Origin of the sequence: Ureibacillus terrenus (assembly GCF_006569205.1) — a bacterium.
Taxonomy (GTDB): domain Bacteria; phylum Bacillota; class Bacilli; order Bacillales_A; family Planococcaceae; genus Ureibacillus; species Ureibacillus terrenus.
Window position 1 is genome coordinate 57,672 of sequence record NZ_VIGD01000012.1, and the last position, 50,531, is coordinate 108,202.

General features: G+C 39.7%; 49 protein-coding genes, 8 tRNA genes, 1 rRNA gene and 1 pseudogene. 47 read left to right on the plus strand and 12 right to left on the minus strand.

Annotated features, from left to right (window positions below):
* The first annotated feature begins 167 nt into the window (after positions 1-167).
* The 3 genes from FKZ59_RS10075 to zupT all read left to right on the plus strand — a co-directional run bounded on the left by FKZ59_RS10075 (position 168) and on the right by zupT (position 2,941).
* A complete protein-coding gene (locus FKZ59_RS10075) occupies positions 168-1,184 on the plus strand; it encodes a siderophore ABC transporter substrate-binding protein (RefSeq protein ID WP_141602634.1) in 1,017 nt (338 codons plus the stop codon).
* Positions 1,185-1,379: 195 nt separating this feature from the next.
* Entirely contained in the window at positions 1,380-1,991 is a 612-nt protein-coding gene (locus tag FKZ59_RS10080; RefSeq protein WP_246045864.1) for a phosphatase PAP2 family protein, read from the plus strand.
* 134 nt (positions 1,992-2,125) lie between these two features.
* Positions 2,126-2,941 (plus strand): zinc transporter ZupT, encoded by an 816-nt coding sequence (zupT, locus tag FKZ59_RS10085; protein WP_141602635.1) that lies wholly within the window; start codon positions 2,126-2,128, stop codon positions 2,939-2,941.
* 52 nt (positions 2,942-2,993) lie between these two features.
* Here zupT and thrB read toward each other — a convergent pair whose 3' ends face one another.
* Both thrB and thrC read right to left on the minus strand, forming a co-directional pair.
* Positions 2,994-3,911 carry a homoserine kinase gene (gene thrB, locus FKZ59_RS10090; RefSeq protein WP_141602636.1) on the minus strand — a complete coding sequence of 306 codons (918 nt, stop codon included), beginning with the start codon at positions 3,909-3,911 and terminating at the stop codon, positions 2,994-2,996.
* Positions 3,908-4,960, minus strand: a complete 1,053-nt coding sequence (gene thrC / locus FKZ59_RS10095; RefSeq protein WP_141602637.1) for a threonine synthase — start codon at positions 4,958-4,960, stop codon at positions 3,908-3,910. Before thrC ends, thrB begins: the two co-directional genes overlap by 4 nt.
* A gap of 221 nt (positions 4,961-5,181) precedes the next feature.
* Here thrC and FKZ59_RS10100 point away from each other — a divergent pair, with 221 nt between their 5' ends.
* The 3 genes from FKZ59_RS10100 (at position 5,182) to FKZ59_RS10110 (ending at position 8,549) form a co-directional block, all read left to right on the plus strand.
* On the plus strand, positions 5,182-6,423 hold the full coding sequence (locus tag FKZ59_RS10100; RefSeq protein ID WP_141602638.1) for an MFS transporter: 1,242 nt from the start codon (positions 5,182-5,184) through the stop codon (positions 6,421-6,423).
* A gap of 190 nt (positions 6,424-6,613) precedes the next feature.
* Positions 6,614-7,477, plus strand: a complete 864-nt coding sequence (locus tag FKZ59_RS10105) for a MurR/RpiR family transcriptional regulator (RefSeq protein WP_181733267.1) — start codon at positions 6,614-6,616, stop codon at positions 7,475-7,477.
* 145 nt (positions 7,478-7,622) lie between these two features.
* A complete protein-coding gene (locus tag FKZ59_RS10110) occupies positions 7,623-8,549 on the plus strand; it encodes a manganese-dependent inorganic pyrophosphatase (protein WP_141602640.1) in 927 nt (308 codons plus the stop codon).
* Positions 8,550-8,596: 47 nt separating this feature from the next.
* Here the strand turns inward: FKZ59_RS10110 and FKZ59_RS10115 are convergent, their stop codons facing one another.
* On the minus strand, positions 8,597-9,973 hold the full coding sequence (locus tag FKZ59_RS10115; protein ID WP_141602641.1) for an FAD-dependent oxidoreductase: 1,377 nt from the start codon (positions 9,971-9,973) through the stop codon (positions 8,597-8,599).
* A gap of 126 nt (positions 9,974-10,099) precedes the next feature.
* Here FKZ59_RS10115 and FKZ59_RS10120 point away from each other — a divergent pair, with 126 nt between their 5' ends.
* From FKZ59_RS10120 to FKZ59_RS10165, 10 genes are all read left to right on the plus strand, one after another.
* Positions 10,100-10,807 carry a DsbA family oxidoreductase gene (locus tag FKZ59_RS10120; protein ID WP_141602642.1) on the plus strand — a complete coding sequence of 236 codons (708 nt, stop codon included), beginning with the start codon at positions 10,100-10,102 and terminating at the stop codon, positions 10,805-10,807.
* A 204-nt stretch (positions 10,808-11,011) separates the two neighbouring features.
* Positions 11,012-11,101: transfer RNA gene (locus FKZ59_RS10125), tRNA-Ser, on the plus strand.
* A 359-nt stretch (positions 11,102-11,460) separates the two neighbouring features.
* Complete coding sequence (gene murB, locus FKZ59_RS10130; RefSeq protein WP_141602643.1) at positions 11,461-12,372, plus strand: UDP-N-acetylmuramate dehydrogenase; 912 nt, start codon at positions 11,461-11,463, stop codon at positions 12,370-12,372.
* A 115-nt stretch (positions 12,373-12,487) separates the two neighbouring features.
* Positions 12,488-13,300, plus strand: a complete 813-nt coding sequence (locus FKZ59_RS10135; RefSeq protein ID WP_141602644.1) for an exodeoxyribonuclease III — start codon at positions 12,488-12,490, stop codon at positions 13,298-13,300.
* Positions 13,301-13,455: 155 nt separating this feature from the next.
* Positions 13,456-13,740 (plus strand): late competence development ComFB family protein, encoded by a 285-nt coding sequence (locus tag FKZ59_RS10140; protein WP_141602645.1) that lies wholly within the window; start codon positions 13,456-13,458, stop codon positions 13,738-13,740.
* Between the two features lie 123 nt (positions 13,741-13,863).
* Positions 13,864-14,277: a transcriptional regulator MntR gene (gene mntR / locus FKZ59_RS10145; protein WP_141602646.1), complete on the plus strand. Its 414-nt coding sequence runs from the start codon at positions 13,864-13,866 to the stop codon at positions 14,275-14,277.
* Between the two features lie 26 nt (positions 14,278-14,303).
* Positions 14,304-15,158 (plus strand): CvfB family protein, encoded by an 855-nt coding sequence (locus tag FKZ59_RS10150; RefSeq protein ID WP_181733268.1) that lies wholly within the window; start codon positions 14,304-14,306, stop codon positions 15,156-15,158.
* Between the two features lie 109 nt (positions 15,159-15,267).
* The gene (locus tag FKZ59_RS10155; protein WP_141602648.1) at positions 15,268-16,185 is read left to right on the plus strand and encodes a DUF1002 domain-containing protein; all 918 of its coding nucleotides are present in this window, start codon (positions 15,268-15,270) and stop codon (positions 16,183-16,185) included.
* 36 nt (positions 16,186-16,221) lie between these two features.
* Positions 16,222-16,500: a GNAT family N-acetyltransferase gene (locus FKZ59_RS10160; RefSeq protein WP_141602649.1), complete on the plus strand. Its 279-nt coding sequence runs from the start codon at positions 16,222-16,224 to the stop codon at positions 16,498-16,500.
* Positions 16,501-16,608: 108 nt separating this feature from the next.
* Positions 16,609-16,911 (plus strand): hypothetical protein, encoded by a 303-nt coding sequence (locus tag FKZ59_RS10165; protein WP_141602650.1) that lies wholly within the window; start codon positions 16,609-16,611, stop codon positions 16,909-16,911.
* A gap of 67 nt (positions 16,912-16,978) precedes the next feature.
* On the opposite strand, the gene FKZ59_RS10170 is transcribed toward FKZ59_RS10165, so the two are convergent.
* The 3 genes from FKZ59_RS10170 to FKZ59_RS10180 form a co-directional block, all read right to left on the minus strand.
* Positions 16,979-18,133: an MFS transporter gene (locus FKZ59_RS10170; protein WP_141602651.1), complete on the minus strand. Its 1,155-nt coding sequence runs from the start codon at positions 18,131-18,133 to the stop codon at positions 16,979-16,981.
* A 222-nt stretch (positions 18,134-18,355) separates the two neighbouring features.
* Positions 18,356-19,879 (minus strand): acetyl-CoA hydrolase/transferase family protein, encoded by a 1,524-nt coding sequence (locus tag FKZ59_RS10175; protein ID WP_141602652.1) that lies wholly within the window; start codon positions 19,877-19,879, stop codon positions 18,356-18,358.
* A 310-nt stretch (positions 19,880-20,189) separates the two neighbouring features.
* A complete protein-coding gene (locus tag FKZ59_RS10180; RefSeq protein WP_141602653.1) occupies positions 20,190-20,840 on the minus strand; it encodes a LytTR family DNA-binding domain-containing protein in 651 nt (216 codons plus the stop codon).
* A gap of 466 nt (positions 20,841-21,306) precedes the next feature.
* On the opposite strand from FKZ59_RS10180, the pseudogene FKZ59_RS10185 reads away from it, so the two are divergent.
* From FKZ59_RS10185 to FKZ59_RS10195, 3 genes and pseudogenes are all read left to right on the plus strand, one after another.
* Positions 21,307-21,918: pseudogene (locus tag FKZ59_RS10185) on the plus strand (AraC family transcriptional regulator); the annotation flags it as partial.
* 115 nt (positions 21,919-22,033) lie between these two features.
* A complete protein-coding gene (yidC, locus tag FKZ59_RS10190; RefSeq protein ID WP_141602654.1) occupies positions 22,034-22,792 on the plus strand; it encodes a membrane protein insertase YidC in 759 nt (252 codons plus the stop codon).
* Positions 22,793-22,901: 109 nt separating this feature from the next.
* Entirely contained in the window at positions 22,902-23,810 is a 909-nt protein-coding gene (locus FKZ59_RS10195; RefSeq protein WP_141602655.1) for a M15 family metallopeptidase, read from the plus strand.
* Between the two features lie 54 nt (positions 23,811-23,864).
* Here the strand turns inward: FKZ59_RS10195 and cls are convergent, their stop codons facing one another.
* The 3 genes from cls to FKZ59_RS10210 form a co-directional block, all read right to left on the minus strand.
* Positions 23,865-25,319: a cardiolipin synthase gene (gene cls / locus FKZ59_RS10200; RefSeq protein WP_141602656.1), complete on the minus strand. Its 1,455-nt coding sequence runs from the start codon at positions 25,317-25,319 to the stop codon at positions 23,865-23,867.
* A gap of 116 nt (positions 25,320-25,435) precedes the next feature.
* Positions 25,436-26,227, minus strand: coding sequence for a YwqG family protein (locus FKZ59_RS10205; RefSeq protein ID WP_181733269.1), 792 nt, complete (start codon positions 26,225-26,227; stop codon positions 25,436-25,438).
* A 183-nt stretch (positions 26,228-26,410) separates the two neighbouring features.
* A complete protein-coding gene (locus FKZ59_RS10210) occupies positions 26,411-27,583 on the minus strand; it encodes an MFS transporter (RefSeq protein ID WP_181733270.1) in 1,173 nt (390 codons plus the stop codon).
* A gap of 252 nt (positions 27,584-27,835) precedes the next feature.
* Between FKZ59_RS10210 and FKZ59_RS15125 the strand changes: the two genes are divergently transcribed.
* Entirely contained in the window at positions 27,836-27,967 is a 132-nt protein-coding gene (locus tag FKZ59_RS15125) for an Lmo0850 family protein (protein WP_281279223.1), read from the plus strand.
* 48 nt (positions 27,968-28,015) lie between these two features.
* Here the strand turns inward: FKZ59_RS15125 and FKZ59_RS10215 are convergent, their stop codons facing one another.
* On the minus strand, positions 28,016-29,206 hold the full coding sequence (locus FKZ59_RS10215) for an FtsW/RodA/SpoVE family cell cycle protein (protein ID WP_141602659.1): 1,191 nt from the start codon (positions 29,204-29,206) through the stop codon (positions 28,016-28,018).
* A gap of 200 nt (positions 29,207-29,406) precedes the next feature.
* Between FKZ59_RS10215 and FKZ59_RS10220 the strand changes: the two genes are divergently transcribed.
* The 5 genes from FKZ59_RS10220 (at position 29,407) to FKZ59_RS10240 (ending at position 35,203) form a co-directional block, all read left to right on the plus strand.
* Positions 29,407-30,156: a hypothetical protein gene (locus FKZ59_RS10220; protein WP_141602660.1), complete on the plus strand. Its 750-nt coding sequence runs from the start codon at positions 29,407-29,409 to the stop codon at positions 30,154-30,156.
* A 106-nt stretch (positions 30,157-30,262) separates the two neighbouring features.
* Positions 30,263-31,336, plus strand: coding sequence for a D-alanine--D-alanine ligase (locus FKZ59_RS10225; protein WP_141602661.1), 1,074 nt, complete (start codon positions 30,263-30,265; stop codon positions 31,334-31,336).
* Between the two features lie 13 nt (positions 31,337-31,349).
* Positions 31,350-32,720: a UDP-N-acetylmuramoyl-tripeptide--D-alanyl-D-alanine ligase gene (locus FKZ59_RS10230; protein ID WP_141602662.1), complete on the plus strand. Its 1,371-nt coding sequence runs from the start codon at positions 31,350-31,352 to the stop codon at positions 32,718-32,720.
* 85 nt (positions 32,721-32,805) lie between these two features.
* A complete protein-coding gene (locus tag FKZ59_RS10235; RefSeq protein ID WP_141602663.1) occupies positions 32,806-33,495 on the plus strand; it encodes an alpha/beta hydrolase in 690 nt (229 codons plus the stop codon).
* A 301-nt stretch (positions 33,496-33,796) separates the two neighbouring features.
* The gene (locus FKZ59_RS10240) at positions 33,797-35,203 is read left to right on the plus strand and encodes a DEAD/DEAH box helicase (RefSeq protein WP_141602664.1); all 1,407 of its coding nucleotides are present in this window, start codon (positions 33,797-33,799) and stop codon (positions 35,201-35,203) included.
* Positions 35,204-35,247: 44 nt separating this feature from the next.
* Here the strand turns inward: FKZ59_RS10240 and FKZ59_RS10245 are convergent, their stop codons facing one another.
* Positions 35,248-36,831 (minus strand): long-chain-fatty-acid--CoA ligase, encoded by a 1,584-nt coding sequence (locus FKZ59_RS10245; protein ID WP_141602665.1) that lies wholly within the window; start codon positions 36,829-36,831, stop codon positions 35,248-35,250.
* Between the two features lie 189 nt (positions 36,832-37,020).
* Between FKZ59_RS10245 and FKZ59_RS10250 the strand changes: the two genes are divergently transcribed.
* The gene (locus FKZ59_RS10250) at positions 37,021-37,500 is read left to right on the plus strand and encodes a PH domain-containing protein (protein WP_141602666.1); all 480 of its coding nucleotides are present in this window, start codon (positions 37,021-37,023) and stop codon (positions 37,498-37,500) included.
* Positions 37,490-38,998: a PH domain-containing protein gene (locus tag FKZ59_RS10255; protein ID WP_141602667.1), complete on the plus strand. Its 1,509-nt coding sequence runs from the start codon at positions 37,490-37,492 to the stop codon at positions 38,996-38,998. Before FKZ59_RS10250 ends, FKZ59_RS10255 begins: the two co-directional genes overlap by 11 nt.
* Before the next feature lie 41 nt (positions 38,999-39,039).
* Here the strand turns inward: FKZ59_RS10255 and FKZ59_RS10260 are convergent, their stop codons facing one another.
* Positions 39,040-39,645 carry a rhomboid family intramembrane serine protease gene (locus FKZ59_RS10260; protein WP_141602668.1) on the minus strand — a complete coding sequence of 202 codons (606 nt, stop codon included), beginning with the start codon at positions 39,643-39,645 and terminating at the stop codon, positions 39,040-39,042.
* A 70-nt stretch (positions 39,646-39,715) separates the two neighbouring features.
* On the opposite strand from FKZ59_RS10260, the gene acpS reads away from it, so the two are divergent.
* From acpS to FKZ59_RS10360, 20 genes are all read left to right on the plus strand, one after another.
* Positions 39,716-40,075, plus strand: a complete 360-nt coding sequence (gene acpS / locus FKZ59_RS10265) for a holo-ACP synthase (RefSeq protein ID WP_141602669.1) — start codon at positions 39,716-39,718, stop codon at positions 40,073-40,075.
* 98 nt (positions 40,076-40,173) lie between these two features.
* Positions 40,174-41,187 carry a LolA family protein gene (locus tag FKZ59_RS10270; protein WP_141602670.1) on the plus strand — a complete coding sequence of 338 codons (1,014 nt, stop codon included), beginning with the start codon at positions 40,174-40,176 and terminating at the stop codon, positions 41,185-41,187.
* A gap of 92 nt (positions 41,188-41,279) precedes the next feature.
* Positions 41,280-42,401, plus strand: a complete 1,122-nt coding sequence (gene alr, locus FKZ59_RS10275) for an alanine racemase (RefSeq protein ID WP_141602671.1) — start codon at positions 41,280-41,282, stop codon at positions 42,399-42,401.
* Between the two features lie 176 nt (positions 42,402-42,577).
* Positions 42,578-42,814 (plus strand): hypothetical protein, encoded by a 237-nt coding sequence (locus tag FKZ59_RS10280; RefSeq protein ID WP_408057490.1) that lies wholly within the window; start codon positions 42,578-42,580, stop codon positions 42,812-42,814.
* Between the two features lie 5 nt (positions 42,815-42,819).
* The gene (locus tag FKZ59_RS10285) at positions 42,820-43,170 is read left to right on the plus strand and encodes a type II toxin-antitoxin system PemK/MazF family toxin (protein WP_096549791.1); all 351 of its coding nucleotides are present in this window, start codon (positions 42,820-42,822) and stop codon (positions 43,168-43,170) included.
* Between the two features lie 288 nt (positions 43,171-43,458).
* Positions 43,459-43,860: an anti-sigma regulatory factor gene (locus FKZ59_RS10290; protein WP_141602673.1), complete on the plus strand. Its 402-nt coding sequence runs from the start codon at positions 43,459-43,461 to the stop codon at positions 43,858-43,860.
* Positions 43,861-43,876: 16 nt separating this feature from the next.
* Positions 43,877-44,875, plus strand: coding sequence for a PP2C family protein-serine/threonine phosphatase (locus tag FKZ59_RS10295; protein ID WP_141602674.1), 999 nt, complete (start codon positions 43,877-43,879; stop codon positions 44,873-44,875).
* A 74-nt stretch (positions 44,876-44,949) separates the two neighbouring features.
* Positions 44,950-45,294, plus strand: a complete 345-nt coding sequence (locus tag FKZ59_RS10300) for an STAS domain-containing protein (RefSeq protein ID WP_141602675.1) — start codon at positions 44,950-44,952, stop codon at positions 45,292-45,294.
* A complete protein-coding gene (rsbW, locus tag FKZ59_RS10305) occupies positions 45,281-45,754 on the plus strand; it encodes an anti-sigma B factor RsbW (protein ID WP_141602676.1) in 474 nt (157 codons plus the stop codon). Before FKZ59_RS10300 ends, rsbW begins: the two co-directional genes overlap by 14 nt.
* Positions 45,729-46,511: an RNA polymerase sigma factor SigB gene (sigB, locus tag FKZ59_RS10310; RefSeq protein WP_141602677.1), complete on the plus strand. Its 783-nt coding sequence runs from the start codon at positions 45,729-45,731 to the stop codon at positions 46,509-46,511. The genes rsbW and sigB overlap by 26 nt, the downstream gene beginning before the upstream one ends.
* Before the next feature lie 175 nt (positions 46,512-46,686).
* On the plus strand, positions 46,687-48,864 hold the full coding sequence (locus FKZ59_RS10315; protein ID WP_141602678.1) for a Tex family protein: 2,178 nt from the start codon (positions 46,687-46,689) through the stop codon (positions 48,862-48,864).
* Between the two features lie 128 nt (positions 48,865-48,992).
* Positions 48,993-49,460, plus strand: coding sequence for a SprT family protein (locus FKZ59_RS10320; protein WP_141602679.1), 468 nt, complete (start codon positions 48,993-48,995; stop codon positions 49,458-49,460).
* Positions 49,461-49,638: 178 nt separating this feature from the next.
* Positions 49,639-49,713: transfer RNA gene (locus tag FKZ59_RS10325), tRNA-Asn, on the plus strand.
* A 1-nt stretch (position 49,714) separates the two neighbouring features.
* Positions 49,715-49,786 (plus strand) — tRNA-Glu (locus FKZ59_RS10330).
* Between the two features lie 18 nt (positions 49,787-49,804).
* Positions 49,805-49,880, plus strand: a tRNA-Asp gene (locus FKZ59_RS10335).
* A 10-nt stretch (positions 49,881-49,890) separates the two neighbouring features.
* Positions 49,891-49,965, plus strand: a tRNA-Gln gene (locus FKZ59_RS10340).
* 12 nt (positions 49,966-49,977) lie between these two features.
* A tRNA-Lys gene (locus FKZ59_RS10345) sits at positions 49,978-50,049 on the plus strand.
* Positions 50,050-50,119: 70 nt separating this feature from the next.
* Positions 50,120-50,205, plus strand: a tRNA-Leu gene (locus tag FKZ59_RS10350).
* A gap of 40 nt (positions 50,206-50,245) precedes the next feature.
* Positions 50,246-50,319, plus strand: a tRNA-Gly gene (locus FKZ59_RS10355).
* A gap of 118 nt (positions 50,320-50,437) precedes the next feature.
* Positions 50,438-50,531, plus strand: a 16S ribosomal RNA gene (locus FKZ59_RS10360); the annotation flags it as partial.

Genomic DNA, 50,531 nt, shown 5'->3' on the forward strand with positions numbered 1-50,531 from the left:
TTGGCATGAAAATGATTTAGAAAAGTGTCGGCGCTTTTCTAAATCATTTTTTGTAAAATATTCAAAAAACATATTGACGAACCAAAACTTGATCATTATAATTAAATTCGGTTATTGATAATGATTATCAATATCAAAAATTTCTTAGGACGGGAGAGAGGAATGAGATGAAAAACTGGAAATTATTCGCAGTTATTCTTGCAACGCTGGTCTTTATCTTGGCTGCTTGTGGCGACGATAAAGCGGAGAAAGATACAGGCACAAATACAAATGAAAATAAACAAGAAGCTTCGGGAGCATTCCCTATGACAATTTCCCCTACAATTGCTGAAACGAAGGATGAAGAATCAGGCCAGACTACGGTTTACGAAGATGTGACGTTTGAAAAAATGCCTGAAAGAATCGTTGTATTCGACTTCGGTTTCTTAGATACACTGAATGCTTTGGGTGTTGAAGGCATTGTTGGCGTTCCAAAAGACGGCACGTTGCCAAAACATCTTTCTAAATTTGCTGGAGACGAATATGCAAGCGTTGGTAACTTGAAAACTCCGGACCTTGAAGAAATTGCTGCATTAGAACCGGATGCCATCTTCATTTCAGGTCGCCAAGCGACATTCTATGATCAATTAAAAGAAATCACGCCAAACGTAGTCTTCGTTGGCACTTCCCAAGACGATTACTGGGGCACATTCGAGAAATCTGTTGATATTGCAGCAAAACTGTTCGGTAAAGAAAAAGAAGCTGAAGACTATTTGGCAAAATTTGATTCGAAGCTTGATGAAATCAAAAATTTAGCCGGCCAATACAAAACTTCATTAGTAACTATGTACAACGAAGGTAAATTATCCGGTTTTGGCAAAAATTCACGTTTCGGATATGTATATGATATTTATGGTTTCACTCCGGTAACTGACGACATTGAAGCTTCATCCCACGGTTCAGATTTCGGGTTCGAATCGATCTTAAAATTCGATCCGGAAGTATTGTTCGTCATTGACCGTACAGCAGCTATCGGCGGACAATCCAACATCGAAGCGGACATGGAAAATGACATCATTAAGCAAACTCAAGCATACAAAAACGGAAAAATCGTTTACTTGGACGGTGCGCTTTGGTACTTATCCGGTGGCGGTTTGCAATCTGAAATGTTGAAAATTGAGGAAATCTTGGAGGAATTAAAATAATATAAAAGAAGTAATATAAAAGAAGCTGTCCGTAATTGGACAGCTTCTTTTATTTCTGCAGAAGTTATTTTCCAGAAATAAGAAAAAACGTTAATAAAACAGGGAGAGATAAAGGAAAAATTTTTATTTATTTAGGTATTATTTATACATAAAGCTGGCAATTTAATTGATAAATACTCTTTTATGGAGGGAAAAGTGGGAAATTACCGATTGTTCATTGCGGGATTCATGTCCTTTGCCCTTTTTATTGCTTTGCGTTATACTTATGATTCCTCTTTTTTTGTTTCCTTTGATGAAAATATGCGGTTATTGTTTGCCGGAAACAAGTTGATCGGTTTGTTTCATTATTTGGGGGAAACGAAATTCATTATTTTCATTACGTTGTTTTTATTGTTATGGTTATGGTTTAAATTCCAGAATTATTGGGGGATGTTTTTTGTCACTTTGACCATTCCGGTTGGCATTTTGTTGAATCAGCTGGTGAAAAAGTGGGTGAAACGGCCGCGGCCTGAAATAGAAGATCAGCTGGCCTCCTTCAGTTTTCCTTCCGGCCATGCAATGGTGGGGATGCTTTATTTGTTTACAATCGCATTTTTGCTGTCTGAGCGGACATCCGTCACAATAATGAAATGGTTGTACTGGATCGGAGCCGGTGTCATCGCTTTTTTCATCGGCTTATCCAGAGTGGCCGAAAGCCGGCATTTTGCGACTGATGTGATTGCCGGATGGCTTCTGGGGTTGACATGGTTCTGCATTTGCGTTTATTTGTATAAAAATTTGAAGAGGAATCAGATTACAGAAAAATGAAACGCATCTTCAGCGTTTCATTTTTTTATAAGTTTTTTTAGAGCAAAAAAAATAGTTTTGGAAAAGAAAGTTGCACTTAGGAAAAATTCGTGTATATAATATAATACTAGTAAAGAGAATGAAAGGATGTTACAATGAACGACATCGTTTTGGCGTTTAGCCTGACACTGCTGGCAGGGCTGGCAACGGGCCTTGGCGCGCTGATCGCATTTTTTACTGAAAGAACAAATAAAAAGTTTTTATCGGCAGCGCTGGGCTTTTCGGCCGGTGTCATGATTTATGTTTCGTTAATTGAAATATTCTTTAAAGCCAAAGATGCATTAACCCTTGCATTGGGAGACACAAAAGGCTACTGGATGACAGTAATAGGCTTTTTCGGGGGAATGTTGTTCATTGCATTGATTGATAATTTCATACCCAACAAGACGAATCCGCATGAAGTAAAAACCGTTGAGGATGTACAACAAGCAGAACGGACGCATAAGGAAATAGAGAATGTAAAGTTGATGAAAGTGGGAGTTTTTACGGCATTGGCAATAGGGATTCATAACTTTCCGGAAGGCATTGCGACATTTATGTCCGCGATGCATGATCCAAGCGTCGGAATTGCCATAGCCATTGCCATTGCCATTCACAACATCCCGGAAGGAATAGCTGTTGCCATTCCGATTTTTTATGCCACAGGCCAGCGTATGAAAGCATTTAAACTCTCCTTTTTATCAGGTCTGGCGGAACCAATCGGCGCTCTCGTAGCATTTTTAATATTGATGCCGTTTTTAAATGATGTTATGTTTGGAATTATTTTTGCTGCAGTTGCGGGGATTATGGTGTTTATTTCCCTTGATGAACTGCTTCCGGCTGCGAAGAAATATGATGAAACCCATTCATCGATTTACGGTTTGGTAATCGGGATGGCTGTGATGGCGGTAAGCTTGATTTTATTATCCTAATAAAAAAGGAGTTGTTTGGAAGTCCAGGACTTCTGAACAACTCCTTTTTTATTTATAATTTTGAAACGCTTGAGATTTCTTCCACATGGACACCGTGTTGATCCGGTTTTGTCAAAATGATTTTGTGTGTTGGGAACAATTCTTCCATTTTTGCAACGAATTGTTGGCCAATGGATTCAGGAATAATGGAAATCATTGTCGGTCCTGCGCCGCTTAACGCGGTTCCATATGCCCCGGCTTTTTTCGCTTCTTTGCGAATTTCGTGGTAATAAGGAACCAGGTTTGCACGGAACGGTTCGTGGAATAAATCCGATTCCATATATTTTCCGATGCGTTCATAATCTTTCAGCACCAGTGCTGCCGCGAGCATATTTGCGCCTGCGCTGGCTTGGACGGCATATGGCCGTTTGAATGTATCCGGCAGGACATTTCTTGCTTCCGCCGTTTTTAATTTCACATCCGGAATGAATAGGACAAAGGATGCGTCAAGGTCATGGATGTGAATCGTATCGACATTGCCTTCATCATCCATTGAGGAAATCGTAAGGCCGCCTAAAACAGAAGCAGTTGCATTGTCCGGATGACCTTCGAATTGAGAAGACAAATTTAATTTATCTTGGACAGTCAATTGAAGGTCGCAGAGAAGGTTGGCAATTTCAATGCCGGCAACGATTGCCGCCGCACTGCTGCCAATGCCTCTTGCAAACGGCAATTCGCTCGTCATCTCAATCCGGCAGGCAGGCATCACTTTGTTATAACGTTTTGCAGTTTCGTTGGCAATTTTATAAATTAAATGGTCTTCAATTTCAAATTTTTTTGGCAAGTCTTCGGACAAATGGATAATTTCCCACTCATCCTGAAGGGTAACGGTCAATTGCAAATATAGAGACAAGCTGAGACCGATCGAATCAAACCCAGGGCCTAAATTTGCGGTACTACCTGGAACAGTGATCTTCCACTTTTTACTCATACTAAACCCTCGATATAATTTCTTATTTCTTCCATGTCGTTTTTCAAAGAAACGACTTCAACAGTTGAAGCATTCATTGCAGTATCAGGGTCTTTTAGACCGTTTCCTGTAAATACTGTAACGACTGTGCTGCCTTTTTCGATTTTTCCGTTATTTACGGATTTAATGACGCCGGCAAGGGAAGCGGCAGAACCCGGTTCAACAAAGACACCTTCACTTCTTGCTATTTCTTTGTAAGCGGCAAGAATTTCTTCGTCTGTTACAGAATCGATGATTCCGTTTGACTCATCGCGGGCGGCTTCTGCATATTTCCAACTTGCAGGATTTCCAATGCGAATTGCTGTTGCCACTGTTTCCGGGTTTTCGATTGGATGGCCTTTTACGATTGCGGCCGCTCCTTCCGCTTCAAAACCGTACATTTTAGGAAGCCCGGAGTTTTTCACGGCATGATATTCTTTAAAGCCTTTCCAGTAAGCTGTAATATTTCCTGCGTTGCCGACAGGAATGCATAAATAGTCAGGAGCTTTCCCTAAAGCATCCACAATTTCAAAGGCAGCCGTTTTTTGTCCTTCAATTCGGTATGGATTGACAGAGTTGACAAGGGTAACTTTGCCTTCTTCGCTGATTTTGCGGACGATGGCAAGCGCATCGTCAAAGTTTCCGTCAATTTCAATAATTTTTGCTCCATACATGCAGGCTTGTGCAAGTTTTCCAAGAGCGACTTTCCCTTTTGGGATCACAACGATGGATTGGATGCCTGCACGTGCTGCGTAAGCGCTGGCAGCGGCAGAAGTGTTCCCTGTTGACGCACAGATGACGCATTTTGCACCTTCTTCGACAGCTTTTGCCACTGCGACAACCATGCCGCGGTCTTTGAAAGAGCCTGTCGGGTTTAGCCCTTCATATTTTCCGTATAATTCAATCCCCAGTTTTTTGGACAGATTTCCTAAATAAATTAAAGGAGTATTTCCTTCATTTAAAGTCAATTTCGGAGTTTTCTCCGTTACAGGTAAAAATTCTTTATATTCTTCAAGCAAACCTTTCCACATACTATTATCTCCTTTTGTTTCCGCTGGATGAACAAATGTTTTTGTATAAAAGACATTTTAACGCACAGTATTAGTATATTTCAATAGAAAACGAAAAATTTAGACGAATATTTACATAATTATCATTTTATCATAAAACCGAAAGGCTGTTGCTTGCGATTCATGGAGAATCCGTTTATTGTAAAAGTAACAATTCAAATGTAAAGACAGGTGAAATGGCAATGAAAAATCATACGGGACAAAACACTGGCAGCTCAGGCATTTCCCGCAATAAATTGCTGGGAGTTTCCGGGATTGGGTGGTTGTTTGATGCGATGGACGTCGGCATTTTGTCATTTATTATTGCCGCATTGGCCCTTGATTGGGGCCTTACGCCCAATGAAAAGGGGCTGATCGGAAGCATCAACTCCATCGGAATGGCGGTAGGGGCTTTCCTTTTCGGTATGTTGGCCGATAAAGTAGGAAGAAAAACCATTTTTATTGTCACATTATTGTGTTTTTCGATAGCCAGCGGGCTGTCCGCTTTCACAACCACTTTAACTGCATTCCTTATTTTGCGTTTCATTATTGGAATGGGGCTTGGAGGAGAGCTGCCCGTAGCTTCCACGCTTGTTTCCGAAAGTGTACCGGCAAAAGAACGCGGCCGGATTGTAGTATTGCTGGAAAGCTTTTGGGCGGTTGGATGGCTGTTGGCAGCGATTATCGCATATTTTGTCATTCCAAGTGATGTTTGGCCGATCGCGGGCTGGCGGGTGGCGTTAATTTTGACGGCGATTCCGGCATTATATGCAGTATATTTGCGCCTGCATCTGCCTGACTCTCCGCTGTTTGCCGCAAAACCGGAGGCGAAAAGACGTTCTTTCATCCAAAACGTTGCAGGTGTATGGACGAAAAAATATGCAAAATCCACGCTAATGTTGTGGGTTTTATGGTTTGCAGTTGTGTTTTCTTATTATGGAATGTTTTTATGGCTTCCAAGTGTAATGGTTGAAAAAGGATTCAGTTTGATTTCCAGTTTTAAATATGTGCTGATCATGACGCTTGCGCAACTGCCGGGTTATTTTACGGCGGCATGGTTTGTAGAGAAAATAGGAAGAAAATTTGTGCTTGTCACTTATTTGCTTGGAACGGCTGCCAGCGCTTATGTGTTTGGACAAGCAGATACGGTGGCGGTGCTGTTGATCTCAGGAATCCTTTTGTCGTTCTTTAACTTGGGTGCTTGGGGAGCTCTATATGCCTATACTCCTGAACAATATCCTTTGGTAATCCGCGGTACAGGGGCAGGCATGGCGGCCGCTGTCGGACGGGTAGGAGGCATTTTCGGTCCGCTGCTCGTGGGTTGGATGCGTACGGCAGGATTTGATTTTGGAGTAATTTTTGCTGTATTTTGCGCTTCCATTGTGATTGGAGTCGCAGCGGTAATATTTTTAGGAAAAGAAACGAAACAAATGGAATTGGAGTAAATAACTTCGAAGGAAGCTTATTCTATGGATAAAGCTTCCTTATAAATTTGACAATTTAATGAATATTTATAGATTACTGTGCATTATTTTTCTGAAAACTCATTGTATTCAATTAATATACATGCTAACCTACTTTATTATAAAGTTGGATATAATATTGAATTTCATGAAGGAGGAATTCTTTAAGAAAATGAGTTTTTGTGATGAAGTGAAGAAGCGCTTTATCCGTCTATCAAGAGGACAACGCAAAGTAGCGCAATTTGTAATCGATAACCCCCACATCGTTGCTACCCATATTGCTTCCGAAGTAGGTAAAATCATTGGTGTAAGTGAATCCACAGTGATTCGCTTTTGTTATGCAATGGATTTATCCGGATATAGTGAATTGCAAGAAAGACTCCGAAAAGATTTATCTGAATCCAATAAGGTCATGACAAAAGAAGAGACAATCTCTGTCGGCAAAAAACATGAATATTTATTCAGTGAAGTGATGAACAGGGACGTAACAAGCATCTTAAATACAATTCAATACGTAGATGCTGATCATTTCCAAAAAGCGATTAACTATTTGCATGAGGCGGAAGAGATTTACACTTTAGGTTTCAGACAATGTTCCCCTTCCACAAGCTATTTGACTTCAATGTTAGAGAGTTTAGGGAAAAAGACAACCCAAATCCAATTTAATGTGGAAGATATCGTAAAACAAATGAAAAAAATGGATAAAAATTCATTACTGTTTGTGATCGCTTTGGATTCCGTGTTGGAAGATATATTAACAATTGCGAAAATCGCCAAAAATAAAAAAGTTAAAATTATCGCCATTACAAACTCAACGGTTTCTCCTGTCCGCGATTATGCGGATGTCAGCTTTGTGGTTGGTACACAAAAACAGTTTGTTTTTGAAGTAAATACTGCCGCCAATTCTATTGTACATGCCCTTGTCGAAGGGATGATTTTGCTCAACAGAAATTACTTTAAAAATTTCAGCAATTTAAATACTCCATTAGAACGGGATCTGCATTTTTTGGAAGAGGAAACGGCACCGGTGAAGTGATAGGTTCGGCATATTCGTAAAACTTTTAATTTTACGAATATGCTATTATTTTGAAAATTTTGTCGAAAGCAACATTTTTCTATTTAAAGGTAGTTGTGATAAAATAAACGGGAATGATATACAAAATTGGGAGGAACTAATTAAGATGGGCAAAGTGCTAGTATTCGGACATAAAAATCCTGATACAGATTCGATTACATCAGCAATCGTTTACGCTTATTTAAAACAGCAGCTTGGTGCGGAAGCTGAAGCGGTAAGACTTGGCGAAGTCAACAATGAAACAAAATATGTATTGGAGAAATTCGGATTCGAGGCACCAAGACTTATTTCCGATGTAAGTGAAGAAGCGAGCGAAGTGATTTTAGTCGACCACAATGAACGCCAACAATCTGCAGACGGAATTGAAAATGTGAAAATCTTGGAAGTGATCGACCACCACCGCATTGCGAACTTTGAAACAGCTGACCCGTTATATTATCGAGCAGAACCTGTTGGATGTACAGCAACAATATTAAACAAAATTTTCAAAGAAAAAAATGTCGAAATACCTTCAAACATTGCAGGTTTAATGTTGTCTGCCATCATTTCCGACACCCTTTTATTCAAATCCCCAACTTGCACGGAAGAAGATGTGCAAGCGGGCAAAGAGTTGGCGGAAATTGCAGGTGTCAATTTAGAAGAATACGGTCTTGCCATGCTTAAAGCGGGTGCGGATCTATCGGATAAATCATTGGAAGATTTGCTAACTTTAGATGCGAAAGAATTTACTTTCGGCACAGTGAAATCCATTGTTGCCCAAGTGAACGCGGTGGACGTGAATGATGTATTAAACCGAAAAGGAGAATTGGTAAGCCTGCTTAACAAAAACGTTGAGGAAAAAGGGCTGAACTTATTCTTCTTCTTCGTGACAGATATTTTGAACAACGATTCCGTGGCGATTGTTGCAGGAAATGCTGCCGAAGATGCCGCAAAAGCATTCGGCAAAGAATTGGTGGATCATCAATTTGATTTGCCGGGCGTTGTTTCCCGCAAAAAACAAGTCGTTCCGGTATTGACAGATGCATTAAGCTAGTAATAAAAAAACGGTGTCCAAGGAAATTCCTTGACACCGTTTTTTATTTATTCCAGTATCAGAGGGTAAACAGCCGGCCCTTCCTTCACATTGCCGTATTTGTCGAAGCGGGATCCGTGGCACGGGCAATCCCATGTTTCTTCCGCTTCGTTCCATTGGGTTTTGCATCCCAAATGGGTGCATTTGGGGGCCTCCATCCGCATTAAATATCCTTCGGTCAGGCTTGATACTGTAAAGCCGATTGCCTTCAACATCCGCATAAACGTTTTCCCGAACATGTTCCTTGAAGGGCTATAAATATATTGGGCAGGGTGTTGGCCCATTGTAAGTTCCGTTGAAAGAATTTCCCCTGCTACGAGGGAGTTGGATAGCCCCCATTTCCGGTAACCGGTGGCAATATAGATTCTCGGTTCACTTTCTGAAATACGCCCCACATATGGAAGGTAGTCGGCTGTATCCGGATCTTGGGCGCTCCATAAAAATTCCGGTTTAGGCAAGTCAAAAGCCGATGCCAGTTCTTTTTCCAGCATTTCGTAATAGATATGCGTGTTTTGAACGGCACCTGCTGTATGGGAGCTTCCGCCAAAAATAAAGTATGGCTGATTGTCAATCAATGCCGTGCGGATTGTTCTGGGCGACAAATCAACAGATAAATATTGTCCTTTTAACAATTCCGAAGTTTTTGTTGCCATCAGATAAGAACGCTCAATGGACAGTTTGGCAATATGCAGCCCCTTGATGGCTTCAATGGGATAATGGGTCGCAAGCACAACAGACTTGAATCTGATTTCAAAATCCTTTTCGGTCAACAAACGATGTTCATCAATCATCAATTTCGTAACCCTTGTATTTACAAATAATTTGGCACCGGCTTTTAATGCCAATTTGGCAAAATGATTTGTAAATTTAACAGGATGAATTTGAAAGGTATTTTCCATTTTTAACGCTGTTATGACTTCAAAGGGAAGTTCTGTCTCGCCAGTTTCAATTCCTTGTATGCCGATCTTTTCATAAGCCTCCAATTCTTTTTTGATTGTTTCCGCACCTTTTTCGGTCGTGGCATATAAGTAAGAATCGACCCTCTGGAACGTATCCGCTGTTGATTCATCCAAGGCTTTTTCAATCGCATTTACGTTCGCTTCATAATAAGTGCGCACTTCCTCTTCATTAAAAATATTCAGCAATTGATCAAAAACCGCTCCATGTTGCGGGGTCAATTTTCCGGTAGAGTGGCCGGTTGTACCATAAGCGACAGAAGAATTGGCCTCCAGCAAAACCACATCCATGCCATTTTTGGCGAGAAGATACGCGGTATACACCCCCGTTAAACCGCCTCCGACAATGCACACATCACAGTGAAGGGAAGAGGATAAAGATGTTAATGATAAAGGAGAAATATTGTGTAACCAAAGCGACTTTTGCATGAAAATCCTCCTAAAATGGCGTTTTGTTAGGAGTATGATAAAAAATTCAGTACATTATACAGTTGAAGCATATATGTTGTTGTTAGTTGTCAGGAAAAGTAAAATAGCGGAAAAGGGGGGAAAAGAATGAAAGTGGAAATCTGGTCGGATTTTGTTTGTCCATTTTGTTATATCGGAAAAAGGCAGCTTGAAAAAGCGATCGATGATTTAGGATATACAGGTCAAATTGAAGTGGAATTCAAGAGTTTTATATTAGATCCAACAACAGAAGATGGGCAAGATGAATCGATTTATGAGCACTTATCGAAAAAATACGGGATGCTGATGGATGAAGTTAAGAAAATGACATTCGGCGTTGTACAACGGGCAAAAGAAGTCGGGCTTGCTTATGATTTTGATCAACTTAAAACGGCAAATACGCTAAAGGCTCACCGATTGGCGAAATGGGCTTATTCAAAAGGAAAAGGCGCGGAATTTAGTGAACGGGTATTTCATGCTTATTTCATGGAAGAGAAACCGATTGGAAAACAGGATGTGTTAATCCGGCTGGCGGAAGAAGCCGGGCTTGACGGGAAGGAAGCCGAAGAAGTATTAAATAACGGTCAATTTTCAAAAGAGGTGGAAAAGGACATTCGTCAAGCTCAAATATATGGAATTCGTGGGGTCCCTTTTTTCGTATTTGAGAACAAATATGGCATTTCCGGAGCGCAGCCGCAAGAAGTTTTTGAACAGACGATTAAAAAAGTGGCAGAAGAAAAAGGATTGAAGCCGTCAATAGAGATTCTCGGAAAAGAAGGAAATGTCTGTTCCGATGGAGATTGTGATTTGCAATGATAAAGCGAATAAAAAAGCGGCAGTCCTATATTAAGGAAGGTTCTCAAATTCTCTGCCTTTTCGATGTCTTTTTGTACCATTCTTATTTAAATGATGTATAATAATAATATTAGAAAAGCAATTAACGGCAGGAAGTAGATAATCGATCTATTTCCTGTTTTGTGTTGAACCTGCTTATAGGCACCAAATTAATTTTATATGCTTGGAGGAATACCCAAGTCTGGCTGAAGGGGTCGGTTTCGAAAACCGATAGGGGTGTAAAAGCCCGCGGGGGTTCGAATCCCCCTTCCTCCATAAATCAGTTTCCTCATAAAAACATGCTGACAAAAGTGATACAACTCATCGCATTGGATTGTATTACGGTTGTCGGTATGTTTTTTGTTTAATTAATTAAATTGAGATAACCGATTTTGTTCCATTTTTTTGTGGTATTGACATTTTTGGAATCGTTTTCGATACTTCGAAGTATTATTTATCAGTCACTTATCTGAACTTTTGAAAATAAAATAAAGAATGGTACACTTATAGAAAGCCGGTTTAATGGTTTCCCAAGCCGGCCGTATTCAACAATTTTATGAATTATAGGATATATTGGCTTGTCAATGTATACAATTACAGATACAAGGTTTATCAGAAGAAAGGAATATGCTTTTATGACAATTGAACAGTGGGCTAAGGAGTTAGCTGAGATTACGAATCCGGAAAATATAAAAATCAATGAGCCGTTAAAAAAGTACACCATGACAAAAATCGGAGGAAACGCAGATATACTGGTAATGCCCGAAACGGAAGAGGAAGTCGAGGCAATCGTAAAGTATGCACATCACAATCAGATCCCTTTATTGGTTTTAGGAAACGGTTCGAACATGATTGTCCGTGACGGCGGTGTACGGGGAATCGTGATGAATTTATCGAAACTAAATGAAATCAGAATTGACGGAACAGATGTATATGCCCAAAGCGGAGCCCTCATCATGGATGTTTCCAAAAAAGCTGCGGAAGCAAGTTTAACCGGCCTTGAATTTGCTTGCGGCATTCCCGGTTCCGTAGGCGGGGCTATGGCGATGAACGCCGGAGCTTATGGAGGAGAAATAAAAGACATCATTGTTCATTCCACTGTTTTGACGCGTGAAGGGGAACGGCTCGTATTATCAAAAGAAGAATTGGAATTGGGTTATCGTAAAAGCATTATTGCGGATAGAAACTATATTGTACTTTCATCCCTTTTCCATCTAGAAAAAGGAGACAAGAAAGAAATAGATGAGAAAATAGCGGATTTGACTTTTAAAAGGCAATCAAAGCAGCCGTTGGAGTACCCTTCGGCAGGAAGTGTCTTTAAACGTCCTCCGGGATACTTTGCAGGAAAATTGATTCAAGACAGCGGACTTCAAGGGAAAGGGGTTGGCGACGCGGAAGTTTCCACAAAACATGCCGGCTTTATCATTAATAAAGGAAACGCAACAGCAAGAGATTATATTGAAACGATTAAAATGGTACAACGGACGGTTAAAGAAAAGTTTGGCGTTGATTTGGAACTTGAGGTCAAAATTGTCGGAGAAGATTGATGGGGTTAAAAATATTATGATGTTCGGGAGATAGCAGCCTGTTGCATACTTTAACGGTTGCTTCTCCTTTATTTTTGTGCGGTGAAAATGATTTGCATAGGGAATAGGTGAGATCATGAAATTTGTATCTTGGAATGTCAACGGAATACGGGCTTGTTTGAAAAAAGGTTTTTTAGATTATTTTTATATGATGGATGCGGATTTTTTCTGCATCCAGGAAACAAAATGCCAGGCGGGACAAGTGGCGTTGCCATTGGATGGATATTATCAATATTGGAATTATGCAGAGAAAAAAGGATATTCCGGAACAGCTGTTATTACAAAACATAAACCGCTTTCCGTTAGATATGGAGTAGGAGAAAAGGAAACCGAACCGGAAGGGCGAATTATCACTTTGGAGTATGACTTTTTTTATTTGGTGAATGTCTATACGCCGAATTCCCAAAGAGATTTGGCCCGGCTGGATAAACGATTGCAATGGGAAGATGAAATTTTTGGCTATTTAAAGGAATTGGACTGCCAAAAGCCGGTCATCTATTGCGGCGACCTGAATGTGGCGCATCAGGAAATCGACTTGAAAAATGCGAAAGCAAACATCGGAAATTCCGGTTTTACATTCGAAGAAAGAGGAAAAATGACAAGGCTTTTGTCGGAAGGATTTACGGATACTTTTCGTCACCTATACCCGGACAGAACGGATGCTTATACTTGGTGGTCTTATATGAATAAAGTCAGGGAACGAAATATCGGATGGCGAATCGATTATTTTATCGTGTCGGATCGTGTCAGAGAAGCCATCGTTGATAGCGGCATCCATTCGTCAATATTGGGGAGCGATCATTGTCCAATCGTGTTGGAAATGAATGAGCGGCGTTTGGCAGAGATTCATGAAAAAGAAAAAATGAAAGAAGGAAACGCCATTAAATAAAAGAAGTGGAATAATTGCTAAGAAAGCAATTAAATTATCATGATTTCCGTCCCGCCAATAATTATTATAAGAAAAAATGCTTAATAGTATTGAGTATTTTATCATATTCTGTTTATATTAAGAAGGAATAACAAAGGATTATCGGGGAGAAATAAATGACAAAAATGAAGTTGGTCAATGTGATGGAAGAAATTGTTACCGGACTTGTTCGGTATTTTTTGCATAGCCCGGAGTATCAAACCTTTTGCCATTGCGAAGAATGTCAATTGAAGATTGCTGCAGAAGCGCTGAACCATTTGCCCGCATATTATGCGGCCAGCGAAAATGAGCGGGAAGAAATATTCAATGAGTTAAAGAATTTAAAACAGATGGAAAGCATCAATAAAGAAATTATCCGTGCTATTCATGAAGCAGGAAAAAGAAAACATTTTGCAAAATAAAATGTCCAAAAAGTTAGAGAAAACTTTTTGGACATTTTGATTTTTGTAAGGACTTTGATAGTTACATTTTTTTCTTACATTGTAGTAAACTGAATATGACAGATGGAAAGCGAGGGTTTTGTAATGCCGACACCAAGCATGGAAGATCATATTGAACAAATATATTTGTTAATTGAAACAAAGGGATATGCCCGGGTATCTGATATAGCCGAAGCCTTATCGGTGCTGCCTTCTTCCGTAACAAAAATGGTGCAGAAATTGGATAAAGACGGCTATTTAGTATATGAAAAGTACAGAGGGTTAACACTAACACCAAAGGGAGAAAAACTGGGAAAGAGGCTTGTTAAAAGGCATGAGCTTCTCGAGCAATTTTTGCGTTTAATCGGTGTTGATGAAGATAAAATCTATCAGGATGTGGAAGGAATTGAACATCACTTGAGTTGGAATTCCATTGACCGCATTGCAGATTTAGTTCAGTTGTTAGAAGAAAACGAAGAGATTGTAAATAAACTGAAAAAGATGAAACAACAACCATAAATTTTAATTAATGAAAGGATCGGATGATGAAAGAATTAAAGGCTGGTCAAATAACAGAATTAACAGTTCTTGAGAATAACGGATCCAGATGGATTTTAACAAACGGAGAAATCAAAATCCCTCTTGATCCTTCTGAAGTTACCGCCCCGTTAAAAATAGGAGACCGCATTAAGGTCTTTTTGTATGGAAATCGTCGCGGCGAGTTGTCTGCAACGATGATGTTGCCTCAAATTACACCAGGTTCTTACGGATGGGCAAAGGTGTTAAAAGTAACAGCTGAAGGGGCATTTACAGACATTGGAACTTCGCGGGAAGTGCTCGTAAAGGCTGAGGACTTGCCCAAACTGCGCACCCTCTGGCCAAAGGCGGGAGATCATTTATGCATAACGTTATATACGAACCGCAAGGGAGAGCTTTTTGGCCGCCTCATTACCGAAGAAAAAGTGAAAGAACTGTACGAAAAAGCTTCGGAACAACTGTTTAATAAAAATGTCAAAGCGCGGGCTTATCGTCTTTTGCCGGTTGGTTCCTTTTTGTTGGGAATAGACGTGCCTTACCGCATTTTTGTACACCACAGTGAAATGGAAGCCGAGCCAAGACTTGGGCAAGATGTCGAAGTACGGATCATTGCCGTAAAAGAAGATGGAACAATGAATGGATCTTTGCTTCCACGGAGCTATGAAAGATTGGAAAAAGACGCCGAAAAAATATATGAGTACTTGAAAAGTGTTGGCGGAAAAATGCCTTTTAGCGATGAATCCACCCCCGAAGAAATTTACGCCATGTTTGATATGAGCAAAGGGGCTTTCAAAAGGGCATTAGGCGTCCTCATGAAACAGAAAAAAGTTCAGCAAAAAGACGGTTGGACAGAAATTTTATAGCGGTTTTTTGCATATACACAAAAGGGATGGGTGCGGAAACCTTTTGTGTTTTTTATTCGTACTAAATCATGAACAAACCGTTATAAGGTTTGAAAGGAGAATTGATTGAATGAAGAAATGTCTCTCTTTTTTGGCTGCCCTGTTTTTGATGTTTACATTATTTTCCGGACAAGCTTCTGCAGAAACAAAAGCGATTAATGAAAAATTGGGTGTTCCGATTGTTGTATATGGTGCAAACTTGTCAGACTCCGAAAAAGCGATGGTGCGGGAAGTTTTAAGAGTGGATGAGGAACCGGAAGTGGACGAAATCACTGTTTCGAGCCAGGATCTGGTCAAATATATTAAAAACGGCAATCCGAATGCAAGAATGTATTCGTCCGCTAAAATTACCCGCGAAGAAGAGGGAAAAGGGCTTACGGTAAGCATCGTAACCCCTGAAAACATTACGGAAGTGACTTCTGAAATGTATGCCAATGCGATGTTGACCGCCGGACTTGAAGATGCAACAATCGAAGTGGCTGCTCCAAAGCCGGTAACGGGACATTCAGCACTTGTCGGTATTTACAAGGCATATGAAGTAAAAACAGGGGAAACATTGGATGTAGAAAGAACGGATGTCGCAAATGATGAGCTGCAAGTGGCAACAGAACTTGCGGATAATGCCAATATTACTGACGATCAAGTGGCCCAATTATTGACAGAGATCAAAAAGCAAATTGCTGAGCAAAAACCTGCATCCAAAGAAGAAGTGGAGCAAATTGTAAAAGATCAGTTAGCGAAGTTAAATATTGAGTTGAGCGAAGAGGACCGGCAAATGTTAATTGATTTAATGGATCGTATTCGGAAACTGGATATTGATTTTTCCAAATGGAAAGACCAATTATCAGATTTAAGCTCGACGATTGAAGAAAATCTTCAATTTTTAAAAGATGAAGGATTTTGGGAGAAAGTGAAGAATTTCTTTAATAAGCTGATTGACATCATTTCATCATGGTTCTCTTCTTCGGAAGAACAGGGAACAAATTAAATGGAAAAATCCGCAATTTGACAGGGAGGAATGTTGATGGAGTTCAAACTGGTTGAAAGGGGAACAGACTATTTTGCTTTTGAATATAAAAAAGATGGAGAAGTATTAGCGGAAATTACTTGGAATCAGCGGGACGGCATCATGGATATGACGCATACCTTTGTATCACCGCAATTGCGCGGGCAAGGGGTCGCCAAAAAATTGCTTGAAAAGGCGGCGGAGTATGCAAGGGAACATAATTATAAAATGAATCCGATTTGTTCCTATGTGGTCGCTGAATTCCAAAAAGGCGAATACGATGATGTAAAAGCGTAAATGTTCAGTGGCATAAAAACAACAATTTGTTGTTTTTATGCCACTTTTTTATTGGACGGAATGAAAAATAGAAAGATGGGCAAATTAATGGTGAAAGGAGAAAATGCGATGGCAAAAGGGAAAAAAGTTTTATTAACTGCATTTTTGGCTGGTGTGACTGCCTATTTGAGCAAAAAAGAAAATCGTGACAAAACGATGAGGATGATCAAAGAAATGAGAAAATCATTCAGAAAGGAAACGGATTTCGGCGAAAAGAGGTATAGCAAAAGAAACAATAATGACTTGAGGGAAATCGCTGAAACGGCTGCTGATGACACAGAAACAAAGATCAGGGAAAACAATATGATTGCCGAGAGCGGATTGCAGACCGCAATCATTTATTACAACGAAAACAATCAGGAAGTCCGTTAAAGGAAAACCGAAAAACTCAATAAAAATAGCCGCAACAGTTTTTGTAAACATGCGGCTATTTTCCGTTTCAAGCATTTTTTTCAACATGTTTTTCCCTTAATCCCAACATGATGATGGAGAAGACCAAAAGAATGATGCCCGTAAAAACAAGACCATGCTGATTGCCAAGATTCAACCATCCAAGAAGCGTTGAGCCTGCAACGGTGCCGATGGAGAAAAAGCAATAAAAATAGCCATAGGCCTTTCCTCTTTCTTGATCGGTCGTAAAATCGATCATTAATGAATTGATGGAAGGGAATAGAAAGGCGAAACCGGCACCGTAAAAGGCCATCGCAATATATAGCCAGAAAATACCTTCTACAGCGCTCAACATCAAAAGAGCAAGTCCCATCAACGCGGCACCGATACATAACGTAAAGGTTGGCAACACTTTATCAAATAACCGGTTGGTTGGCAATAAAAAGATCAAAACGGCCACAACTCCGAATGTGCTGAGCAGCGTTCCGGTAATATGCGCGCCGAAATCCAAATCCTGCACACGCAAAGGCAATAAATAGGCAATCGCTCCTTGGGCAAACATTAAAAAGAAAGCTCCTGAGTAAGCTTTGATTACCCCGATATTCCGCAGAAATTTGAATGATGCAATCCTTTCTTCATTTACAGCTTTTTTTGTTTTTGAGGGAGGATTGGATTTTTTAAATACAAATAGAGAGACGATTCCAAGAATTAACAGGCAAACTCCTGTTGTGATAAAAATAACAGGAACATTGGTTTTGCTTGCCAAAATGCCGCTATAGGCAGGTCCGGAGATTGCCGCGATACCGATTAACGCCCCGGAAATGGCGCCGCCCTGTCCACGTTTTTCCTTGACGGTAATATTCGATAAAAAAGCGAAGGCAGCAGGAACAATAAATCCGCCAACAAAACCATGAACAAAACGGATCAATAACAAGACGGACGGAGTTTCAACCAAAGCATAACAGAATAATGAAATTCCGGTTGCAAACAGCCCGAAGAGAAGAACAGGCAAAGAGCCTGAACGGTCTGTCCAAAAGCCGGATATAATATTGCCGAACGTATTGGTTAGGGAATACATTCCGACGATTAATCCAGTAATAAAGGCTGTGGCACCCAATGATTCCGCAAAAGTGCTCATGACGGGCAATTGGGTAAATAAATCAAAAAAGGAAAAAAAGATAATGATATATATAAGATATCGCATAAGAGACACCTCTAATTGAAAGGTATTATCATTATTAATTATAAAATAAAAAGTATTAATAATACATGTTTATAGATGATAATTTTGTTAAACATGCAGTACAGGAAGGAAAGTGGAGAGGCCTTTTGAAAAGAAGAATGATAGAAGAATGGTAAAAGGTTTTGGAAACAAAAAGTAGTACAAACCGATAAAACGGCCTGTACTACTTTTAGGTGTGCGGTATTATTTCACTTCTACGTCTTTTTTCATTGTTTTATATTTCAAAAGATTGCTGTGCCAGCTTAATGCTTCGTCTAAGATATGAGGTGTTTGGGCATTTCCGGTAGCTTCAACTGCGCGTTTATAATAATCCCATAATTGATCTCTGAAGCTTGGATGTGCGCAGTTTTCAATGATTAATGGAACGCGTTCTTTTGGAGCAAGACCGCGCAGGTCGGCAATACCTTGTTCTGTTACGATGACGTCTACATCGTGTTCAGTATGGTCATGGTGCGAAACCATAGGAACGATAGAAGAAATAGCGCCGCCTTTTGCGTAAGATTTAGTAACGAACACCGTTAAGCGGGCATTTCGGGCAAAGTCTCCGGAACCGCCGATACCGTTCATCATTTTAGAACCGGCCACGTGAGTGGAGTTTACGTTACCATAGATATCCACTTCAAGCGCTCCGTTGATTGAAATTAGTCCGAGGCGGCGTATCACTTCCGGATGGTTGGAGATTTCTTGCGGACGCAAGCAAATTTTATCGATATATTTATCGATATTACCGAAAACATGTTTTTGTGCTTCGGCCGTTAATGTAATGGATGTTGCTGATGCAAAGCTTACTTTTCCGGCGTCAATCAAGTGGAATACAGCGTCTTGCAGGCATTCGGAATAGACTTGCAAGTTTTCGAATTCAGACTCTTTGAAGCCGTCCAATACTGCGTTCGCTACAGAGCCTACGCCGGATTGAATTGGCATTAATTCTTTTGTTAAACGTCCCGCTTTAATTTCAGAACGGAAGAAATCGAGCAACATGTCCGCCATTTTTTGCGTCTCTTCGTCCGGCGGTGTAATTAATGAAGGGGCATCCGGCTCTTCAGAGATCACGATCGCTTTGATTTTATCAAGATCCACTCGGATACCTTTTTCGCCGATGCGTTGGTTTGCTTTTGTAATAGGAATTGGTTCACGTTGTCCTTGAGGACCAGGTACATAAATATCGTGAATGCCGATTAATGTCTCAGGATGAGAAATGTTTAATTCAAGAATAATATTTTCGGCATATTGCGCAAAAATCGGCGAGTTACCTACAGAAGTTGTCGGAATCAATAATCCATCTTCTGTAATCGCGCAGACTTCAATGATTGCATATTTAATAGGACCGATAATTCCTTGGCGTACTAATTCGGCATTATGGGAAAGGTGCGCATCCACGTACAAAATTTTTCCTTGGTTGATGAGATTGCGCATCGCTTTTTCCCCTTGGTAAGGACCGCGTTTGCGGATAATCCCCGCTTCAGCCATGTAGTGATCCACTTCAGGTCCAATGGAAGCTCCTGTATATACATCGAGTTGGAATTTCTCTTTTTTCGCTCTTTCAACAAGAGCCAATGGAACAACTTTCGCATCCCCGGCACGTGTAAAACCGCTCAAGCCCACAACTGCACCATCTGGAATCAATGCAGCCGCTTCTTCAGCAGAAACAATGCGATCTCTTAATTTTGGAACGCCAATTCGTTTTTCGATGATTGAATAATCCATAGAATCCTCCCCTTTATTTGTTATATAGAGAAAACTTTGTAAGAATTTTCAGTATATTGAGCAAGCGAGAATACTATGCCCGAGAGTAAATTAATAATAGCACGACTTTGTCACTCAATCTTCAAATGTTGCATGAAAATGCTTAATTATAGTATGAAAGAGAAAATACGAGTTTTTTCGACAAAAAATTATTTTAGTAAACTAATTGAAGGGAAGCGAAAAGAGAACAAAAAATCACCATCTCCAATTTAGGAAATGGTGATTTTTTGTTGAAAGGAAACAATATTTGTTGTGATATGCGGAAACTATTTTAGAATCCCAGCGAACGACGGAAATAGCTCGCATATCTTTGGCTTACAGGAATTCTTGTCCCATCTCTCATGACTAAAAGGAATGTGGAATGGGAGTCCGGTTGAATTTCATCGATATAATCGATATTGACGATGTAAGAGCGATGGCAGCGAATGAATCGATCATTGGAAAGGAATAATTCGAGATCGCTGAGATTCAAACGATGGAATCCTTCTTTATCCATTGTTTTTACAAATGTTTTGCGGAGTTGAGTTTCCAAATAAACGACTTCACTGTGTTTAATAGGGTACCAGCAGTCATCAATTTTAATAGTAATGTAGTTTGTCAAAAATGGTGATGGTTTTTGAGGGAAAATGGCAGTAACAGCCCCTTTGATTTCTCCTTCGGTGATTAAAGGAATGCTCATGCCGTAGTAAGGAACACCAAATACGTCGGATTCGATGTAAGTATTGATTTTTTTGCCGTACTGGATTGCTTTATAGGCTGCAGAGCCTTCTTTTATTGGATCGCCAGGCTTGATTTTCAAATCCACAAGTTTGCTTGGCTGATAATATATATATTCTTTTGTATCTGAAATGGCGATGGATGTATTTTCTGGGAAGAATTCTTTAATGACATTCATGATTTCTTCTATTTCTTTTGGATCCACTTTTAAACACCTCGTTTATCCGCATTTAGTTTTATTTAATTATTTTACTACATATTTTTAGAAATGAAATAGAGAAGAATGTATAATGTGAGAACATTTTGTAATGAATCACTATTTAGCATATTGCAAAGTAATTCTATTTAGCAATAGTTTGTTAGTATTTTTTTGAGATTCATCGACAATTTACATAGTACTAATAATATATAATATTTTTCAGTAACTTAATCCTAAATGGGTGTTGAAAAAAAAACGAAAATTATGGTAATATTCCTTTAGCTATGAATATTTATTTAAATTTTCGGATTTTTTCGTTAATATAGATTTATTTTTAGCAAAAATTACTTAAACCGGCACCCTTTTCGTATTAAAAAATTTTTGTTTATATCAGATTTATGCTAATTTATACTAGAATAGTATTTGTGGGAATATGATGCAAATTTCATTCTGAAGAAAGTTGGGGTAATGTATGCAACTACAGCAACAATCAATTTCTGAAATGATTTCCAAGAGATATTTTCAAGAAATTGATAGTATTAACCAGTACAGCGGGATAGAAGAATTTTTTAACATTGAGTCAAAATTATTGTTTGAAATTTTTCATCTTGAAGCGGAAAAAGCAAAAAAATCATTGCACCAGCTAATTGATATTTTATCGGTCCGTTTTGGGAAACAAGTCATTAAAGAGGTAAGAAATTACTTTATTACACTTTCATCCATTGTTGCGCGAAAATTGATGGAAAATCAAGTTCCTTCGAAAAAAGCCTTTGCCTTTAACGTAGCTTGTGTAGATATGATTCAGAATAAGATGAAAGATGCGGAATTTTTGCAGTTTGCCGATGAATTGATCGACTTTTTTGTAAGTTTCATTGCCGACCGGAAACAGCCTACCTTCCGTCATCAAACGGTCAACAAAGTTATCATGTATATAAACGATGAACTGGAAAACGACTTAACGGTAGAAAGCATCGCACAAAAATTCCACATCAGCACAAGCCATCTCTCCCGTATTTTCCGAGAACATGTGGGCATTACGCTGGTTGAATATTTGAATGTGAGAAGAGTAGAGGAGTCCCAATATAAAATGTTCTTGCTTTTGACACCTGCCATTTGAAATTCTAAAGTATATTCCGTTGAAATTATAGAGCATATTCCGTATACTTCAATTTAGTGAAAAATGTTTAGTAGGTGGAAAAATGAAGAGACTGACGTTATTTTCCCTTTTCGGTATTTCGCTGTTGATCTTATCAGGGTGCCAAGCAGTTCAAAATCAGGAAGGATTCTTTTATCACACTTTCGTAAAACCGATGGACTGGCTGTTGAATACACTTGGCGAATGGTTTGGCGGAAGTTATGGACTGGCCATCATTGTCATTACCATTATTGTCCGGCTGATTTTGATGCCTTTTATGTTGCGAAATTACCGCCAACAGTCCATTATGAAAACGAAAATGGATCTGATTAAGCCGAAAATGGACGAAATTCAGGAAAAATTGAAAAAGGCAAAGACAAAAGAAGAGCAGATGAAAATTCAGCAGGAAATGATGGCTTTATATCGCGAACACAATATCAATCCTTTTAACTTGGGATGTTTGCCGATATTAATTCAGTTTCCGATTATCATGGGATTATATTACTCGATCCTTTATTCCAATGAGGTGAAATCTCACGAATTTCTATGGTTTAATTTAGGTTCGCCTGATCTCATTATTACTGCGATTGCCGGTCTAATTTATTTCATTCAGGCCAAAGTTTCCTTATGGACAGTTCCTGAGGCGCAAAAGCAGCAAATGAAAATGATGGTATTCATATCTCCGATTATGATCGTTTTCATTTCGCTTTCTTCAATGGCCGCTTTGCCTCTGTATTGGTCAGTCAGCGGTTTGTTGCTGATTTTCCAAACTTATTTAGGAAGAAAGTATTATTCAGAACATGCGGTTGAACAGGCAAAATAAGGAAGGAAGTCGAGTCTTTTAGGCTCGGCTTATTTTTTTGGAGCAAACCCATGAAATTAGTGATAAAATAATAGAGCAAATTTGAATTGAGGCGGAATCAGGTGATGTTATGAAAAATAAAATGCAGAGTTATATATTGATTGGTTCATTGTTACTTTTGATTATCGCGATTGCAGCGACCATTTTGATTGTTCAAATGAATCATGATACAAAGACGGCAAATGATGAAGACAATGAAATTGCGGCCAGTCCCGATTCTGATGAAAAGGATCAAAAGAAGGAAGAGGAAAACCAGGGAACGTCTGAACCGGCTGGAGATGAGCAGCACAAAGGAACGGTTGAAGGAAAACAACAAGAAACACCTCAGCCGCAACAACCGAAACAGCAGCAAAATCAACAGACAAACAAACAACAGGCGCAACCGAAACAGCATCAGCCGGCAGAAAACAAAACTGTCGATAATAATGGTTATATCGAAGGGCAGCAATTGCCCAGCAAGCCCACTTATATTAAAGGGGTGTTAATTGCCAACAAAAAATATCCGCTTCCAAAAGATTTTGCCCCGGGCGAAAGCAAAGAAGCCCGCGCCGCTTTTGAAAAAATGGCGCAAGATGCAAGAAAACATGGTTTTGAATTAGTGGCATTCAGTACTTACCGTTCTTATGAATATCAGCAAATGCTCTATAACAGATACGTACAACGGGACGGCAAAGAAAAGGCCGACCGTTACAGCGCCCGGCCCGGCTATTCTGAACATCAAACGGGATTGGCATTCGATATCGGGGAAAAGAGCCGGGAAGATTTATGGCTAACGGAGGAATTTGGAGAATCACCGGCAGGGAAATGGTTGGCGGCAAATGCGCATAAATATGGCTTTATTTTAAGATATCCAAAGGGTAAAGAGCACATTACCGGTTATATGTATGAAGCTTGGCATTTCCGTTATTTGGGAGTGGATCTCGCAACAAAAGTAAAAGAGTCAGGTCTGACTTTAGAAGAATATTTAGGCATTGTTTAAAAAAAGAATTCGTTTTTCCAAAGGTCAAGCGGCTTTTGGAGAAACGAATTCTTTTTATAATATCGGGGACAGCAGCCGGGAAATGGATTCTTTAAATTTGATGATAAAGGAACGGTTTTCATATTGTTCCAAAGTCAATTCCCGGGAATCTAAAATATCTTTTTCAAAGATTTCCGCCAGTTCATGGGAAATTTGACGGTCGTATATAAATGCATTCACTTCGAAGTTCAGTTTGAAGCTTCGGACATCCACATTCGCGGTTCCTACAGATGCGGCTTCATCGTCAATGACGATGGTTTTGGCATGAATAAAGCCTTTATCGTAAATATAGACTTTTGCTCCCGCTTTCAATAATTCGCCGATATAAGAATAGGTCGCCCAATAAACGAACATATGGTCAGGTTTGTTCGGGATCATGATGCGTACATCAATTCCGGAAAGGCTGGCCACTTCAATGGCATTCAGGAAGCCGTTATCCGGGATAAAGTAGGGAGTTTGAATATAAATATATTTCTTTGCATCCATTAATAATTTTAAATAGGCGTTCTTAATAGCAGGCCAGTCGGTATCCGGTCCGCTTGAAATAATTTGCATGGCCACATCCCCTTTTTTCGGAATGGCGGGAAAATAGCGGTCGGAATAGGCAATTTTATTTTCGCTTGCCTGGTTCCAATCCAGGATAAAACGCGTCTGGAGTGGGTGAACGGAACTGCCTTCAATCCGCAGATGAGTATCTCTCCAATAACCAAATTTATTATTTAATCCAATATATTCATCTCCGACATTAAATCCGCCTATATAACCAATTCTGCCGTCAATCACGACGATTTTCCGATGGTTTCTGAAATTGAGGCGGGGATTAATGAGAGGGAATATCGAAGGAAAAAAGATTTCAACTTCTCCGCCTAATTCAATCAGCTCTTTAAAATGTCTCTTTTTTATTCCCCTGGAGCCCATTTCATCATACAATATTCTGACTTTGACGCCTTGTTTTGCTTTTTTCTTTAACGCTTCATAAATTCTTTGGCCCAAGTTATCGAGTTTAAAAATGTAATATTGGATGTGTATATGATCTTTTGCATTTAATATATCATTGATTAAAGCCTGGAATTTTTCGACTCCATCATCATAGATGAGCACATGATTGTCTTGGGTAAGGACGGCATCCCCCGTATTCAGATTCATTTGAATGAGATTTTTGTAATTTTTCACGTAGTCTTCGTTAAATTGAAAAGTATCTTTTTCAAGGGCTTCGATTTGGTAGCTGATTAATTTGTCAATGCCTATGTCCTTTTTGCCTTCCCAGCGGAATAAATGTTTATTTCTCAATTGTCTGCCCAACAGCAAATATAAAATGAAGCCTACCAGTGGCAGGAAAAATAGCACAAGTATCCATGCCCATGTGGAGGAAGCGTCCCTTCTCTCCAAAAAGATGATGGTAATGGCAAGAATAACGTTTAACACAAACAAAATAGGGATGAAAGGAATTGAATTGATCAGAATGCTCATTCTACCCACCTGCTTCCCCCGAATGTTATACAATACATTATTATAACGCATTCTTCTTGAAATAGAAAATATTGGAACAACAAAAGGCAACCCAGCAACAGCAGGTTGCCCATCATTCAATATTGTTCTGCTTGCAAATAAATATCCGAGAAATCACCTTGGGCAAGTTTTTTGCTATTGATGAAAAATTTGATGATTCCCGAATCTCCCCACATGATATTCTGTTCATCATCCGAGACAATTTGCAATAGCAATGTATCGTACCGTTTTAAGAGTTTTGAATTGCTTCGCATGTCATGATGGATAAAATATGGATATCCCCCGATTTTATGTTCCGCCCCCAAAAAATGTTCAAAATAATGTTCTTCCAGAGTGCGTCCATCAGGAAGCTGTTTCGTCAAATCGAGGTGGCTGATATATTGTTTTAACCGATAATCCATTGCGGATACGGGTTCGATTTTATTCAAGAAGCGAAGAGCCATTTGATTTTTGATTGGAGAATAAGAAAAACTTTTTAAAAACGGAAAATCGGTAATGAGTTCTTCCTCTGGCAATATTTTTGGGAAATATCGGACTTTAAAATAATGCTGGAAAATTCCTTCGCTCATTTGATATGTGAGCAAAGATGGAGAAATAAAAAATTGCAAAATGCCGCTTGAAGGAAAAGGATAAAACGATTGGACTTGTTCAAAATTGATTTGGGCAAGAAAAATTAAATAGTTTCCATCGATGTCTTTCGGGTAGTTCATGATTTTTGGCAAATACGGATAACCTGAAAATTTGCTATCTGTCAGTTGCGTTCTTTGGATTTTAGGGATGATATTGATCGCTCTTAAAGTGGATGCCTCCAACCTAGTTCGAATTCCTTCAAATTGGGACGGCAAGGATAATGAATGTGAAAAGTCCAAATTTGATCCTCCAACACCTTTTTTATTTTTATAACCGTTTATAGTAAATGTATGCATCATTGCATACGTTTTTTAATATTTAAAAGGCGGCGCCTGAAAATTTTCAGGCGCTCTTTGTTGACAATTTGCGGAATAAGGAATGATGAATGAACGGAAAGGGAAACCGAAGAAATCTACTATTTCTCATAGCTCTTCATTATAGTCTGCGCGAAGAGAATTTCTGGAACGATTGAAGAAGAGAAGCAGCACGATGACAATCAGAGCGATAAATGTTGAAACGTAATATGTTAAATCAGTTCCGACTTTAAATAAGACAGTGAAAAACACTGGACCAATAATTCTCCCTAAATTATCCATCGAATAGGCAATTCCGGAAGCTAAACCGTATTTTCCTCCGGATTCCTTCGTAGTCAACGAAACAACACAAGTTCTGGCCAATGCATTTCCGGCAGTAAACACGCAAAGGGCAACGCCGGCCATTACCAAACCGGAAGTGATTGTAATTAAAAGAAGTCCGATAGCAGTAATGATTTGAGCTGCAATCAGCCACTTCGTTTCAGTACCATCTTTGATTTGGCGAATGACGCCTCCTTGTATGAACGCATCAACAAAACCGCTGAACATAAATAAAGATCCTAATTGGGCAGGCGTGATGTCAATACGGTCAATCTGGAACAGCTGGAATGTCGCCTCAACTCCAGCCAATATGAACGTGACAAAAAATGCGAAAATGAATAAATAACGGATGCGATATTGAAAAAGTGCGGAGGCGCCTTTCGGGATTATTTCCCGTTTGCTTGCTTCGCCTTTTCTATCCGGTTCTTTTAATGCAATCAGTGCAATGACAAAAAGAATGGCGATTAAAGCAGCCGAAATCGTAAAAGGAAGGTGCAGCCTGATTTCACCCAGCACACCGCCTACAGCAGGACCGAAAATGAACCCCAGACCGATGGACATTCCCATCAAGCCCATGTATTTGTTTCGATTTTCGTTTGTGGAAATGTCGCTGATGTAACCGGTAACGGATGTATATAAAGCTCCGGAAAACAAGCCGCCAACCAACCTTGAAAAATACAACATGTATAAGTTATCAATAAATAAGCTGAAAATAAGAAAACTCAAACTAAAACCAACGAGACCGACCAGTATCAATTGTTTTCGGCCGAATTTGTCCGAAATTTCTCCCCATAAAGGCGCAGTAAAAAAGCTCGCTAGTGCATAAATCGTCAGCAATCCTCCGACATGGACTTCATTCCATTGATTTTGCACAATTACTTCCGGCAAAACAGGAATGATGATGCCAAACCCTAAATAGACGAGAAATTGTATCGATAATAATAAAAACAAATTTTTCATAACTTTCCTGCCTTCTATCATTTTTTAATCAGTATGAACATAGTAAATTTTAACTTTACCTATTTTTGAAAACAAGTAAATTACCCTGCTGCATAGGTATAAAAATGTTTTGATCGTTGCGGACTTGTAATACAATTGAAAAATTTAGGATGAATCAATCATGCTACAATAATTTCAAGAAGAAGGTGCGTGAAACCCTTTTTACTATTTATACGTTGCAAATAATATAACGAATAAGGACAGGTGGTTGGTATGGCGAAGGAAGTGGATTTGAAAAAAATTGCCTCAAAATTATCGAAATTGGGGGTTACAGCCACAGTGACGAAATCCCGGCTGGAATTGTTAAAAGTATTAGCGCCGCCACGGACAACTTCCCAATATTAATTTGTAGCATTCGAATCCAAAAAAATTCCCGCTCAAGCGGGAATTTTTTTATAAATCGTCATCTCTTGCCGAGAACATATATTTTCTATAATGATATTTCATGCTAAATACAAGACCGATCGCCAAGGCGTTCCCCATGAGCGAACTTCCGCCATAGCTGATAAACGGCAAAGGAATCCCCGTAATTGGCAGCAATTGAATGGTCATTCCGATGTTTTCGAATACATGGAATGTAATCATGGCGATAATTCCGGCACATACATATGTACAGAATGGGTCTTTCAATGTAAGGGTGATTCTTGTTAGATGGTAAATCAACAAGAAATACAGGCAGATGACGAAACTTGCGCCGATAAATCCCCATTCTTCGCCGATTACAGAAAAAATGAAGTCTGTATGGTTTTCGGGAACATACACTTCCCGGTTCATGTAACCTTTTCCCAAAATTTCGCCCGAACCAATAGCGTTTAATGAAGTGATTAAATGGTATCCGTTTTGATCGGAATAAGAGTAAGGATCGAGCCATGAATAAATTCGTCCAAATTGATATGATTTTACACCGAGATGTTTCTCCAGGAAATCTTGCATATATAATGCCATCCATATGATGGAACCTGCCAATACGACGCCGCCTGCAAAAATGGGGATAATAATTTTCCATGAAATTCCTGCCACCACAACTAATGCGGCTGTAATAGCAATAAATACCAACGACGAACCCAAATCCGGCTGCTGCATAATTAAGGCGAGCGGAACAAGCAAAGTCAGACCGATTTTTCCGAGTAATATCAGGTCGGTTTTAATGGTTTTGACTGTATATTTTTCATGGTGGGTACTAATCAGTTTTGCGGCGGCAAGAATGTAAAAGGTCTTCATAAATTCGGAAGGCTGGATGCTTCCGAACGGAAGGTTATACCAGCTTTTTGCGCCGTTTTTCGGCTCACCGATTTGTCCTGGTCCTTCAGGCATAAAAATGAGCAAAACGAGCAGGAAAATTCCAAAACCGTATAGATACCAGGACAATTTTTTGTATTGCTCCGGTTCAAAGTACATGACAACCGCTATGATAGCGGCTCCAATGATGTACCATTGCAATTGTTTGAGGACGAAATTTACATTGCCATACTGCCCCGATGTTTGGGCGGAGGAAATAGCAACCAAGCTTATGATTAAAAACAGTACAAGTATAGTAGCAAGTTTCCAATCGAATCTTTCTGCAAAGTTTCTGTTATTTTCCATTTTGTCCACCTATGTTCTATAATATTGCATTTTCAAAGCGTTCTTCTATCAATATACTGTATCATATTTTATTAGCGATTAAAAAATATCCTTCATAGATTTATCACATGATTAAGACGAAGGCAATGTGAAATTGTTTCAAAAAAAACTAATTACATCATATAATAAATTTAACTGTTGCGGTATTGGAGAGTGATTGGATGGCGAAAAAACATAAAACAGCGGATGATTATTTATATCATTTATTTATACATATGAACGCTGTAAATCAATTTGTAATTTTTAGCGGTTTGACTTTGAAACAATTTTTTGGGGCGGTTGAATCAATAAAAAATATTTTGTTGCTGAATCAAAGTTACGAAGACGGTTTATTTAATATGCATACTCAATTGGATTATATTCCAGGTGACGAAATCAAAAACTTTGTAAAAAAGATGGAAGATTCCAATCGGGATTTATGCTGGGTGGATTTTTCCGACGAAAAGCAAGTCAATCAACTTACACCGATGGAACAAGCGGAATTGTTGTATCTAGGACATAAAAAAGAACCGGTAACTTCCCCCTTTTTCCCGAAATTGAAAAACCGCTACGTGTATTGTTCATCCGCTAATGAACAGACGACAAAAGTATATTTCCGCTTTTTGGAAGATTTTGAGATGCTTGTTTCGACCCTCATCAATAATATTATAAAAGAAAACGGCGGCAACGGGGGGTTCTGGAGAAGAAAGTCAAAAGAGAGAATTCCAAAAATTGAGGCTGCCGATTTAAAAGCATACCGCCATTATTTTAAAGAAGGAGCGCTTGTGTCTATCTATAAAGCGGAAAAACCGAAGAATCATTTTGGGGTTGAAATTCGAACACTCTCCGATTATGATTACCCTGATGAAGTATGGAACGATTTAATAATGATATTAAAGCAGGATTATGATGAATTGATTAAACTGCAGTAAACTTCCCTGTCCAAGGGCCGATGACAGGGGGTTTTTCTTTTTTGCTATTCATGAAGTCATTCTTTTCATGATAAACTAGTATTACTTATAACTTGGAGGTCGAACAATGAAAAAACGGATTGGATTGTTATATGGGGGGAAATCCGCGGAGCACGAAGTATCTTTGATCACTGCTACTGCGGTAACAAAAGCCATTGATTATAAGAAATATGATGTAATTCCGATTTATATCACCCTTGACGGTGAATGGTGCCGGGGTCCTCAGTTGACAAAACCTGCGGAATCCGTCGAAGAATTAAAATTTACAAAAAAGGAAAGCAAACCGAATTACATTCTCGAATTCATTTTAGATGAAAATCAGAATCAGGCAAAATTCGATGTCATTTTTCCATTATTGCACGGTACTTATGGGGAAGACGGTACAGTTCAGGGTCTTCTTGAACTGCTGAATTTGCCCTATGTCGGAAACGGCGTGCTATCATCCGCTTGCGGAATGGATAAAGTCATCATGAAGCAATTGTTCAGTGTCGCGGGATTGAATCAAGTACCATTTGTTTATTTTATTCGTTATGAATGGGATCGAAATAAAGAAGCTTTACTATCAAAATGTGAGAATGAATTGGCCTATCCGATGTTTGTCAAACCGGCCAATTTGGGTTCAAGCGTCGGCATCAATAAGGCATCCAACAGAGAGGAGCTGGAGAAAGCCATCAACATCGCCTTCAAATATGACCGGAAAATCATTGTGGAACAGGGAATTGAAGCGCGGGAAATCGAAATGGCTGTTCTCGGCAACAATGAACCGAAAGTGTCCGTTCCGGGAGAAATCAAACCGACAACGGAGTTTTATGATTACGAATCAAAATATAAGGACAATTCTACCCAACTCATTATTCCTGCCGAAATCTCTCCTGAAGTGGAAGAAAAAATGAAAGATATGGCCATCCGTGCCTTTAAGATATTGGATTGCGCAGGTTTGGTAAGAGCTGATTTCTTTGTGCGCGGGGATGAAGTGTTGATCAATGAAGTGAACACAATGCCAGGTTTTACTCCTTTTAGCATGTATCCGCTTCTTTGGCAAAACAGCGGCTTAAGTTATTCCGAATTGATTGATAGGCTCATTGAATTGGCGATTGAACGCCATGAAGAAAAACAACAACTCCAATTCAACAGGGAATAAGTGGGATGAAAAAATGAGAAAGAAAATTAAAGATATAGCACAATGGTTGAATATCGACATTGAAGAACTTGAAGGATATGGAGAGAATCTTGTAACCGGTGTTTCCATCGATACAAGAACGCTCAAAGAAGGGGATTTATTTATCCCGTTCCGCGGAGAAAAAACGAACGGACACAAGTTTGTCCAACAGGCCTTTGAAAAAGGGGCCAGTTGTTCCCTTTGGCTAAAAGATGAGCCAAATCCTCCCAAAAATGTGCCGCTTCTTTTCGTGGAAGATTCCGAGACGGCTTTGCAACAAATGGCCCGTATGTATCGGGAAGAATTGAAGGCGACATTTATTGGAATCACAGGTTCAAATGGGAAGACTTCTTCAAAAGATATTTTAGCAAGCTTGCTTTCCCCTTATTACAAAGTGCAAAAAACGATTGGAAACTTCAATAACGAATTGGGATTGCCGTTGACAATCCTTTCTCTTGATGAAGATACGGAGATGGCCGTATTGGAAATGGGGATGAGCGGGTTTGGAGAAATCGAATTTTTGTCAACCCTCGCGAAACCGCATTATGCAATCATTACAAACATCGGAGAAGCCCACATGCAGGAACTTGGTTCCCGCGAAGGGATTGCAAAAGCCAAATTTGAAATCATAAAAGGCCTCGATCCGGAGGGCGTCCTTTTTTATGACGGGGATGAACCGTTGTTGAGGGCATTGGTTGAAAAAACTCCAAAACTGAAATCCAAAGCGTTCGGTTTTCAATCAGGCAATGACTTGAGAATTTGTGAAATCGAAACGACGGAAAAGGGCAGCCGTTTTATGGTAGAAGGGGATTTGAACGGGGAATTTTTCATCCCGATCCTGGGTAAACATCAAGTCAAAAATGCATCCGGCGCCATGCTGGTTGCAAAATCCATCGGCTTGTCCGATGAGCAGATTCGAAAAGGTTTGGAACAAGTATCGCTGACAAACATGCGAATGCAACTTGTGCCATTGGGAGACATCTTGTTTATCAACGATGCTTATAACGCTGCTCCGACATCCATGAAAGCGGCGATTGAATTTCTTCAATCAACGTCCATGAGAAATGATAAGTGGCTCGTTTTGGGGGATATGCTGGAACTGGGCGAAAAAGAGCGGCAGTTCCATGAGGAATTGGCGGATTATATTGATGGGGAGAAGATTTCCAGGGTATGTTTATTTGGTCCCCGGATGGAATGGCTGTACCACCGGTTGTCTCCAAGATTTTCCGGAAGACTTTTATACACGAAAGATGATTATGGGAAAATCGTTGATTATATTAAACAATATGCAACAAAAGATACTTTAATCTTGCTCAAAGGGTCCCGGGGCATGAAATTGGAAACGATCATCAACGATTTACAATAAAAGTTTCTTGAAAAAAGTGAAATTCATGGAGACTCTTTGGATTCGAAATGAATTTCACTTTTTTATTTTGATGGGAGTGTTTTGGATGTCGATCGGAGTTTTAATGTTGCACGGATTTTCCGGAGGGCCAAATGAAATAAAACCTTTGGCGGATTACATACAAAAACATACCGATTGGTTTGTGGAGACACCTACATTATGCGGCCACGGGGATCAACTTTCATTAAATGGTTTTACCGCGGAACATTGGCTGATTGATGCCGAATTGGCATACAAACGATTGGCACAGAAAGCGGAACAAATTTTTGTTGTCGGTTTTTCCATGGGGGGAGTCATCGCTTTATATTTGGCGAAACGGTACCCGGTAAAAAAATTGGTGCTCCTGAGTGCGGCAGTAAAATATATTGCTCCTAAGCAATTGCTAAAAGATTTGAGGAAAATTGCAAAAGAAGCCGTTGGTGGACAATTGAAGAACAATGAATTTTTTCGGATGTATGAGTACAAACTGAGAAATGTACCCGTGAGTGCCGCAATACAATTTATGAGGATTGTCCGGCAGGTGGAGCCGTATATTGAATCGATTGATATCCCGACTTTTATTGTGCAGGGAAAATGCGATGGGGTCGTCCCGTATTCAACGGCACAATATTTATATGATAAACTTCCTGCAACGGAGAAATATCTTTATTATTCATCTTGCGGAAAACATCATATTTGTTTCAGCGAAGATTGCGAATCATGGTTTGCGGATGTGCTCCGTTTTCTACAATCATAATTAAAGCATTATCATTGCATCTTTTTCTGATGCCATGATAGACTAAGGAAAGCAATGGATACATTTTATGCAAAGACTCTTTCAAAAGGGGAAGAGTGCTTTTTTTTGAATGAATCGGTTTTATTCTAAGAAACCCGTAGAATGGAACCGCTCGGCAAAGACCGGGCTTTCTTTTTCATATATTCGAAAATTGGGGAATGGATTGCCGCAGTGCTTAAAGATCAAGCTCGACATTTGCCGACATTTCATCTGAAAATGTAACCATTTGTCAACTTAATATTTAAAAAGGAGTTTGAAGAGTTTGACAAATTTTTCAGAATTTAATATTAGCGAATCTACATTGCGTTCATTAAAGCGTATGGGATTTGAAGAAGCGACGCCAATCCAGGAAGGAACAATCAAATATGCTTTAGAAGGACGCGATATAATCGGACAAGCACAAACAGGTACGGGTAAAACAGCGGCGTTTGGCATCCCAATCATCGAAAAAATTGATACAAAAAAACCTGAAATTCAAGCATTGATCATTGCCCCGACGAGGGAGCTTGCCATTCAAGTTTCGGAAGAACTTTATAAAATCGGTTATGATAAGCGGGTAAGAATTCTATCGGTCTACGGTGGACAGGATATCGGACGGCAAATCCGCGCTTTAAAAAATAAACCGCAAATTATCGTAGGAACGCCTGGGCGAATTATTGACCATATCAACCGTGGCACATTGAATCTGGAAAAGGTTCAAACTCTTGTATTGGATGAAGCGGACGAAATGTTGAACATGGGCTTCATTGACGACATTAACGCGATTTTGGAAAATGTGCCTAAGAATCGCCAAATGTTGCTGTTTTCGGCCACAATGCCACCGGCGATCCGAAAAATCGCAACGAAATTTATGGAGAATCCTAAAGAAGTAAAAATAAAATCGAAGGAAATGACGGTTGAAAATATAGAACAATATTTCATTAAATCACAGGAACGGGAAAAATTTGATATTTTGACCCGGCTGCTCGATGTCCATCAGCCTGAACTTGCAATCGTCTTTGGACGCACAAAGCGTCGTGTGGATGAATTGGCCCAAGCATTGACGATCCGCGGGTATCTGGCGGAAGGAATCCATGGGGACTTAAGCCAATCAAAACGCCTGTCTGTGTTGCGGCAATTTAAAGAAAATAAAATCGATATCCTGGTAGCGACGGATGTCGCAGCGAGGGGATTGGATATTTCGGGAGTTTCCCATGTCTATAATTTCGATATCCCTCAAGACCCCGAAAGTTATGTTCACCGTATCGGACGAACTGGCCGTGCAGGGAATTCGGGGGTTGCGGTAACGTTTGTAACTCCCCGGGAAATGGGATATTTGCGTACAGTGGAAGAAACCACGAAAAAACGCATTACCCCGCTTCGCCCCCCAACGAAAGGCGAGGCTTTGGCCGGCCAGCAGAGATTGGCTATCGAAAAACTTATTGAAATTGTCCAGGCAAATGATTTAAAAGAATATCGAATATTTGCCGATGAACTGTTGGAAGATTTTGATGCGGTGGATCTTGTGGCGGCGGCCATTAAATCCATGACAAAAGAGCCTGACAATACCCCTGTAAAAATCACGGAAGAACCTCCGTTGCCGGCGAGGAGGGAGCGTTCAGGCGGACGCATTGGCCGAAGAGAAAACAGGGGCCGCAGGGAAAAAATTGGAGGAGGAAAAGCGAGATAAAAAGAAAAAGCAGAAAGGTGTCACCTTTCTGCTTTTTTCTTTCTCTATGCTTTTTGCATAGATTCTGCATATTGTTTTCGCAATTGAACTTTTTGGATTTTGCCGGAAGCCGTTTTTGGCAATTCATCCACGAAAGATGCGCTTTTAATGGCTTTGAAATGGGCCAATTTGGAACGGGTGAAATCGATCAGCTCCTGTTCCGTGACGCTATGTCCTTCTTTTAATACGACAATTGCATGAGGCGTTTCTCCCCATTTTTCATGCGGAACAGCGATGACAGCCGCTTCTTTTACGGCAGGATGTTCATATAATACTCCTTCCACTTCGATGGAAGAAATGTTTTCTCCGCCGCTGATGATAATATCTTTTTTGCGGTCCGTGATATCAATATATCCTTTTTCATCGATTGTTCCGATGTCGCCGGTATGCAGCCAACCATTTACAATTGTTTCCATTGTAGCATTTTCGTTTTTCCAGTAGCCCTTCATCACGCCATTGCCGCGAACGATGATTTCACCCATTGTTTTACCATCATGAGGAACTTCTTCTCCATTTTCGTCCACAACCTTTACTTCCGTACCGATAAATGGTGTTCCGGCTTTTGCTTTTAACCGGAATTTTTCTTCTTCCGGCAAGTCCAGGTATGGAGAAAGAATCCGCGAGCCTAAAGAAAGCGGCGAAGATTCAGTCATGCCATAAACTTGTATGAACTCCCATCCCAAATCTTTTTCAACACGCTTAACAAATGCAGGAGGCGGCGCTGAACCGGCGATAACTACTCTTACATTTTTAGGAATTTCCGGTTTATGTTCATCATAATATTGCAATAATGTATTTAACACTGTCGGAGCCATGTGAATAACCGTTACATTATATTTTTTGATGGCATCAAAAATTTGATCTGCCGCCACTTTTCTTAAAGTGACATGGGTTGCTCCGTTGGCAGTGTAATAAAATGGTGATCCCCATCCATTTACATGGAACATCGGCAATACGTGCAGGTACACGTCCTGGTCCGTTACCCGCAAGAAATGCATGGAGCTTAAAGCATGCAAATAATTGTTTCGGTGCGTGAGAAGAACACCTTTCGGATTGCCTGTTGTTCCGCTTGTGTATAGTAAACTGCATTCATCATTTTCATCCAATTCTACACGGTCAAATTCGGAACCGTCGAAGGAAGCAAGCCACTCGTCATAATCTATTTCATTTGTTTCATCATTTTTGTAGTGAACAATAATTGTTTCCACGGTATTCAATTTTGATTTGATCGGCTCAATTAGATGATAAAGATCCTGGTCGACGAATAACACTTTTGATTCGCTATGGTTTAAAATAAACAGGTAATCTTCAGGCTTTAATCGGATATTTAAAGGAACCATGATTGCACCAACCTGATAGATGCCATAAAAGCCTTCCAGCATTTCAATCGTATTTGGTGCAAGATAAGCCACTTTATCATATTTTTGGACGCCTAAAGATTGCAGGCCTCTTGATAACTGATTTACCCTTTGGTTGAATTGGCGGTAAGTGAATCGCCGATCTCCTTCATAACCAATGATGGCTTCTTTGTCTCCGTATAGTGTTACGGCCCGATCTAAGAATTGGGTCAAGACTAAAGGTACGTTCATTCTACATACACTCCTTATAAATGACTTTGTTTTTAACGTGAACATTTTTGCAATCTCGTAGCAGCCCCAATCTTTTATATGAATTTCATATCATAATTATGATAGATTTTCAAAGAGAATTTAGAATTTTGAAACAAATTGATAGGATAGTCCGTACAAAGATATGTAGAAAAGAAAAGAGGTGGGAAAATGAGAGGAGAACTCGAGTACAAAATTCCTCGGAAAGGTTTAACGGTTTGGCGATTATATGGTCTTATTTATACTTTTTTCTTGTCCGTCATTGCGGGAACAATCAGTTTTCTTACATATCAATTTGACTGGTCTGCCGCTATTTATTTCATTTCTGCAAGTGTTGTCCTGATTGCCGCTATAGCGTTAATCTGGCTGTTTCCAAAGATCCGATGGGATCATTGGCGTTATGAGGTAAGGGAACAGGAAATCGAAATTCAAAGCGGCCTGTTTGTCGTGAAGAGAACTTTGATTCCGATGGTTCGGGTTCAGCACGTGGATACGATGCAGGGACCTATCCTGAAAAAATATGATCTGGCCAACATCGCGATTTCTACTGCAGCGACAACGCATGTGATTCCGATGTTGATAACGGAAGAAGCGGATCATTTGAGGGAAAGAATTTCCGAGTTGGCGAGGGTGGCTGAAGATGATGTATGAAAAATATAGACTCCATCCCATATCTGCATTTATTAATTTTTTAAAAGCGTTGAAAGAGCTTCTTTTTCCATTGATTATTTTGGTGATTGTCAACGGTTTTAATTTTAAAGCAGATGGTAAAGAGATATGGGAATATATCCCTTTGTTTATTTTTTTATTGGTTGTTATTTTTTATTTAATTTCCGGAATCGTTAAATGGTTTACTTTTGTCTATTGGTTTGAAGACAATGAACTGAGAGTCGAATATGGATTGTTCGTCAAAAAGAAGCGCTATATCCCTTTTGACCGCATTCAAAGTTTCAACTATAAAGAATCGATCTTTCACCGCATTTTTGGTCTTGTGGAAGTGACAGTGGAAACGGCAGGAAGTACGAATGGGAGGCCGGAAGCGGAGTTTACAGCGATTACAAGAGAAGCGGCCGCAAGGATAGAAAGGGAAACGAAAAAACTAAATATTGGGCAGGATAAGGACGGTGAAATAAATGTTGAAATTGGCGGTGCAAAAGTTTCGGACCAATTGCAGGAAGAAGCTCATGTGATACACAAAATGTCCGCAAAAGATTTGCTGTTGCTTGCTACCACTTCGAACAGCGTCGGGGTGGTGATTGCAGGTGTCGCAGCTCTTTTTTCCCAAATTGCCGAGTATATACCGACTGATTGGATTGTTGAAGAAATCGCTGCAATGATTCAATTTGGATTTATTTTTATAATGGTCATCATTTTTCTTGCATTTTTATTTGCCTGGATTTTGTCGGTAATGATTACGTTTATTAATTACTATGATTTTACGGTGGTGCAGGAAAACGACCGGATTATTATAACACGTGGCTTGTTGGAAAGAAAAAGAATCATTATCCCGAACAACCGGGTGCAGGGGATAAAAATCATCGAAAATCCTTTAAGACAATTCTTCCGTTATGCAACGGTGGTTGTGGAAAGCGCCAGCTGGGGATTTGGACAGGGGGATACAAAAATTATGCTGTTTCCGCTTATTTCAAAGAAAGAAATGTCGGAACCCCTGCAATATTTATTCCCTCAATTTACATTCGACTTGGAAGGAGAATTTGTCCGTCCTCCTAAAAAATCACGGCCGCACTTTTATAGAGTGTATATTTTAAGTTTGATCCCAATCATCGGATTAAGTTCTTATTTCTTTTACCCTGCCGGTTTATTGTCCATCTTTCTTGCATTGTTCGTTCTCATAATGGGATTATGGCAATACAAAACAAACGGCTATCTCATTTCGGGAAATCAATTGACGTTAAGGTACCGTGTGATCAGCCGGGTGACGTTCATCGCCGAAAAGAAACGGATTCAAGTTATTCAAAAGAGACAAAATTTTTTTCAAAAAAGGAAGAAAATCGCGACTGTACAAGCGACGGTTATGTCCGGCCTTGCCGGAGCAACGGCGCGGGTACCCCATCTGGACGAATCGGATGCAGATGCAATTTTATCGTGGTTTGAAAGAACGAGAGGAATAAATAAAGAGAGTGCATAAGCACTCTCTATAATCATGAATTTTTTATTGCACAATTAGTGTTATTTCCTGCGCCAACGTAATATATTTTTTGGTGAGAAGTAGGCAAGTCCGAACAAAAATCCGGTAATTAATCCACCAATGTGAGCGGAAATATTGATACCCGGCTGCAAAAAGGTCATGATTAATCCGATGACAATGATTGGCATAATGATTTGATTCAATTGCGGTATTGTGTTTTTTGTATAGTAGGCAAGGGCCGCATACGCTCCAAAAATTCCATAAATCGAACCGCTGGCTCCTACACTGGCATAATCCGGGGATTCAATAATAAATGTTGCAACATTGCCGAAAATCCCTGAAAACAAATAAATCGTAATAAACCTCAGTTTTCCTGCGATTCTTTCCAGTTCCGGCCCGAACAAAAATAAGGAAAACATGTTAAATAAAATGTGGAAAAAATCTCCGTGTAAAAAAGTGGAAGTTATGACCCGCCACCACTCACCTTCAGCAATCAGCCAATTAACGCTCATTCCTAAATATAAAACCATATTGCCAATAAAAGGAAGCGATGTGATTATGTATGCAATAATATTTAGTGCGATCAGCGTTGAAACAACAGGATAAAATTTTATATACTGCCTGAAATTTTCTGTACGGATAAACATAGACGTCACCTCAATTTATAAAATTATTATACCTTGTTTTTACAGATTAATAAAAGGGGAACTATGACATATGATTAAAGGAATAGGATTGGACATAGTAGAGATTGAACGAATCAGGAAATTGATCCATCAATCTGAAAAATTCCATAAACGCATTTTGTCGGAACGGGAGCAAAAAATTTTTCATCAACTTTCGGATAAAAGAAAATGTGAATTTTTGGCGGGGAGATTTGCGGCAAAAGAAGCATTTTCCAAAGCAAATGGCACTGGGATAAGGGAGGGATGTGAATTTCATCAAATTGAAATTTTAAACGATGAACTGGGCAAACCGGTACTTTATTTTCATGGTCAAGCCGTGAACGGTTTTGTCAGCATCACTCATTCGAGAGATTATGCTGCGGCACAGGTGCTCCTTATGATGGATTCTTGACTTTTATGAAAGTTGGCTATTGTCCAAAAGTGATAGCATAAACAACTACCTTCCTTCATATATTTGTCCTATCGAGTTAGAGTAGAAAGGATGGAGTTTTGAGACGCAAAGTAATCATATTTTTCGTTTTGTTGTTAAGTGTCATGGTGCTTGGTGCTTGCGGTAAAGATTCCAAGGAAGAAGTTTTGGAGAAGCTGCACGAAAAATGGGCTAAAGGAAAAGGTTATGAACTGGAAGCGACAATGGAAATTAAAACGGGAGACGAGCCAAGGATTTATGATGTCAATGTATGGCATACACAACCGGATTTCTACCGGGTTCAAGTGTCTCAACAAGATGAAGACGTAACGCAAATGATCATCCGCAATAAAGAAGGGGTTTTTGTTGTTACGCCATCACTCAAGAAAACGTACAAATTCCAAAGCGAGTGGCCAAAACAAAACAGCCAGCCTTATTTAATCGGCGCTTTGGCTGAAGACTTGTTGGCCGATAAAAATGTCCAAATGGAAGAAACGGATAATCATTACATCTTTACTGCGGCAACAAGAAACAATCATAAGAGCATCATGCCTACACAAAAAGTGACAGTGGATAAGAAAACGTTGCTGCCTAAATCGGTTTCCATTTTAAATGAAGCGGACGAAGAACAAATGCTGATTACATTCAAAAAGATCGACTTAGGAGTTCAACATAAAGAAAAAGAATATGCGGTTGAACAATTTACAAAGGATGAAAAACAAAATGTGGCAACTGAAGAAAAGCAAAGTACTAACTTCCAGACATATTATCCGGTATTGGCTTGGGGCAACACGACTTTAGCGGATGAAAAGCGAATCAAAACGGAAGACGGAACAGAACGGGTGATTTTAACATTTGAAGGTGACAAATCATTTACATTGGTACAAGAACCGGTGGAAGTTGGCGAATCCGCAACGATTCCGGTATTCCAGCCGGGAGAACTTTTAGATTTGGGATTCACGATTGGAGCCATTACAGATCATTCGTTAAGTTTTGAGAAAGATGGCATTTCATTCTTTATTGCTTCCAATGATTTAACAAAAGAAGAAATGATTGAAGTTGCTTCGTCCATTTCCGAAGGCAGTCTTAAGTAATTTCGTTGCTTTGTTGGACGGAGAGTTTTACAATACAAAAAGAATCACTTAGATAAAAGGTTTAATAAAGAAAAAAGAGGGAAAAATAACAGATGCGTACCAATAAGCACTTCCGTCCAACAAAAGCTATTATTGATTTGGATGCTATCAAATACAATGTTCTTCAACTAAAAAAACATATTCAGCCCAATGTTCAAATTATAGCCGTTGTCAAGGCGAATGCTTATGGGCATGGAGATGTGGAGGTGGCGAAAGCGGCTCTTGAAGCCGGTGCGAGCATGCTTGCAGTAGCTACTCCGGAAGAAGCGCTTCATGTTCGTAAGCATTTACCTGATCCTGATATATTGGTGTTGGGATATTCGCCAACCTCTTTTGCAGAATATGCTGCAAATGAAAATATTACATTAACGGTTGATTCTCCAAACTGGGTTAATGAAGCGAAAAACAGTTGCAAAAAAACGTTGAAGTTACATATAAAAGTGGATACAGGAATGCATCGTATTGGTGTTGCAACAGAAGAAGAATTGCGCTCGTTGTATGAAGCGATACAATCGTCCGGACAATTTGTTGTTGATGGGATTTTTACACATTTTGCAACAGCAGACGAAGAAGACGAATCGTATTTCCAAAAACAAGTCAATCGGTTCGAACAATTTTTGAAAATACTGCCAAAAAAACCTCGTATCGTACATGCAGCTAATACGGCAACCGCTCTGATCAAAGACGCCCGTTTACAATATGATGCGGTGCGTTATGGTATTTCAATGTACGGACTTGCACCTTCCGAATATGTCAAATCAAAGTTGCCATATCCACTTAAACCAGCCTTTTCACTAGAAACGGAATTAGTAGCCGTAAGGCAAATCGGACCAGGCGAGTCTGTCGGCTACGGCGCTTCATATACTGTTGATCGCCCGACTTTTATTGGTACAATACCCATTGGTTATGCTGACGGATTGATTCGCAAGTATAGCGGACAGGATGTTTTAATCGATGGGAAAAGAGTTCCCATTGTCGGAAGAATTTGCATGGATCAATGTATGATTGCCCTACCTGCTGCATATAATATTGGTGAAAAGGTTGTTTTAATAGGCAAACAAAAAAATGAAGAAATAACAATTGATGAGTGGGCTGCCAAAGCTGGTACAATCAATTATGAAGTTCCTTGCATCATCACTTCCAGAGTACCCAGAATTTACTGCAAAAAAGGATAATTTTCGACAAAAACCTCAACAAAAACCACAAAAATATTGTAAAATTACAGAAATTGTAACATCTTGTCTTTTCATCTCAAATTAACGATGTTAGAATGAGAGAGAGTGATGAGATTAGGTTGGTTTTTGTGGAGGTGCTTATTGTGTATGCGAAAAAAGTGAATGATGCAAAGGAAATGGCAGCTCTCCCTAACGAGATGATGAAATTCTGCGGTTTGGAAAATGAAAACAATGAAATTATTGTCTATGTTTCTAAACGCAGAGTGGTTGCCTGTAAACCAAATCAAATACGGGAAGCTTTAGTCAAAGGGTATGTAGAAATGGGCCAGATTAATTTGGCTATTGCTAGGGAATTTCTACATGCCGAGTATGAAGCAGAACATACAGTGGAGCGTCTCGTAAGCGGGGGATGAAATTATTGATAGTAAAACGTGGGGACGTTTTCTTTGCAGACTTGTCACCTGTTGTCGGTTCTGAACAGGGTGGAACAAGACCTGTACTGATTATCCAAAATGATATTGGTAATCGATTTAGTCCTACTGTCATTATTGCAGCTATTACTGCGCAAATTCAAAAAGCAAAATTACCAACCCATGTCGAAATCGATGCAAAAAAATACGGTTTCGAAAGGGATTCGGTAATTTTGCTTGAGCAATTGCGCACCATCGATAAGTCCAGATTGACGGATCGAATCACGCATCTGGACGATGAACTGATGGAAAAAGTGGATATCGCTTTAGAAATCAGTTTAGGGTTGATCAAGTTTTGATACATATTTGCTGTTGCTGATAAAGCGGAAGCTTTATCAGCCTTTTTTTTTGAAAAAAAGAGGAAAATGGTCCGCCGGTTAGAAATTATATTCGTTAGTATTTTATAAGCAATTTTTTGGAAAATACTAGACGCATCCAATTTTCTATATATTTATGTAATTGATGGAAAGTTATTCAATAAGTTATATTAAATACACGGGCATATTTTCTATTATTCTTTTAGCTGCCATAAACAGATTGTAGAATGGCGACCTGATGGTTAGGGAAAAACAATGGGGGTGTTAAACATGAGAAATCACCCGACAGTAAAAATTGTTACAGAACTGGATATTGTGGCTGCACGTCGACTAAGCCGGAATATGGCAAAAGAAATCGGATTTGGAGTAGTGGATCAGGCCAGAATTGCTACAGCGACGAGTGAGTTAGCAAAAAATATATATTTATATGCCACCACGGGAGAAATTGTAGTAGAAAAAATAGAAAAAAACGGGCAAAAAGGGATTGCCATTACTGCAATAGATAATGGCCCCGGCATTGCAAATCCCCATAAAATCTTGGAAGACGGTTATACGAAATCCACCAGCCAAGGAGCGGGTCTTCCAGGCGTAAAGCGATTAATGGATTCCATACAAATCAATTCAGAATTGGGAAAAGGAACTGTGGTAAGAATCGAAAAATGGTTGAAATAGGGGGAGTGTATTCTGCTTGAAGGAGTTAAAAGTTCAATATGAAAAAGTGTTATCGGATTATTTATTAAATCAGAACGAAAGCAATTTATATATAGGTCAGAATCTTGTCCGGCAATTAATGAAAAATAATATTTCACCCGAAGATTTGGTCAGCATCCATAAACAGTCGATGGAGAATATTGTTCCAAATCTGCCTGAAGAAGTGTTGAATTCTTTTGATTTTTTAATCGAAGTGATGGTTCACTTTGGATTAAAGTTAAAAGAACATCAAAGTTTATTATTAAAGCAGGAAGAAATACGCATTGAAATGGAAATAGCAGCAAAAATCCAAAACTTGTTGCTCGAAACAAAAATCCCTAAACCAAACGGACTTGATATCGGAATGGTTTCTGTACCTGTCCGGAAAATGAATGGCGATTATGTTCATTTTATGCATGATGATGAGAAGTATTTTAGTGTCGCCATAACAGATGTTGTTGGGAAAGGCGTGCCCGCGGCGCTATGCATGTCGATGGTGAAATACGGGCTTGATACGTTGGAATATGCAAACAGCAATCCTTCCTATGTTCTTGAAGTGTTGAACCGGATCATCGAAAAAAGTGTAGACGATAGCATGTTTGTATCCATGTTTTATGGACGTTATGATTTGGAAAATGATATCTTTACATTCGGTTCTGCAGGACATGAACCGGCACTCTATTATAATTCGAAAGAGCAAACATTCACCGATTTGGATTCAAAAGGACTGTTATTAGGTGTATTGCCGGAAATCAAATATTCGCAGACGGACATCCATCTTTCGGAAAACGATTTTATCATCATGGTTACGGATGGAGTAACGGAATTTAGAAATATGAAAAATTTTGATTCCCGCACTTATATTAAAGAACTGGCAAAATCGCTGAGACATTTAAGTGCGCAAGAAATGTACGACAAAATATTTGAAAATTTGAACAAATTGAATAATTTCCGATTGACGGACGACTTTACAATAGTCATTATTAAAAAATATTAAAAAGTAATATGTTATTAGGTTTAACCCTTAAAATTTTAGGGAAAGGTAATATAGTCAATTTGGAGGTGTGCTAGATGAACGTCAATGTACAATTTCGCGCAGAAGAAAATTGTATATATGGAATAATCGAAGGGGAAATTGATACATTTACGGCTCCCGTATTAAGGGAAGAGCTTGATGTAATTAATTTAAAAGAAGGCATGAACATTGAATTGGATTTATCGAAAGTGACGTATATGGACAGTACGGGACTGGGAGTATTTGTTGCGTTTTACAAAAAAGTGATCAAAGAAAATGCGAAGTTAAAATTGGTGCGTTTATCTAAACGATTGGCGAGACTGTTTGAAATTACCGGACTGAGTGAATTAATGGATATTGAAACTGATAAAAAGGTGGAACCTGCAAATGAGTGCATTTGACTATGTAGAGATTCGTATTCCTGCTAAACCGCAATATGTTAGTGTCATACGTCTAACAATTTCCGGATTGGCTACTCGCATAGGTTTTTTATATGACGAAATAGAAGATATGAAAATTGCAGTAAGTGAAGCCGTCACGAACGTAGTACAGCATGCTTATGAAGGTATCGATGAAGGGGAAATTGTCATCGGATGCGCTTTATATAAAGAAAAAATGGAAATTATGGTATCTGATTATGGAAATGGATTTAATTTTGAAGAGATTAAATCAAAGATTGGTCCATATCGGGAAGATGAAAATATTTCAAGTTTACGGGAAGGCGGACTTGGATTTTACCTAATGGAAACTTTAATGGACGAGGTGAGAGTGAACAATGAAGGTGGAGTCACTGTTTTCATGACGAAATATGTCGCAAAAGAGCAGGTGAATGAAAATGTCCACAAGATCCCAATCACTTAGATCAGAAGATGAAGTTGTTGCCCGCATTATTGAATATCAAAAAACAGAAGATGAAGAACTGTTGACAAAGATAGTCCTTCATTATGAAAATTTGGTGGAATCCATTGCAAAAAAGTACTCCTATGGAAAATCCCTCTATGATGACGTTTTTCAAGTAGGGATGCTAGGTTTGCTCGGGGCTATCAAACGGTATGATCCTTCTATCGGAAAAAAGTTCGAAGCATTTGCGATTCCGACGATTGTCGGTGAAATCAAACGTTTTTTGAGGGATAAAACCTGGGATGTGCATGTTCCACGGCGCATAAAAGAATTAGGGCCTAAGATAAAGTCCGCAGTAGAATATTTAACGGTGAAATTGCAACATTCTCCATCCATACCTGAAATCGCCGAGTACTTGGGCGTTGAAGTGGAAGAAGTGTTGGAAGCGATGGAAATCGGAAAAAATTATCAGGCTTTGTCGATTGATCATTCCATTGAATCGGATCCGGATGGAAGCACTGTGACATTATTGGACATGATTGGACAAGAGGACGATCGATACGAGCTTACGAACAAAAGAATCGTCTTTTCTGAAGCAATCAATGTTTTATCCGAACGTGAAAAGCAAATCATTCAACTCACCTTTTTAGAACAGCTAAGCCAAAAAGAAGCCGGGGAAATGTTGGGAATTTCTCAAATGCATGTTTCACGCATTCAGAGAAAAGCGATTGAAAAGTTGAAAAGTGCTATTGCGGCAAATAGCAGTGTCTCGATTTGATAGACTTATAATATTGTGGACACAAGCCTGCTCGGTCTGATTGGGAGTAGGCTATTATTTTTTTGCCCTAATTTTTTTAGGGAAACATTCTTTAGTTAGTACATAAAAGTTGATAATGTTAAAATAACTTATTGAAATCCTCGATATGGCTCTCATTAAGAAAGGCAGTGGAAAAATGGAAGAAAAGCAATTGTTTCAACTGATTGCCAAGGATGAAAAGATAAAACCATCCCAAGTAGAAGCGGTCATAAAGTTATTGGAAGACGGAAACACGGTTCCGTTCATTGCTCGTTATCGAAAAGAAGCAACGGGTTCCCTTGATGAAGTTCAGATAAAATCGATCGAAGAACGTTATAAATACCTACAGCAGCTGGAACAAAGAAAGGAAGAAGTCATCCGCCTTATTGACGAACAAGGGAAATTGACGGAAGAATTGGCGGCTGAAATCCGGGCGGCGACGATTCTGCAACGGGTGGAAGACTTATATCGTCCATATAAGCAAAAACGGCGTACCAAAGCGACAATCGCGAAGGAGAAAGGGTTGGAACCGCTGGCGGATGAATTGATGAAATTTGGGATGGAACCGATAGAGAATTTGGCAAGACCGTTCATTCATGAAGAAAGAGAAGTATTCACAGTGGAAGATGCGGTAAATGGCGCCAAAGACATTTTGGCGGAACGGTTTTCCGACGACGCCAAAGTCCGTGATTTACTACGGAAGCTTTCATGGAGAGAAGGGGTCATTACTGCATCCGTAAAAGATGGGGATAAAGACGAAAAGAAAGTGTTTGAAATGTATTACGAATATGAAGAGCCTGTAAGAACGATCGTTCCACACAGGACGCTTGCCATCAATCGCGGCGAAAAGGAAGAAATTTTAAAAGTCTCCATTCAGGTTCCGTTGGACAAAGCGCTGCAAATCATGGAAAAAGAATGGCTTCCGGCTAAATCAAACTCCCCTTCCATTGTTCCGGTAAAAGAGGCGATCGAAGACAGTTATAAAAGACTAATTCAACCTTCCATCGAAAGAGAGATACGGAACGAACTGACGGAAAAAGCGGAAGAAAGGGCAATCCACATTTTTTCCGAAAACTTGAGGAGCCTGCTTTTGCAGCCACCCATGCGAGGCGTGATGGTTCTTGGCATCGATCCTGCATATCGGACAGGCTGCAAGTTGGCGGTTGTGGACGAAACAGGAAAATTGTTGGAGGTATCTGCAATTTATCCGCATCCTCCAATATCAAAGGTGGAAGAATCAAAGGCGATAGTAAAAGACCTTTTGAACCGGTATCCCATTGACATTATTGCGATCGGAAATGGCACGGCTTCAAGAGAAACCGAACAATTCATTGCCGAGCTGTTGAAAGAAGTAGAAAGAGACGTTTCATATGTCATCGTAAATGAAGCCGGGGCTTCCGTCTACTCTGCTTCGGAAATTGCGCGGGAAGAGTTTCCGGATTTGCAGGTGGAACAGCGAAGCGCAGTGTCGATTGCAAGACGCCTTCAAGATCCTTTGTCAGAACTTGTGAAGATTAATCCGAAAGCAGTTGGCGTTGGCCAATATCAACATGATGTATCACAAAAGAAATTGGAAGAATCGTTGACTTTTATTGTTGAAACCGCCGTAAACCAAGTGGGTGTCGACGTGAATACCGCTTCTAGTTCCCTGTTGCAATATGTTTCCGGCCTTTCCAAAACAGTGGCGGAGAATATCGTGAAAATGAGAAACGAAATCGGCAAGTTTACAAACCGTATCCAGTTGAAGAAAGTGCCGAGACTTGGCGCCAAAACCTATGAACAGGCAATCGGCTTTTTGCGTATACCGGATGCGGAAAATCCGTTCGATGCAACAGGTATTCATCCGGAAAGTTATGAAATAGCGGAGAAGATATTGGAATCATGCGGCTTATCAAAAAATGAAATCGGCACGGAAAAATGTGAGAAGGCTTTGAGTGAAGTGAATTTAACCCGGTTAAGCGGACAATTGGGAGTCGGGGAAATTACCGTCAAGGATATTGTTGATACTTTAATGAAGCCGATGCGGGATCCCCGGGACGAGTATCCTCAGCCGATATTGAAAAAAGATGTTTTAAAAATGGAGGATTTGAAAGCGGGGATGGAATTACAGGGAACCGTAAGAAATGTTGTTGACTTTGGCGCTTTTGTCGATATCGGCGTAAAACAGGACGGTCTGGTCCATATATCAAAGTTGAAAAAAGGAAGAGTTAAACATCCTCTTGATGTTGTTTCTTTGGGGGATATTGTGACAGTTTGGGTAGAGAAAGTAGAAATCGAAAAAGGACGAATAGCTTTGACAATGATTCCTCCGGAGAATAATCAGGGCGGTAATTAAGTTGGTCGTGTTCGTCTTGGAGAACATCCATATTTTTTCGGGTTCTTGTTCAATTTTAATGGGAGGTGTCCGGACAAGCAGACACCTCTCGTATTTAAAATCGATTCCATTAATGTATGGTGGGGAAAATGACGGATCAAAAACTGCAGCAGCTGGTGGAACAATTATCACTGGAATACTTTGGGCGACGCTTTTTGCATAAAGCCTATTTTAATCCCCGATTGAGAACGACGGGTGGCCGGTACTTGCTGCACAGCCACAATATCGAAATCAATCAGAAATCCTATGAACTCTTTGGCATGGAAGAATTGAAGGGCATTATACTTCATGAGCTTTGCCATTACCATCTTCATCTTCAGGGGAAGGGATACAAACACCGGGACAAAGATTTTCGGAATTTATTGGAGAAGGTCGGCGCCCCGAGATATTGTTCCAGAATTGAAGAAAATTATAGAAGAAATAAAACGGAATATTTGTACGAATGTATATCATGCAAACAGCGGTACATAAGAAAACGAAGAATGGATGTAACTAAATACCGCTGCGGCAAATGTTACGGCAAATTAAAAAAAGTGTATGAATTCAAGAAAAAATAGCTTTACTTTTTTTGTGCTTAGTGGTATATTAATTAGCGTCGTTATAATTGGTATGTTATAATGATGCTTGAATGATATTTCAGTTACAAAAAAATTATCCACCATACAAAAAAATATTGACTTTTATAAAAATCATAATTATAATTATAAAAGTCGGCAGGTAAAAAATAATGATTGTTCCGAAGTAGCTCAGTGGTAGAGCAATCGGCTGTTAACCGATCGGTCGTAGGTTCGAATCCTACCTTCGGAGCCATGGCCCCTTGGTCAAGTGGTTAAGACACCGCCCTTTCACGGCGGTAACACGGGTTCGAATCCCGTAGGGGTCATTTTTCCTTTTGTTTTTCGGTCTCGTGGTGTAGTGGTTAACATGCCTGCCTGTCACGCAGGAGATCGCCGGTTCGATCCCGGTCGGGACCGCCACTACCATTGTTGGGGTATAGCCAAGCGGTAAGGCAACGGATTTTGATTCCGTCATGCCCAGGTTCGAATCCTGGTACCCCAGCCAATTTTATATAATGAGCCATTAGCTCAGTGGTAGAGCATCTGACTTTTAATCAGAGGGTCGAAGGTTCGAGTCCTTCATGGCTCATTTTCTTTTCCTATTAAAAGTATTGACATTATTAAAAAGATATGTATAATTAATAAAGCCACCGATAGATGCGGTCGTGGCGGAATGGCAGACGCGCTAGGTTGAGGGCCTAGTGGGGGCAACCCCGTGGAGGTTCAAGTCCTCTCGGCCGCACCAAAAACAAATGCGCGTTAATATTAAATATGTATAATACTATGCGGGTGTAGTTTAATGGTAAAACCTCAGCCTTCCAAGCTGATGTCGTGGGTTCGATTCCCATCACCCGCTCCATTTTTGTCTTATGAACCTTGAAAACTGAACACCAAAACGTTGATGCCAGAAATAATTCCGGTTTGCCGCCCCGTCGGCGGACCGAATTCGGACAAACAATTTGAGCGAAATCAAATTCTTTTTGGAGAGTTTGATCCTGGCTCAGGACGAACGCTGGCGGCGTGCCTAATACATGCAAGTCGAGCGGACCTCATAGGAAGCTTGCTTTTTAT

What these genes read in the sequence shown, in the direction of transcription:
- FKZ59_RS10260 (WP_141602668.1), bottom strand. Translation starts at nt 39,645, where the DNA reads ATGTTTATCCGTACAGAAAATTTCAGGCAGTATATAAAATTTTATCCT.
- FKZ59_RS10105 (WP_181733267.1), top strand. Translation starts at nt 6,614, where the DNA reads ATGAGTTTTTGTGATGAAGTGAAGAAGCGCTTTATCCGTCTATCAAGA.
- FKZ59_RS10110 (WP_141602640.1), top strand. Translation starts at nt 7,623, where the DNA reads ATGGGCAAAGTGCTAGTATTCGGACATAAAAATCCTGATACAGATTCG.
- sigB (WP_141602677.1), top strand. Translation starts at nt 45,729, where the DNA reads ATGTCCACAAGATCCCAATCACTTAGATCAGAAGATGAAGTTGTTGCC.
- FKZ59_RS10300 (WP_141602675.1), top strand. Translation starts at nt 44,950, where the DNA reads ATGAACGTCAATGTACAATTTCGCGCAGAAGAAAATTGTATATATGGA.
- FKZ59_RS10115 (WP_141602641.1), bottom strand. Translation starts at nt 9,973, where the DNA reads ATGCAAAAGTCGCTTTGGTTACACAATATTTCTCCTTTATCATTAACA.
- zupT (WP_141602635.1), top strand. Translation starts at nt 2,126, where the DNA reads ATGAACGACATCGTTTTGGCGTTTAGCCTGACACTGCTGGCAGGGCTG.
- thrC (WP_141602637.1), bottom strand. Translation starts at nt 4,960, where the DNA reads ATGTGGAAAGGTTTGCTTGAAGAATATAAAGAATTTTTACCTGTAACG.
- FKZ59_RS10195 (WP_141602655.1), top strand. Translation starts at nt 22,902, where the DNA reads ATGAAAAATAAAATGCAGAGTTATATATTGATTGGTTCATTGTTACTT.
- FKZ59_RS10075 (WP_141602634.1), top strand. Translation starts at nt 168, where the DNA reads ATGAAAAACTGGAAATTATTCGCAGTTATTCTTGCAACGCTGGTCTTT.
- FKZ59_RS10225 (WP_141602661.1), top strand. Translation starts at nt 30,263, where the DNA reads ATGAAAAAACGGATTGGATTGTTATATGGGGGGAAATCCGCGGAGCAC.
- FKZ59_RS10175 (WP_141602652.1), bottom strand. Translation starts at nt 19,879, where the DNA reads ATGGATTATTCAATCATCGAAAAACGAATTGGCGTTCCAAAATTAAGA.
- FKZ59_RS10100 (WP_141602638.1), top strand. Translation starts at nt 5,182, where the DNA reads ATGAAAAATCATACGGGACAAAACACTGGCAGCTCAGGCATTTCCCGC.
- FKZ59_RS10290 (WP_141602673.1), top strand. Translation starts at nt 43,459, where the DNA reads ATGAGAAATCACCCGACAGTAAAAATTGTTACAGAACTGGATATTGTG.
- FKZ59_RS15125 (WP_281279223.1), top strand. Translation starts at nt 27,836, where the DNA reads ATGGCGAAGGAAGTGGATTTGAAAAAAATTGCCTCAAAATTATCGAAA.
- mntR (WP_141602646.1), top strand. Translation starts at nt 13,864, where the DNA reads ATGCCGACACCAAGCATGGAAGATCATATTGAACAAATATATTTGTTA.
- FKZ59_RS10245 (WP_141602665.1), bottom strand. Translation starts at nt 36,831, where the DNA reads ATGAACGTACCTTTAGTCTTGACCCAATTCTTAGATCGGGCCGTAACA.
- thrB (WP_141602636.1), bottom strand. Translation starts at nt 3,911, where the DNA reads ATGAGTAAAAAGTGGAAGATCACTGTTCCAGGTAGTACCGCAAATTTA.
- FKZ59_RS10220 (WP_141602660.1), top strand. Translation starts at nt 29,407, where the DNA reads ATGGCGAAAAAACATAAAACAGCGGATGATTATTTATATCATTTATTT.
- FKZ59_RS10170 (WP_141602651.1), bottom strand. Translation starts at nt 18,133, where the DNA reads ATGCGATATCTTATATATATCATTATCTTTTTTTCCTTTTTTGATTTA.
- FKZ59_RS10230 (WP_141602662.1), top strand. Translation starts at nt 31,350, where the DNA reads ATGAGAAAGAAAATTAAAGATATAGCACAATGGTTGAATATCGACATT.
- FKZ59_RS10235 (WP_141602663.1), top strand. Translation starts at nt 32,806, where the DNA reads ATGTCGATCGGAGTTTTAATGTTGCACGGATTTTCCGGAGGGCCAAAT.
- acpS (WP_141602669.1), top strand. Translation starts at nt 39,716, where the DNA reads ATGATTAAAGGAATAGGATTGGACATAGTAGAGATTGAACGAATCAGG.
- FKZ59_RS10140 (WP_141602645.1), top strand. Translation starts at nt 13,456, where the DNA reads ATGACAAAAATGAAGTTGGTCAATGTGATGGAAGAAATTGTTACCGGA.
- FKZ59_RS10250 (WP_141602666.1), top strand. Translation starts at nt 37,021, where the DNA reads ATGAGAGGAGAACTCGAGTACAAAATTCCTCGGAAAGGTTTAACGGTT.
- FKZ59_RS10215 (WP_141602659.1), bottom strand. Translation starts at nt 29,206, where the DNA reads ATGGAAAATAACAGAAACTTTGCAGAAAGATTCGATTGGAAACTTGCT.
- cls (WP_141602656.1), bottom strand. Translation starts at nt 25,319, where the DNA reads ATGAGCATTCTGATCAATTCAATTCCTTTCATCCCTATTTTGTTTGTG.
- FKZ59_RS10155 (WP_141602648.1), top strand. Translation starts at nt 15,268, where the DNA reads ATGAAGAAATGTCTCTCTTTTTTGGCTGCCCTGTTTTTGATGTTTACA.
- FKZ59_RS10280 (WP_408057490.1), top strand. Translation starts at nt 42,578, where the DNA reads ATGGCAGCTCTCCCTAACGAGATGATGAAATTCTGCGGTTTGGAAAAT.
- yidC (WP_141602654.1), top strand. Translation starts at nt 22,034, where the DNA reads ATGAAGAGACTGACGTTATTTTCCCTTTTCGGTATTTCGCTGTTGATC.
- FKZ59_RS10210 (WP_181733270.1), bottom strand. Translation starts at nt 27,583, where the DNA reads ATGAAAAATTTGTTTTTATTATTATCGATACAATTTCTCGTCTATTTA.
- FKZ59_RS10320 (WP_141602679.1), top strand. Translation starts at nt 48,993, where the DNA reads ATGACGGATCAAAAACTGCAGCAGCTGGTGGAACAATTATCACTGGAA.
- FKZ59_RS10120 (WP_141602642.1), top strand. Translation starts at nt 10,100, where the DNA reads ATGAAAGTGGAAATCTGGTCGGATTTTGTTTGTCCATTTTGTTATATC.
- FKZ59_RS10135 (WP_141602644.1), top strand. Translation starts at nt 12,488, where the DNA reads ATGAAATTTGTATCTTGGAATGTCAACGGAATACGGGCTTGTTTGAAA.
- FKZ59_RS10315 (WP_141602678.1), top strand. Translation starts at nt 46,687, where the DNA reads ATGGAAGAAAAGCAATTGTTTCAACTGATTGCCAAGGATGAAAAGATA.
- FKZ59_RS10255 (WP_141602667.1), top strand. Translation starts at nt 37,490, where the DNA reads ATGATGTATGAAAAATATAGACTCCATCCCATATCTGCATTTATTAAT.
- alr (WP_141602671.1), top strand. Translation starts at nt 41,280, where the DNA reads ATGCGTACCAATAAGCACTTCCGTCCAACAAAAGCTATTATTGATTTG.
- murB (WP_141602643.1), top strand. Translation starts at nt 11,461, where the DNA reads ATGACAATTGAACAGTGGGCTAAGGAGTTAGCTGAGATTACGAATCCG.
- FKZ59_RS10160 (WP_141602649.1), top strand. Translation starts at nt 16,222, where the DNA reads ATGGAGTTCAAACTGGTTGAAAGGGGAACAGACTATTTTGCTTTTGAA.
- FKZ59_RS10150 (WP_181733268.1), top strand. Translation starts at nt 14,304, where the DNA reads ATGAAAGAATTAAAGGCTGGTCAAATAACAGAATTAACAGTTCTTGAG.
- FKZ59_RS10165 (WP_141602650.1), top strand. Translation starts at nt 16,609, where the DNA reads ATGGCAAAAGGGAAAAAAGTTTTATTAACTGCATTTTTGGCTGGTGTG.
- rsbW (WP_141602676.1), top strand. Translation starts at nt 45,281, where the DNA reads ATGAGTGCATTTGACTATGTAGAGATTCGTATTCCTGCTAAACCGCAA.